We start from the raw sequence: 50449 nt of genomic DNA, 5'->3' as shown, positions 1-50449 counted from the left end.
TTCATTACATCAACAACTTTATTTTTTAATATTCGGTCTATTTGATTTACTGTTAAAGGCTAGCTGGTTTCCAGCTAGCTTTTTTATTTACATCCAAAATCAAGGTCCTTTACATAACCTAAAGATGAGCGATCAAGTTAATTGGAGTCTCAAAAAACAACAGCAAATTATTTTCCCCGCCATTGATGACAGGTAAACATTAATTAAAAAGAGGTTGTATCATAAGTCAAATGGAGGCCCTGAGATATGGCTATATGAAATTTGATTCAGATAACTGCCCAAATAAAAAAGAGGCTGTCCCTATTTATGAAACAGCCTCTTTTGATTCAAGAAAATACCTTTTAAGGAGAAATTATTTCTAAGCAATTCAAATTAAAAGTTTTGTACCCTTAAGCCCTTTGAGTGGCATTTTTTATTTATCAGCCAGTAATTTACCTCTATTCTTAGTGTAAGGAATAGCAGAAATTTGCTGCATTTTTTCGATCTTTACTTTTTCAAAAGCAAGCAAATTTTCAGTGAGAATTGGGTCAGAAGGTGGAATTTCTTCTTGTAACCAATCCACTTGTTTGCCATTTTTCCAGAACCTGAAACATAAGTGTGGACCAGTTGCCAAACCTGTGCTTCCCACATAACCAATCACTTGTCCTTGTTTTACCCGCTCTCCAGGTTTAATCCCACTGGCAATTTTAGACATGTGTAGGTATTGGGTGGTATAGGTACCGTTGTGCTTGATTTTTACATAATTTCCATTAGCGCTGGTAAATCTGGCTTCAACTACCGTTCCATCTCCAATGGTTCTGATTTCTGTGCCCGTCGGAGCTGCATAATCTGTGCCTAAATGTGGTTTGTATCTTTTTTGAACTGGGTGAAACCTGTTGAGGCTGTACCGGCTACTAATTCTTGTAAATTCCACTGGATCACGGAGAAACTCTTTCTTAAAGCTGTTTCCTTCCTGGTCAAAGAAACTAACCTCTCCATTTTGTTCAAAAGGGATGGCATGATATGCTTGACCTTTATGCTCGTAGAAGGCTGTCTCAATTCCATCAAATCCAACAGTCACTCCATCTATCACTTTTTCCCTGTAAATCACCTTGAATTTATCTCCTTTTGGGATTCTCTGGAAATCAACATTCCAGCCATACAAATCAGCAAACTTATTGATCAATTCATGAGAAGCTCCTAACTCCATCATGTCTTGATAAAGGCTTTTTGTAATCAGCCCCCCAAATTCAACTCTTTGAATTTCTACTGGTTTCTCTTCTTTGTAAATCTGGACCTCCTCAAGGTTAAAGACCACATATTCTGCAGGATTGGGTTCATAAATAAAAAACTGCGCCTGAGAAGAATCCTTAGGTGTCATGACAATAAACTTCTTATTGAAGGCTATCCTTCTGACATCAAAAACCTCCTTGGATTTTCTGGCAATCTCATCGATGATTTGATAAGGGACATTGAAAGGGGCCAGGATAGTCGAAAGCGTCTGGTTTTTGCCCACTATACCTTCAATTACATCCAATTCGTCGATGTTTATTCCATACAACAGATTTTCTTCAAACTCTTCTTCTTCCAGGACGATTTCTTCTTCTACTTCAGAGCTAACAGCAAGGTTATTTCCCAGCAAATAAAACCCGCCAGCCAATGCAAAAATTATGGCACTGGCACTGATCCATTTTTTATTCATTTTCCGGTCTGCTTTTTGGGTTGGCAAGCGAATGACCAAAGAAATTTAAATTCCGGTCAAATTCCAAATTTTTCCCAGTTAATCTAGGAATTTTAACATTTTAAAAAGGATTCATCGAAAAGAATTGGATGCAAAAAGGTACTTACTGATTTGGAATTTTAAAGTTATTGCCATCTTTTTTTGTTAACATCATAGCTATTGTTGATAGTTTTTACCAATTGTTGAAGTTTTTGCGGATTCCCATTCATGGAAATAGCATACTCCCAAAGCTTTGTTTATCTTTGTCCACTCAAAAAAATACAAGCTTATTAGATCATGCTAAGAACACATACTTGCGGAGAATTAAGAATCGAAAATACTGGCCAGGAGGTAAGTCTGGCGGGTTGGGTCCAAAGGGTCAGGAATAAAGGAGGGTTGATTTGGGTAGATTTAAGAGACAGGTATGGCGTGACCCAGTTGATTTTTGAGGAAGGTTCTACTGATAACAGCTTGTTGGAAAAAGCAGCCTCCTTAGGCAGAGAGTTTGTTGTTCAGGCTCAAGGGAAAGTTTTGGAACGAACTTCCAAAAATGATAAAATTCCAACTGGAGACATAGAGATAAAGGTGGAGAGTTTGGAAGTCTTGAATCCAGCTAAAGTTCCTCCATTCATTATAGAAGATGAAACTGATGGAGGTGATGACCTCCGCATGAAATACAGGTATCTTGACCTAAGAAGAAACAACGTCAGGCAGAAGCTTCAGCTCAGGCACAGGATGATGCAGGAGACCCGTAAGTATATGGATGCCCAAGACTTTATTGAAGTAGAGACACCTGTTTTGATCAAATCCACTCCAGAAGGGGCCAGGGATTTTGTGGTGCCAAGTAGGGTCAATCCCGGAGAGTTTTATGCGCTTCCCCAATCCCCTCAAACTTTCAAGCAGTTGTTGATGGTGAGCGGTTTTGACCGTTATTTCCAAATTGTAAAATGCTTCCGGGATGAAGATTTAAGAGCTGACCGTCAACCTGAGTTTACCCAGATTGACTGTGAAATGTCTTTTGTGAGTCAGGAGGATATTTTACATACTTTTGAAGGTTTGGTCAAGCATTTATTCAGAGAAGTTAAAGGAATTGAATTAGAGGAAGTAAAAAGAATGACTTATGCGGATGCCATGCGTCTTTATGGCAATGACAAGCCTGACCTAAGATTTGATATGCGTTTTGCAGAACTCAATGACCTGGCCCAAGGCAAGGGTTTTGCGATTTTTGACCAAGCAGAGCTAATAGTTGGGATTTGTGCCAAAGGGGCTGGCGAATACACAAGGAAACAGCTGGATGAGTTGACCAATTGGGTAAAGCGACCTCAAATTGGTGCAAAAGGACTTGTTTATGTAAAATGCAATGCAGACGGCACGTTCAAGTCTTCTGTAGATAAGTTTTATTCCAATGAGGATCTCAAGGAATGGGCTGAAAAATTGGGTGCAGTTCCTGGAGACCTTTTACTTGTTTTGAGTGGGGAAGAAAAATCTACCAGGAAGCAGATGTCCGAACTCCGTTTAAAAATGGGAGAAGAACTTGGTTTAAGAGACAGGTCTGTTTTCAAACCTCTTTGGGTGGTAGACTTCCCATTATTGGAATGGGACGAGGAAACACAGCGATTCCATGCCATGCATCACCCTTTTACCTCACCTAAAAAAGAGGATATCCCATTATTGGAAACAGACCCAGGTGCGGTCAGAGCAAATGCTTATGATTTGGTCGTTAATGGTGTTGAGCTCGGAGGAGGATCTATTAGGATTCACGATCGATTAACTCAACAATTGATGTTCAAGCATTTGGGCTTTACCGACGAGGAAGCACAAAAACAATTTGGATTCTTGATGGAGGCCTTTGAATATGGTGCACCTCCTCATGGTGGAATTGCATTTGGGTTTGACAGGCTTTGTGCCATTTTTGGTGGGTCTGATTCAATCAGAGATTATATCGCATTCCCGAAAAATAACTCCGGCAGGGATGTGATGATTGATTCTCCAAGCACCATTGCAGAAGAGCAATTGAAGGAACTTTCCATCAAAGTGGATATTGTACCAAAGGTATAAACTGCCAATTTTGACTGCTTTATTATTCCGTTAAAAAAATGCATTTAAGGACAGCAATTTGATGGATTAATAAAGCAGTTTTTGCTTTCAATTCCTTTAAAAATATTTTTTTAGGTTTACCCTGAATTTTTACCATTCATATTTGAAAACACCCATTCAAAACTTTCACCCCACTGAGATTAAACTTTTTAGTAAATCGCGCTGTCTAAAGAGAGATTATTAAACTTAAAACCATGAAAGCAGTAGCTTTAAATTTACTTTTATTTACATTTTTATTTGCCTACACCTCTGACTTACAAGCACAAAGGGGTGATTGGAGAAACCAGGATATTTTCCTGAAAGGCCGGGTGATAGAAGGTGAAGCCAAAGAGGGCATGATTGGGGCCAATGTCTTATTGAAGACGGTAACAGATTCTTTGTTGGTATCAACTGTAACAGGGGTGGATGGAAGTTTTGAAATCCGCAGGCCTTTGATTCCCAGTGTCAAATTGGAAATCATTTTTTTGGGATATCAAAAAATAACGATAACCCATAACCGAGGTGATGCTTTGGATCTAGGGACTTTGGTTTTAATTGAAGACAGCAAGCTACTTGGTGAGGTGATCATAGAAGGCCAGATTCCCGTTGGTGAGGTTAAGGGTGATACCACTTCTTTTAATGCCAACGCATTTAAGACAAGGGAAAATGCAGATGCGGAAGATTTGGTAAGAAAAATACCTGGGGTTACCATACAAAACGGCGAAATACAAGCTAAAGGGGAACAGGTACAGCGCGTATTGGTAGACGGAAGAGAATTCTTTGGGAATGATCCTTTTCTGGCCTTAAGAAACTTACCCGCAGATGTGGTTGATCGAGTAGAAATTTTGGATCAAAGGTCTGATCAGTCTAGGTTGACAGGCTTTGATGATGGTAATTATTCCAGGACCATCAATATTGTGACACGTCCAGATAGGAGAAGCGGTCAGTTTGGTAGGATATACGCAGGCGGTGGTACACAGGATAGGTATGCTGCCGGAGGAAATTTCAATTATTTTAAAGGGAATAAAAGGATATCCATTATTGGATTATTCAATAACATCAATCAGCAAAATTTCTCCTCACAAGACCTTGTTGGCGTAACTGGTGGACAAGGAGGAGGAAGAGGTGGTTTTGGCGGTGGAGGTAGACCCGGGGGCGGCGGCAATAATAACTTCCTGGTTGGGCAAGACCAAGGTATCATCACCACCAATAGTGTGGGCTTGAACTACAGTGATAAGTTTGGTGAAAAAATGAATTTTACAGCCAGCTATTTCTTTAATTCCACCAACAATAACCTTTTCAGGTTGACCAACAGAGAAATTATTCTTTCTGAGACTAATAGACAATTTTATGAAGAAAGTTTACTGAACAATATTAAAAACAACAACCACAGGATCAATGGTAGGATAGAATATGATATTGATGAGAAAAATGCATTGATCATTACTCCTTCTATCAATTTCCAGAACAATACCACCTTTAATGACAGAGATGGTCTCAACTTGTCGGGGGTGCTGAATCCCTTAAGTAGTACAAGAACGATTTCTGATGCCAATACAGAAGGTTACAACATCTCGAATAATTTGGTATACAGGTATAAATTAGGCAAACAAGGCAGGACCATATCCACTACAGTCTTTACCTCCTGGAATAAAAGGGATCAATTGTCTGAATTGATTGCTGCGAACAGGGATTTTATAAGAGATATTAGAGATACAATCAATCAAGAGACTTTTGGTCTTTCAGATGGATTTAATTATAGGGCTACTGTTCAGTTTACAGAGCCTGTTACAGAAAAATCATTATTGACGGCTTCATATCAGGTGGGAAACAATAAGACCTCAGCTGACCAGCAAACCTTTAGTAAGATACCTGAATTAGGCATTATGGTTTTGGATACGGCCCTGAGTAACGTGTTTGATAATACTTTTACCATTCAAAGGCCGAGTGTTGGTTACAGTTATAACTTGAAAAATTGGAATATCAATACCAATTTAGATTATCAATATGCTGTGCAGAACAATGAAGCGCTGTTTCCTTTGGAGCGGACTTTTAACCAAACTTTTAGCAACTTTCTTCCCGGCATGAATGCCTCATACCGAAATAGGGAAAAAGGTACCTCTTTCAGGTTAAGGTATAGAACAAATACGCAAGAGCCATCTGTTAATCAATTGCAAAATGTGATCAATAACCAAAATCCACTACAGTTAGTAGTGGGTAATCCAGATTTGAAGCAGGCATTTTCCCACTCAGTTTTCACCAATTTTTCAAAGATCAATTTAGAGAAAAACAAGACATTCTTTTCCTTCCTGTTTTTGTCTGTGACAGAAAATTTCATTGGAAATAGCACCTTTTTAACACAGACCGATTCACTGATCAATGGAGAGGTGCTTTTGAGGCCAGGTGCTCAGATCAGCAGGCCGGAAAATTTATCAGGCCAATTTAGGTCAAGGTTGTTCATGACCTATGGTAGCCCTATTAAAAAGCTGAAATCCCAATTCAATATGAATTCAAGTGTAGCTTTTAACAGAACACCTGGCCTGATCAATGACCAGAAAAATTTCAATGACAATATTGACTTGAGCCAAGGACTTACCCTGACCAGTAATATCAGTAAGGATGTAGATTTCACCCTTTCTACCACCGGAACTTATACGATTGTAAACTCCAGTTTACAGACTAATCTGAGTAATAACTTCTACATCCAAAATTCTAATATCCGGTTTTATTATTCTCCCAATAATGGAAAGCTATTTGTTTCGAATACAGTAAACAATATGCTATATCGGGGACTTTCTGCTGATTTAGACCAATCCGTATGGTTATGGAATATTGAAGCTGGATACAGGTTCTTGAAAGAAAATAAGGGAGAATTGAAATTTATTGTTTTTGATTTGCTCAATCAGAACAATGCCATTGGAAGGACTGTGAATGATGTAACCATAGAAGATACCTTTACAAGAGTGCTGACTAGATATGGGTTGGTCTCTTTCACCTATATCATCGGAAACTTCAAGCAGCAGCAGTCCAATCAGGGTGGACCTCAAATGGGAAGACCTTGGGGCGGGGGAGGAAGAACCTGGTAGAATTGAAAAAAAAGGAATTAAAAATAAGAAAGTATAATTGACCACCAAGATGATTAAACTTGGTGGTTTTCATTTATTCATGACTTTAGGGGTCTTATCTTTGATTTTTGGGTGCCTGAAAAAAGGAGATTTACCGTCAATTGTTTTAGATTTGTGCTTCTGAAAAATTAAAAAGCACATGCATCAGGAAAAAATAGAAGCGATCAAGTCCGCCATAGCCGCAGCCGATGCAGGCAATCAGGATGAACTTGAGGCCTACAGGATGAAATTTATCAGTAAAAAAAGTGTTGTAGGGGAGCTTTTTGCCGAAATGAGAAATATTCCCAATGAAGAAAAAAAGGCTTATGGGCAACTGGTAAATGACGTCAAACAATTGGCAGAAGCCAAATTCCAAAATTTAATTGAGAAGGTCAATGCCTCTTCCAAAAAGGAGAAATCCATGGATTTGGATTTGACGCTTCCTCCCAGCAATATTGCAGTAGGGGGGATACATCCCTTAACGGCAGCCCGTCAGCGTATCATTGAAATATTCGAAAGAATAGGTTTCAATCTTTCAGAAGGTCCGGAAATTGAGGATGACTGGCATAACTTTACCGCTTTGAATTTCCCTGAAAACCATCCCGCTAGAGAGATGCAGGATACTTTTTTCATTGAAAAAAATCCGGATATCGCCCTAAGGACGCATACTTCCTCTGTACAGGTGAGGGTTATGGAAACACAAAAGCCACCTATTCGTACCCTTTCTCCTGGAAGAGTTTATAGAAATGAGGCCATTTCGGCCCGTGCTCATTGTATTTTCCATCAAGTGGAAGGATTGTACGTGGATGAGAACGTAGGATTTGCTGATCTTAAGAATACGCTCTATCACTTTGCTAAGGAGATGTTTGGCAAAGAGACTAAAGTAAGGTTCAGACCTTCATTTTTCCCATTTACAGAGCCTAGTGCAGAAATCGATATCAGTTGTCAACTTTGCGGAGGTAAGGGCTGTAATGTTTGTAAGGGAACAGGCTGGGTAGAAATTGGAGGCTCTGGAATGGTAGATCCAAACGTATTGGAAAACTGTGGTATTGATTCCAAGAAATTTACAGGTTTTGCTTTTGGAATGGGTATTGAGAGAATTGCCATGTTGAAATACCAAATCAAAGACCTGCGGCTCTTCACGGAGAACGATGTCAGGTTTTTGAAGCAGTTTAGGCCGCTTTTATAGATAAAAAAATAATAGAAAGGAACCTTTGGCGGGGAATTTTAATGTTGATCATTTGAAAAATGATAGATCAAAATGGCTAAAACCTGAAGTTTTAGCCATTTTAATTGGATAATACCCTAATGGACTCTAAAAAGTCTGAAACTTCTTTTAACAGTTTGATTGATTTTTCTGCTCCATTTCCAATAACTACAATGTCTGCTCCGGCCAAATAGGCTTGTCGAATTTTTTCTATATTATTCAAGCCTCCCCCTACCAAAAGTGGTGCAGCAATTCGCTTTTTCATGGCTTTTATGATTTTGGGATTTACTGGTTCTGCAGCTCCTGAGCCTGCATCCAAATAAAAATATTTAAGTCCTAGATAATAACCTGCCAAGGCGGTGGCTACAGTAAGTTCCGGACTGTGGTTGGGTAGGGGAATGGTCTGACTCATGTAATGAACACTGGTTCTTTTTCCCCCATCGATTAATAGGTACCCCGTCGGTAACACTTCAATATTGCTTTTTTCAATAAGGGGGGCTACGGCTACGTGTTGACCAATCAACAGATCAGGGTTTCTGCCTGATATTAAGGAAAGAAAGAGTAAAGCGTCTGCATTGGGGGAGAATTGTAGTGCATTGCCAGGGAAAATGACAATTGGAAGATGTGGTACATTTTCCCTTATCATTTTTATCAGTTCAGTGACATTATCTTGTTGAATGAGGCTCCCGCCTATAAAAATAAAATCAACTTTTAAGTCTTGAATTTCTTTTAGTTTTTCAGGAAGTAATTCATCCCAATCATCTGGATCAATCAACCAAGCCAGTCCCTTTTGTCCGGACTTGTAAATGGTTTGAATTCCAGAAGCAACTTCACCCTTCATTTTCACCCGAATTGGAATCTTCCTCTTTTAATTTTTTCATGAACTGTTCTTGGCCATATTGTATCGCGATTGGAAGAACGACTGCCGCCAACCTTCCCAAAAAGCCAGGTTCAGATTTCTTGGTTAGTTTTTCCGTTATCTCTTCATCCAAAAGTCCTTCCCTTTCTAAGACCTGAAGTACTTTTTCAGTTTTTTTGTTTTTTTTACCCCCAAGAAGTCTTACAGCTAAAAAAGCCAAAGCACCTCCAGCAAGTACTGCCCCACCTACTTTTACCCAATCTTCAGATTCTTTTTTGACCAAAGATAATTGCATTTCCAGGGTTTGCTCCAGCTCTTCTGCTTTCTTTTTCAAAGTATCGCTCATGGTTTCAATCTTCTTTTTTTCTTCCAAAAACAAACATTTTCAGGAACTGCTGAAAGGAATTGACAATCCCTTTAGCATCCTTTAGGAAATACATCAATATAAAAACCAAAAGATAAAGCAGTCCGACATACAAGAACCCCTTGTAGGGTGAATACATCAATTCACCCAGATAAAAGGCAAGAGAAAAGCTAAAAAATAGGATAATCATCACAGAGACAGTGGCCATCAACAGCAACAAAAAAATTCTGGCCATGACACCAGCTATCTGCTCGTTGATTTCCTCCTTGATCATTTGAACCCTCACATCAATCAGTTGCTTGATGGTTTGGATAATTTCTGAGACATTGAACATAAAAAACCTAAGTTTTGGTGAATAATAAGCCTAATATACGTTAAAAAGCTGGCATCAAAAACTTTCAGGAATCTCAGGTTCTTGGTTTTCGCTGTAATATTTAAAGCTTAAAACAGCCTCTATGGCTTTTTTTATGGCCTGATTGATGGGCATTTGATCAGCGGTTAACTGAAAATCAATATTGTACAATTGGGTATAAGCTCCGCTGCTGGAGGGGATGGTCATATCCACGTTGACGGCTTTGGATGCTTCATCATATAAACCTTTTTTACCCTCTTTGATTTTTTTGCAGGTAATGATTTCCTTTTTGCCTTCCTTATTCTTTCTGGAAGCAGATCCAAAAAGCCTACAGATCATTCCCCTATTGTTATAATCCGAACAAAACCCTAAAGCATTGTCATGGGACATGGATTTGTAAAGGATACAGTAACCACCGTCTCCTTTTTCTTCAAGGAGTTCTAAAGCCTTTTCAGCTTTTCCTTTTTCGTACAAGTCAAATGCCAAGGGTAGAAATTCCAATACAGAAGCACTCACTTTTGGATTGGAACAACAAAAACCACATCCTGGAATACAGGATAACTTACTGGCCTCGATAAAGGCCTTAATTTCCACATCCAAGTCATCAAAAACCCTTCTGACCTCTTGGTATTTTTCTTGAAGATTCATACTCCTGAAATAAAAGCCTGCGAAGGTAAAAAGAGTTCATAATCAAAACAATAGGTAAAGTCCGATTGTCTTTAAAAATTCCGCTTAGGATTTATTCCCAACCACTTTTCCATTTGGCTCGTTATTGTTTTATCTTTGCGCGCTTAAAAAGTATTTTTAGGCAGAAAATCTTTTCATTTAATCCATTTTAGCTATGAGCAGTAGGTTTGACAATTTTGAACACAAGAGAGAAGAGAAAATCAGGAAGGCTTTCAAGGAGAGAGATTGGAATGAAATCAAAAGCACCGATTCTTGGGTAATCTTTAAAGTAATATCAGAGTTTGTAGAAGGATTTGAGAAACTGGGCAAAATAGGCCCCTGTGTTTCTTTATTTGGTTCGGCCAGGACACCAGAAAATCACCCGCATTATATAATGGCAGAAGAAATTTCGGCCAAACTTGTCAGGCATGGTTATGGTGTCATTACAGGAGGAGGTCCTGGCATTATGGAAGCAGCTAACAAAGGAGCTAATTCTGAGAATGGAAAATCTGTGGGCCTATGTATCAAATTGCCATTTGAGGCAAAAGGAAACATTTACATTGATCCTGATAAATTGATAAGTTTTGACTATTTTTTCGTTAGAAAAGTAATGTTTACCAAATACTCTCAGGGCTTCGTGGTTTTACCGGGAGGTTTTGGGACTTTGGATGAGCTTTTTGAGGCTTTGACACTGATACAAACCATCAAAATAGGGAGATTTCCTATTGTTCTTGTTGGCAAAGAGTTTTGGGGAGGTCTTTTGGATTGGATCAAAAGCACCTTACTAGAACAGCATGCTTATATCAATGAAGAAGACTTGGATCTTTTCTATGTGGTGGATGATGCCACAGAGGCAGTGAAGGTCATCGATGAGTTCTACAGTAAATATTTATTGACACCAAATTATTAAAATTGAGAAGATACCACCTATTTATCCTCTATGGCTTAATCGTCGTACTTTTTGGTGCGGTGACTTTTTTATGGAATCATCATAAAGTGACATTAACTGACCAAGTGTTTGTTGCCTCCGCTGAAGGCGATCGGGTGCAGTTGATGTTGCCTGATCCCAAAGTAAGGATTTTTGAAATTCCTGATAAAATTACATTTGCCGGAGAGCAGGTGCCTTTACAGAAATCAGACGTGTTCGAACGATTCGAACGTGAGATATATGTCAATGCCTATTGGCAGTCCAATATGATTCTTATGATGAAAAGGTCTGCCAAATACCTTCCTACGATAGAGAAAATTCTTAGGGAGCAAAATATACCAGATGATTTCAAATATTTGGTAGCAGCTGAGTCAGGCTTTATGAATGTAGTTTCTCCTGCTGGGGCAAGGGGTTTTTGGCAATTAATGCCGGCTACTGCTAAAGAGTACGGACTTGAGGTAAACAATGATGTGGACGAACGCTACCATCTGGAAAAGTCTACCATAGCTGCATGTAAATACATTAAGTCAGCCTATGCCAATTTTGGTAATTGGACTTCTGTTGCAGCGAGTTATAACATGGGAGTTGCTGGTCTGAAAAGAAGGAAAGATGAGCAGAAGTTTCAGCAATATTATGACCTTTTTCTGAATGATGAGACCAGCAGGTATATTTTCCGGATTTTGGCATTCAAGGTGATTTTTGAGAATCCGGAGAAGTATGGTTTTGAACTAGAAAAGAAAGATTACTACCAGGAACCTATGTTCAGGGAGCTTAAAGTAATGCAATCTATTCCAAGTTTGGCACAATGGGCCTTACGTCACAATAGCAGTTATAAGGAAGTGAAAACCCATAATCCTTGGCTACGGTCTACGAAGCTTTCTGTGGGCAAGAACAAGGAATATTTCATCAAACTTCCTATTTGATTAAAAATACCTGATTATCAGATTAAAAAGTCCTTATTTTTTTAGATATTAATTCCCTCTAAACCGAGGGGTATGAAAAAACTTTTATTTTGGTTAGTCGGAGCGATTTTATTTTTCCTGCTTCTTTTGAAGGGTGTTCCCTATTTGATGAATCTTTATCTCAGTGCGAATGCAGACAGGATTGTTTCCAGCTTAATCACAAGAACAAATCTTTTTGGTGATCATCAAGTGAGTTTTGGGGATATCCATTTGAATTATAATTATTCGGGCACTTATCTTAAAATCCGGGATATCAAAGTAAGCCCTTCTGTGGGATTAGGTGATGAGTTTGTAAAGGTGGATCTTTCGATAGACGAATTAGACATTACAGGATTCAAGTGGACTAATTATCTCTTGAAAAACTCCATTTTGGTAGATTCTGCTAAAATCGACCAAATCAAACTGGTTTCATTCAGTCCGCCACTGGATTCATTACAGGCTCGCTCCTCTTCCCGTCGGCCTCCCTCCCAAACCAAAGGCAAGGATTATGAATTGATTGCTGTCAATAATTTTGATTTGGAGAATCTTTCTATTGAATTATACAATAATCTTCATGATTCGGTGAGGGTTCAGCTGAAAGACATGTATTTACAGGTCCAAGGATTTAAACTAACTAAGGAGGATATTGAAAATCCCCAGGCCTTGTTTCATGTGGATAATGTTTCAGGAAGTATTGGAGAAGCGGCCTTCCATTTTGACAGGTTTAGGCAATATGCCCTGGTCAAAGAAATTGTAATGGATACAGAGTTAAGGAAGATGAACTTTGGCTATATCGCATTGCTCAATAAACAGGGAAAATATACCTATACATCACAATTCCCCGAAAGGCAATCTTGGACAAAGATAGACAGTGCCCAGATGGAGATAAGAGGCTTTCATTTTGGGGACTTTTTGGGAAGGGGCATCATCGAGATAGATACTATTTTTACCTTTGATCCTAGGGTGGAAATATTTGTGGATAAAAGAAAGCCTGAGAATAAGGATAAAAGGCCGCAAATGATCCAAGCGCTTTTTTCCAACCTAAGACAGGTCATTCATGTGGACCATAGCTTTATCAGAAATGGGTATATTCTGATCGAAGAAAGGCCCAATAACCAATCTCCCAGGTCAGGGATGTTGTACATTTCTGATTTGAATGCCCATGTCATCAATATTTCAAATTATGTGGAAAGAAGGGGAGAAAATAAACTGTTGCGACTAGAGGGTGAAGGCTTGTTGATGGGTCAAGGTCTGATCAATTTATTAGCACAATATGACTTGGAAAGTGAAAAGGGTGACTTCACACTCAAAGGCTCTCTAGAAAAAATGGATTTGAGGCTTTTGGACCCTATGATTAAGCCACAGGCCCATGTCAGTATCGAGTCAGGAAAGGTAAACAGTGTTAAATTTGATATTTTGGGTAATGATTTTGATGGGACTGGCAAGTTAACAGTGTTGTATGAGGATCTGGAGGTGGTTTTGTTAAATGCTGACCTTGACGTGGATAATAATTTTTTTAGAAGAATAGGTTCATTTTTAGCAAATAAGCTGATCATTAAGTCCAATAACCCTAAAAAAAATGGGGAAGTGGTAGATGGATCTGTTTATTACATTCGGGACACGAATAAGTCCATGTTTGCCTATTGGTGGCAACTTATTTTTTCTGGTTTAAAGTCCACACTGACTGGAGAGGACCTGGAAAAGCTGAAGGTTAAAGAACAAGAGCGACATGGGTTAAGCACTGGACAAAAGTCAGGGGCTATATCGCTTATTGGGGGTATAAAGTCCGATCAACCCAAGCAAGAGGAACAATTAAGCAGAAAAGAAAGAAGGGAAGAGAGAAGGCAAAGTAAAAACCAGGAATAAACTTTTATTTCAAAACTTTGCCCCTCTTTTGTGGTTTTAAAGCTGGAAACCACTTAGGATTCCCTCAGTTAAATTCATATTTTTGCAGGCTTAAGAAATGCAAACCTCCTCCATGTCAGAGCTGTCAGTTGAGAAAAAAGAAGAGTTGATTGAAATTTTTGGGGCCAGAGAACATAACCTGAAAAATATTGATCTCGTAATACCTAGGAATAAACTTGTAGTAATTACAGGTCTCAGTGGTAGTGGGAAGAGTTCGCTGGCTTTTGATACCATTTATGCGGAAGGCCAGCGCCGGTATATGGAGAGTTTTTCGGCTTATGCCCGTTCTTTTTTAGGCGGGATGGAAAGGCCTGATGTGGATAAAATCAACGGGCTGTCTCCGGTAATTTCTATAGAACAAAAGACGACCTCAAAAAATCCTAGGTCCACCGTCGGTACTGTGACTGAAATTTATGATTTCATGCGTTTGCTTTTTGCCAGGGCAGGAGAAGCATATTCTTACCTGAGCGGCCACAAAATGATAAGGCAAACGGAAGATCAGATCATTGAGCAGCTTTTCGATAAATTCAAAGGAGAAAAGTTGTACATCCTCGCCCCAGTAGTTAAAGGAAGGAAAGGACATTACCGAGAGCTGTTTGAGCAGGTCCGGAAAATGGGGTTTTCCAAAATCAGGGTAGACGGAGTAGTTATGGAAGTAGTTCCCAAAATGCAGGTGGACCGGTATAAAATCCACGATATCGAGATTGTAGTAGACAGAATTATTGCGGATGAAGAAGACCGGTACAGGATAAGTCAATCTTTGAAAACAGCTCTTCATCACGGTAAGGGAATAATCATGTTGAGAGATGAAGAAGGAAATATTCACCATTTTTCGAAATACCTCATGGATCCCAGCACTGGACTTTCTTACGATGAACCAGCACCGAACACTTTTTCCTTTAATAGTCCCTATGGGGCATGCCCCAGTTGTAATGGATTGGGTGTGATAGAAGAAATTACCAAAGAAAACATCATTCCAGATCCGAACCTGAGTATCACGAGAGGTGGAATTGCCCCATTGGGAGAGTACAGGGATATTTGGATATTCAAAAAAATTGAGGCAATTCTAAAGCATTATAAATGTAGCATCAGTACCCCTATTGCCAAATTACCGGAAGAAGTGGTCAATGTGTTGTTATATGGGGACAAAGTAGAAGTGGCTGTGGATTCTGTAAAATATCCGGGAACACAGTGGCATACTACTTTTGAGGGCATCATCAACTTTCTTCAAAAACAGCAGGAGGGAAGTTCAGATAAAATCCAGGATTGGATCAGCGAATTTACGACCACCAAAACTTGTCCGGATTGTGAGGGTTTCCGGTTAAAAAAAGAAGCACTTCACTTCAAAATTGATGAAAAACACATTGGGCATTTGGCCATGATGGATATCAATACCCTAGGGGTGTGGTTTAAGGATCTTGAAGAAAGGTTATCCGATAGACAACAAGTTATCGCCCGTGAGGTGTTAAAGGAAATCCGCAAGCGTATTGGTTTTTTGCTGGATATAGGGTTGGATTATCTGTCACTCAACAGACCTTTGAGAACGCTGTCAGGGGGAGAAGCCCAGCGCATTCGTTTGGCTACTCAGATAGGCACCCAATTGGTAGGTGTACTTTATATTTTGGATGAGCCAAGTATTGGGTTACATCAAAGAGACAATGTTAAATTAATCAAGGCTTTACAGGATTTAAGGGATTTGGGAAATTCTGTCTTGGTAGTGGAGCATGATAAGGACATGATGATGGAAGCCGATTATGTGGTTGATATTGGGCCTGGAGCCGGACGGCATGGCGGCCAAATTGTGGCTGCAGGAACACCTAAGGAAATTCTCAAAAAGGGCAGCACCACGGCGCAATACCTTTCTGGAAGATTGAAAATCAAGGTTCCTGAGAAGAGGAGAAATGGTTCCGGTAATATCTTGGCTTTGTGGGGAGCTGCTGGTCACAATCTAAAAAATATTGACCTTGAGCTACCCTTGGGAAAAATGATTTGTGTTACAGGAGTTTCTGGTTCAGGGAAAAGCTCACTGATTCATGAGACTTTGTTTCCACTGCTCAACCAACATTTTTATCGCTCCAAGAAGGAGCCCCTTGCTTATAAGGAAATAAATGGGTTGGAGTATTTAGACAAAGTGATCGAGGTAGACCAATCTCCTATTGGCAGAACACCTAGATCAAACCCAGCTACCTACACAGGCGTTTTCACCGACATCAGAGCCCTATTTACTGAACTCCCTGAAGCAAAAATCAGAGGATATAAAGCCGGGCGATTCAGTTTCAATGTAAAAGGAGGCAGATGTGAAGATTGTGAGGGAGCAGGCATGAAGCTTATAGAGATGGATTTTTTGCCAGATGTGCATATTCCTTGTGAGACCTGTAAAGGGAAGCGTTATAACAGAGAGACTTTGGAAGTAAGGTTCAAGGGTAAATCCATATCTGATGTTTTGGATATGACAGTGGAGCAGGCTGTAGATTTTTTTGAGCATCAACCCAAAATTTTAAGAAAGATAAAGACTTTGAATGATGTAGGTTTGGGTTACATTACCTTAGGTCAGCATGCCACTACTTTATCAGGGGGGGAAGCCCAAAGGGTTAAGCTGGCCACCGAGCTTTCAAAAAAAGATACTGGTAAAACATTCTATATTTTGGATGAGCCTTCCACTGGCTTACACTTTAAGGATATTGAGCACCTGCTTGATGTCTTGAATAGGTTGGTAGATAAAGGGAACACAGTCTTGATTATCGAGCACAATTTGGATATTATCAAGGTGGCGGACCATATCATTGATTTAGGTCCAGAGGGAGGAGACCAGGGAGGTCAGATTGTGGTGGAGGGCACACCGGAAAAAGTCATGGACCATAAGAGCAGCCATACCGCCAAATTTCTTAAAATGGAATTAGGCCAGTAGGCTTGATTAACCTATCATTGCTGATATATCGCCCTGCTGTAAAATATATAGGAGGTGTTCGTAGCGGTTGATTATATTTGAGGTTAGCCATGAACAGGATACGTTTATATTGGAGTTTGCAGGTACTGGGTTGGTCGAGTTTTGCCTTGATCAACTTATTTTTCGTGTCCTTGGATAGGGGGCTGTCACCTGTGCAGGTTGGTGCTTTTACATCGCTTTCAGCATTTTATTTAATATCTACCCATTTTTTTCGAAATATTGTCAAGAAATATGGATGGTTAAACCTTAGCTTCAATAGACTTTTGGTCAACACCCTTCTTGCATTAACGGTGCTGAGCGTGTTGAACATGATTTCGCAGATTATCATTAACCTTATTTTTGACACCTTAGATCCAGAGGTTGATTTCCGACCCTTGGTAATTTCTGTCAATATTTTTGTCAGCTTTCTTTTTTATTCGCTTTGGTCAATGTTGTATTTCCTTTTCCATTTTTTGGATAATTATAACCAGAGTTTGAAATATCAGGCCATGATCAATGAAATTCAATTGAATCATTTAAAAAGTCAGCTGAATCCACATTTTATTTTCAACGCTCTGAATTCTGTTAGGGCCTTGGTAGATGAAGATCCCAAGAAGGCAAAACTGGCCATCACCCAGTTATCCAATATATTGAGATTTTCCCTGATGATGGATAAAAAGAGGACCATTGATTTTGAAAACGAAATCAATACCGTAAAGGATTACCTGAACTTGGAGTCTATCCGATTTGAAGAAAGGCTAACGGTAAGGTATGATATAGAACCTGCTGCTTTTGACTTTAAAGTTCCTCCCATGATGCTTCAGACCATTGTAGAAAATGCAATCAAACATGGTATTTCCAACAGGTTGAAAGGTGGTGTGATCGAGGTCAAGTGCTATGAAGGTATCACAGATGACCTTGTCATACAGGTAAAAAACAGTGGCCAGTTAAAGCCCAATGCATTCAATAAGAAAAGAGATGGTGAAGGGCATGGAGTGAGCAATACGATTCAACGTTTGAAACTGATTTATGGCAACAGGGCTTCCTTTAGGATCTATAATGAAGGAGGTGATTTTGTCATTACTGAGATAAAAATTCCAAAACAAAGCCTTACCTTAGGTTAAAATTACGATAAAATGAGAGCACTTGTAATTGATGATGAAAGATTAGCCAGAAAAGAGCTGATCAACCTTCTTTCCCAATTTGACCAAGTTGAAGTGATTGGTGAAGCCAATAATGTAGATGATGCAAAAGAGAAAATAGAGGCACTCTCTCCTGATGTTGTCTTTTTGGATATTCAAATGCCGGAAAAAACAGGGTTTGATCTTTTAGAAGAACTGGACAATGTACCCCATGTAATATTTACCACTGCCTATGATGAATATGCCCTTAAGGCTTTTCAAGTGAATGCATTGGATTACCTGCTAAAGCCTGTGGAGCAAAAGCGCTTGGGAGAGGCCATAGAGAGATTACAAAAAAAGCTGAGTGAATCTGCTGCCAAGCATGAAAGTGCTACATCAGCCTTACAAGGTAATAAATTAGGACTGGATGATCAGGTTTTCGTCAAGGATGGTGACCGTTGCTGGTTTGTAAAACTGTCTAATGTCAGGCTTTTTGAATCCGATGGTAATTATATCAAGGTATATTTTGATAATAATAAGCCTATGATTCATAAATCCTTGAATGCATTGGATGAGAGGCTTGATGAAAAATCATTTTTCAGGGCAAGTAGAAAACACATCATCAATTTGAGTTGGGTAGAAGCCATAGAGCCTTGGTTTAATGGAGGTTTGGTGGTGACACTAAAGGGGGGGGACAGGATAGAAGTAAGTCGTAGGCAGGCTGCGAGGTTCAAGGATATGATGAGTTTGTAAGGAAAGGATCGAAAAGCGGTAAAAAATAAAATGCATTTATTTGATTGTAAAAGTTAAATTTTGTAAATAGGCATGTACAAAATAAACACGCTGGATTTTAAATGATTTTATTTTCCAAAAAGAATCTATGAAAGAGGAAAGAATTTTAATCGTTGAGGACGATGTTAACATTGCGGAGAATATTGAGGAGATTTTAGAACTTTTAGGGTATGTTAACATTGATATAGCCAATTCGGCTAATCAGGCCATCAAAGTCATCAAAAAGTATAAGCCTGATTTGGTATTCATGGACATCAAGCTAAAAGGGGATAAAGATGGGATCGAGTTGGGTGAGATCATCAAGCAGATGATTGAAGTTCCTTTGGTGTATGTTACTTCTTACAGTGATCCGACCATTATCGAAAGGGCCAAAAGAATCAACCCTGCAGGATTTATTGTGAAGCCATTTAATACCAATGATATCCATGCCATAGTAGAGATTGTTCTTTACAACAAAAGAACCAAGCCTACTATGGAGGCTGTAGCCACGAAATCCAAAGATGATAGCCCATACTTGGTAACTGATGCTGTTTTTATCAAAGCCGACAATGCTTACGAGCGTGTTCCTTACACGGACATTTATTATGTGGAGGCAAATGGGAATATGGTAACCATTTTTACCAAAAACAGAAATTACACCATTAGGAAATCCATGAAGGATATGGAAGAAAAGTTACCTTCTCATCTTTTCCTTCGTGTGCAGAAGTCCTTTATTGTGCAACTGGGTCAGATAGAGAGCTTTAGTACAAAAGATATAAACCTGATGTCAGGGGCAGTGGTCCAGGTAGGAAGGCAGTATTATAACAGCTTCCTTGCTAAACTGAATACCATTACAGAAAGTTGATCAAGAAAAAAGGTGAGTAAAACTCACCTTTTTTCTTACTTTAAAACCAAACAATCAACTAAACTTTCTTACATAAGGTAGAATTCATGCTTGCCAAATGCGGTGATGAATTTTCCTTTTTCGATACTTTCTTTGAACTTGTTTTTCAATGTTGATTTATCACCATAAAATTCGGCGACAATTACTCCATACTTATTGATGAAAGTGATGGTAGGCTGTTCTTTGACTTCCTCCATATCTATTTCAAAAAAAAGTATTGCTTCTTCGGAAACTTCATGAATTTCCTTCAATTCCATTGGAATTACCTCGTTGATGGTGTCAACTTTAGCTTCAGCGTTAGCGCTCCATAAGATTGTCAATGCCATAATTAAGCCTAAAAAGGCACAGACATTTTTTTGAGTTAAAATAATAGTTGGTTTCATTTTTTTATTTTATTTTGTTTTGTTCAATACTTCCATTTCTTATGATATGCCAAAATCCAGTCCAAAATTGTAAGTAATTGAATAACAGATAGATAATAAATATAATTGTTGTTCCATTGTTCGTTTACGTACAGTTTGTTTTTAATTTTGACACACTAAATCAGATGATTTAAACTCAAAAAAGGTTGCGTTGGTTCAGAATAAAAATAAAAAATCGGTAGAATATCAAAATATCCTACCGATTTTATTCTAAATCAAGCTATCTAACGGTTGATTATTTTTTAATCGACCAGATAGAAATGGTGATCCTCATGTTTTAGTATGAAGGTAGATTTTCCCAAAGTTTCGGAGAATTTGGTTTTAAGCATTGATTTATCACCATAAAATTGGGCTATAACTTCACCATATTTATTGATGAGGGTAACAGTTGGATTTTTTTCAATTTCTTGGATTTCAAGTACAATTTCAGGTAAAACCTCATCATAAGGGTTCATGTCAGATTTTTTGTTTGCATAGGCATTTCCTACCAGAACAAATGCTAAAAGCAACATCGTAATTTTCAACACATTGGTTTTCATGATTTCTAAATTTTCAAGTATCTACTAAATAAATTTTAAGTCCTGTTTTGAGATTAATTTTAGAGAAGATACGGGACCGGCTGAAAGAAGTTGCAAAAATAAAAAATAAAAATCCGATAGAAATTTAAAATTTTCTATCGGATGAATAAAAATAGTTTATAATTACAGAAGATCGTTTGCTAGATTGGCCAGTTCGGACCTTTCTCCTTTCTCCAGTTTGATGTGTGCATAAAGCGGATGGTCCTTGACTCTATCGATGAGATAAGATAGGCCATTACTTTGGCTGTCAAGGTAAGGGGTGTCTATTTGGAAGATGTCTCCTGTAAAAACAATCTTTGTATTTTCCCCAGCTCTGCTGATAATGGTTTTGACTTCGTGAGGGGTCAGGTTTTGTGCTTCATCCACAATGAAGAATATATTGGACAAAGAGCGGCCACGAATGTATGCCAGAGGCTGAATTACCAGTTTTTCCTGATTGACCAATTCAGAGATTTTTTGATACTCTTTGTCTGACTCTTTAAACTGGTTTTGGATAAATTTTAAATTGTCCCAAAGAGGTTCCATATAAGGATTGAGCTTAGATTTGATATCACCTGGGAGATAGCCAATATCTTTGTTACTCAATGGGACAATGGGCCTTGCCAGATAGATTTGCTTGAAATCTCTTCTTTGTTCCAAAGCACCGGCGAGTGCCAATAGTGTTTTTCCGGTTCCTGCTACGCCCTGAACGGAAACCAATTTTATTCTAGGGTTTAAGATGGCGTGAAGGGCAAAAGTTTGTTCCGCATTTTTTGGTTTAATATTATAGGCCAACTTTTTGTCTACCCTTTCCATGGTATTATCCTCAGCATTATAATAGGCCAAAACAGAGTTTTTCTCACTTTTTAAGATATAATAAGCATTGGCTTTCCTTTTACGGGTACCTAAAACATGCTTTGATTCAATGGAATGGTTTTCATACAATTTGTTGATAACAAGGGGATCAATGTTGTCCAGGATAAATTTACCGGTATTTTCAAGTTCATTGATGTTCTTGATTTTCCCTGTTTCATAATCTTCTGCATGTATATCTAAAGATTTAGCCTTTAGTCTTAAGTTGATGTCCTTGGAAACAAGGATAACTCTTCTGTTTTTTTCTGTCTGTTTTAAATGCAGGGCAGCATTAAGGATTTTATGGTCATTTTTCTCTTCCCCAAAAATGATATTGGCATTGATATTATTATCGGGATTCATAAGCACCCTGAAATTTCCTTTTGTTTTACCGTTCAAAGGAGTCCAGTTGTGAATCATGTTGTCTTTAGCAAGATTGTCCAAAAGGCGTATAAATTCTCTGGCTTCAAAGTTTTTGGTATCGTTTCCCTTTTTGAAATGGTCGAGCTCTTCCAATACAGTAATTGGAATGACCACATCATGTTCTGCAAAGTTCATGATTGAATTATGTGCATATAAGATGACTGAGGTATCCAGCACAAAAATTTTGCGGTCGTTATCGGATTTAGCTCTAGGCATAAACAATGAAATTTTAGTTACTATTAGTTAGCAATAAGTTAGAAAAATAAAAAGTACATAACCATTTTCCTAAAGGAATTTAAGAATAATTAATAAAAGGAAAATCTTATCTTTTTGATTATCAGAATGATTAAATTTTTCTGAACTTTTCAATATGAACCGGAATGAGGAGCGCGTTTATGTTTCTGCGATGCTATGTATGGCAGTTTTTTTGCTAGTTGGTTTAAAAAATACGCTGTAGAAAAACATTTCTGTTTCAGCTACAGCGTATTATTCATTTAATTAGGGCTTGCTGAAAAAGTCTCAGGTATGCCAGCCCTTCCTACTCGGTAGGCAAGTTCAAAGCGGGCGAATGAAGATGTATGCTTATACTTCGAATGAGCCCAATTTGAACCAGACAAATCGCCTGGCAGGGATGGTATGCCTGAGGCTAGCCTGAAAATTTCGAATTTTGAAATTTTCAAGTGCACGCAAATCAAACTGGATCATTTAATAAGTTTGCACCTGCTTAAAAAGACAACGCTTAGTAAATGGGATATTCATCAAAATTGGAAGAAATTTTTCTCCAATTGGCGTTTTTCAGCACGCCCTAATTAGGATTTGTTAATCTACTGTGATCTTATTTCTCCTTCTAACTCCATTAAGAAACTGTCGATGGTTCCAGGTTTAACGTGAGGCATTACGACGATTTTATACCATTCAGGCTCAAACTCATAGGAGTTGGCCACGAGGTAATATTTGTGTGCCAGTTCCTTGCTAAGGTATTTGGATTTGATGGCGATGATATTCAGGTAAGGATTTCTAAAGTAGGCCACGCCCATTCGGTCCAGTTTTTTACATATCCTTTCTGTTTTATCACAAAGCGTTTCCATCTTGTATTTCCATCCTTCAGAACCATGGATCTGGAGGATCATCCACATGGAAATGGCATTGGCTCCAGAACGACTTCCGCTGACGGTGTAATCTTTTCCGGGGATATACTGAGCTTCATTGGTTTTGACATAATCAAAATAACCTTTTCGGATAAGGAAAAGACCTGTGCCATATGGCGTTTGTAGCATCTTGTGTCCATCCGCAGTGATAGAGTTTAAATAAGGATTTTGGAATGTAAACCTGCTTGTTGTATTGGTAAAAGGGTAAATAAACCCTCCATATGCAGCATCCACATGAATTTTAAACGGGACATTCATATTGGTAAAAAAATCACCCATTAGGTCTATGTCATCCACAGATCCAAACATTGTGGTAGAAAGGTTGGCAATTACGATAAAGTATTTGACGCCATCTTCCATTGCGGCTTTGATTTTGGTTTCCAAAGACTCTTTTTTGATAATTCTGCTATCTTGCTCCACCTCTAAGATGATACTTTGTAGGTTGAGCAGGTTGCCGCCTTTGGGCATAGAATAGTGAGAGTCTTGGGAATATACCAGCCCTATTTCACCGAGCCTCGCACCATATTCTTTTTGGAAATAGTTTCTGTAAATCCACATGGCCTGAATATTAGCTTCAGTCCCGCCTGTGGCAACATAGCCATCCTGAGCATCTGGGTCTCCATTGAAGATTTCCTCTGCAACCAGCTTGATGAGTTCCTTTTCTATTTTCTGTGTGCCTTCAAAAACCTCGAGTACAGATTCCTCACTCAAGGTATGGACTCCTATATGGTTAGGATTCCTGACCATAGCAGACATATAAGGTGCATCTTTCAGAAATGGTGCATCTGGGTAAAATTCAGTAGTATCTAGATAAGTTCCAGGGATACCTAAAATAGGCCTGTCTCCTCTATAATCCAGGTTTTGGTCGAGGGCCTTAAATATATATTCTTTGATTTGTTCGTGTGATCTTTTTTTCCAGTACATAATTGTAAATAAATGGGTAGCAATTAATTCCATATTTTCCAGGCAGCTTCAGCCTGCAGGATTAACATTTCCAGTCCATTTTTTACAATTGCCCCTCTGGCTTCCAGGGAACGCATTAGGAAAGTTTTCTCGGGGTTATAAACCAGGTCATAGACCTTATGTTTTCGTGTAATGAATTCCGGATTGATATCCGGCATGGTTTCCGTATTTGGGAATGTCCCTAAAGGAGTGGTATTGATGATAAGTTGATGGTGCGAAAGAACCGATCCGTCTACATTCAATTCCTGGTAATTGATGCAATTTGTCATTCCTTCAGAAGATCTTGATACCATTTTATATTCTATATCCAAATCTTCTAAGGCCTGCCTGACGGCTTTGGAAGCCCCGCCTGTACCCAAAACCAAGGCAGCTGGCCTTTCAGCGCCAAGCCAATTTTTAAGTGAAAGTTTAAAACCTATATAATCTGTATTGAATCCTTTTAAGCTTCCATTTCGGATACGTATACAATTGACCGCGCCGATTTGCCGACAAGCTTCATCCAACTCATCCAAAAATGGGATTACTTTTTCTTTGTAAGGTATCGTTACACTTAGTCCAATTAAATCAAAGTGTTTGTCCAATAAGGCTGGGAATAAAGCAATATCTTCTATTTCATAGAGATCAAATTGGGCATCAGTAATTCCCTCCTTCTCAAATTTCTCCGAAAAGTATTTTTTGGAAAAAGAATGTCCAAGTGGATATCCGATCAATCCAAATTTTCTCATTTTCTATTGATGTAGTATGCAGTTCTTTCAATCCCAAGTACAAGAAATATTCCAAATGAAAAAGCCAGAGCAGCATATAAAATTAAGGATTCTTCACCAGTAATTTCAAGGTAACGATGGGGAAGTATGTTCTCAGTAATAAATGGTTGTTGCAGTCCTTTGGAATCCAAGCGATAAGATATCACTTCTTTCCAAGGCCAGAGTTTATTGATAGAACCTAACATAAACCCTGATAATAATCCTATGGTTACAGCCTGATAATGTTTGAGCAGCCAGGAAATCAATCGGCTGAAGGATAGTAGACCAATGATACAGCCAATAGCAAAAACCCCCAAAGTAATAATGTCTTTTTGATTGACAGCATTAAGAACTCTTTCATATTGGCCTAGAATTAACAAGAGAAAGCTTCCGGAAATGCCGGGTAAAATCATAGCACAAATGGCAATGGCACCTGCAATGAAAACAAACCATAGGGCATCAGGCGTACTTGTAGGTGGAAGACCAGTGATCAGGTAAGCTATAACAGTACCAATAAGGATAGCTATGATGACCCCCCAGCTCCACCGGCTGATATCCCTCAATATTATCAACGCTGAAATTACAATGAGTCCGCTGAAAAAGGACCATAGCGGTATGGGATAATTATCGATCAGAAAAGATATAAGCTTAGACAGAGTAAAGATGGAGGTCAGTATGCCAAGAAAAAGAATAGCTAGAAACCTGCCGTCAATATGTTTCCAAAAATCTTGGACTCTGAATCGAAAAAACAGCTTTAGGGCTGTTTTATCTATGGACTTGATACTATTCAATAGCCTTTCGTAAATACCTGTAATCAGGGCAATAGAACCACCGGATACCCCAGGAACTAGGTCAGCAGCACCCATGGACATTCCTTTCAGAAAAAGGAGTATGTAATCTTTTAATTTATACATTGGTATTATCAAACGAGCTTGCTCTCTGTGAGAGAAAAGTCCAAAGGGTTGTTTTATAAGCGATGATCACCTAAGAAATGGTCAAAGGTATCTCCCCTCAAACCTAGACGAATGGTTTCTAAAGGAATCAGCTCATTGGGCGCAATATTACCCAAATTGACATTTGCACCTAGAAGTTTAACAAACCAAACCTGTTGTTCTTTCTGTGGAGCTTCCCATATTATTTTTTCTTCTGGTATTTTGGTAAGGATTTCTTCTACCAAGCCTTGCCTCACCTCTCCTGAATCACGGAATAAACCTACGGTACCTCCCTCTCGGGCTTCTCCAATCACTTTCCAGGACCCCGCGTCCAACTCTTTTTGCATTTGTTCAATCCATTTATATGGAGGGATAATTTTAGCTGCATCTTTGGAACCTACCTCTGACAAAACGGTGACATCCTGTGAAAGTATTCGGATAAATTCACATTTTTTTTCATGGGGCAAACTGATGGATCCATCAGAAATCTCAGCAAATCTAAGATCGTATTTCTCCAATACTTTTCTATAATCATCGAATTGATCCCGGATCACGAAAGCCTCAAAAAGTGTACCGCCGAAATAGACCGGAACTCCGGCATCTTGATAAAGCTGAATTTTTTCTGCTAAGTTTTTGGTGAGGTAGGATGTTGCCCAACCCAGTTTGACAATATCCACATAATCACTATTTGCACTAAGAAAGTTATCCACTTCTCTTAAGCTTAAACCTTTGTCCATTACCATGGTGAAGCCAGTTACACGTGGTTTTTCCGTGCGTACTGGAAGATTCTTTAATACGTAATTCATTTGCTGGAATTTCGATGGGTAAACAATTCAATCAGGAAGCGTTCGAATCTTCCTTAAATTGTGCTATAATTTTGAATATGGCCTTTTGTTGTTTTATCTCAGGCATCAGTTCGTACAAAATTATATGCTTATCAAAGTTCAAAGTTAATGCATTTTCTAAATATGTAAAGGCCTCTTTGTATTTCCCAGTTTTCAGAAGATAGACCACCATTCTGTAATATAATTCAGCTTCTTCAGGAAGTTCTTCAATCCCCTCTTTGATTACATCAATGGTTTCTTCAAACCTGTTTTGATCAAAATAAATTATGGATAAATTGATGTAGGTTTCTACAATGCCAGGTTCTAGGTTGATTGCTTCTTCATAAGCTTCGGCACTGGCTTGCAAGTTGCCCAGTTGATACTCTGCATCAGCCAAGCCCACCCAGTAATTTGGATTTTCTTCTGTAAGTTTGATTGCCTTTTTAAAATAGTGAATGGCTTCAAAATACTTGGATTTTTTGAGCATACACATGCCAAGTCCAAACCAGGCATCATCATATTCAGGGTCAAGCTTTGCGGATTTTTTAAAATATTTAAAAGCCATATCAATCTGATCCAGCTTTTCGTATGCTGCTCCGAGGTAACAGCAGTTTTCAGCATTGGCACCTTCACAGTTGATGGTGTTTTGATAAGCTTCCAAGGCCTGATCGTATTGCTGGGTATTCATGTAGGCATTCCCCAAATTAAAGTAGGCAGAAGCAAAAGATTCATCGATGATGAGTGCATAATCGTACGCTTTGATAGCATCTTCGTATCGGCCCAGCCGATTGTAAACTACTCCTAAGTTGTACCAGGCTCCTGCGCTATATGGGTCTTGATCAATAAATTCCTGATAAAATTGAAGGATTTCATTAAAAGAACCATCTTCTTCTGTAATCATTGCCAATTGGAAGAGTGCATCTTCATGATTGATCCTTATTTTGACGCATTCCTTATAGTGATATATGGCCTGGTCCGTTTTGTTTTCAGATCGAAAAAGATTCCCCAAAAGGTAATGCACTTCAGCTTTGTCTTCTGCCAAAGGGAGAAAATCTGCCAACATCTCTACAGCCTCTTTTGTGCGATCGGCCATCATCATGGCGTTGGCATAGGCAAGCACAATGTCTTCATTATTAGGAGAGAGATTGTTTATCTCTTCAAGAATATCTAACCCTTCATCCAATTCATCATTAAAAATCAGACAATTGGCTTTTAATAATTTGATTTCAATACTGTAAGGAAATTTAAAAAGAGCATGTTCTGCGGCCTTAAGTGCTTTGACAAACTTCTGCTTGTCAAAATAATACCGGATTATGTCCTCTAATTCTTCTTCTTCAAAGTATAAATCCAAGTTGGATTTCAGGGAGTTTTCAAATCTTTCTACTAACTCTCTGTCTTCTTCCCAGTCATTTTCAAAATCTCCGGTCATCGGCAGTAAATTTTGTTAGATAAGATACCAAAATATTTGGTCTCTCAAAATCTAAAGATGTATTATTTTTTGTTAAATAGGTGATTTTGGGACTTGCTTGTCAGGTTTTTTTAATGTTATCACGTAACAACGAAAGCAATTTATGATTCGTTCGATTTTGCCCAAGCTAAGGTTTCAGCCAATGGCCTGTATGCAAAATCCAACATCCTGTTTACCTTACTATTGTCCATGATCAGTTCAAGTTGTGAAAGCATTGCGGTTTGACGGTTTAATGGGCTTTTGGTTAATCCCAGTTTTCTTCCAATAGTCGTAAAGAAAAGGGCAAACTCAAGCATCCAATCTTGTACTTCTTTGTTAGGGGCTTTTTTTCCAAATGCCTTGGCCATTTCCTCAAAAAAATCTTTGTAGGGTATAGCGTCACTATTTAGAATAAATCCTTCATTCCATTTTTCCGCCGTAAAAAGGCGAAGTACTAGTTCAGCAGCATCTCTGACATCAATATAATTTACCCTTCCTTTGGGATAGTAGCTATTTTCTTCCAGTACATAATTGTAAATCTGGGTACTACTTCTCTGGTCAGCAATCCTGCCCATCAGTATACTTGGATACACGATAAGCGCACTTAGGCCTTCCTGAACGCCTCGCCAGACTTCCAGATCAGCGAGATGCTTGGAGATGGCATAAGGTGTATTCCAGTTCGATTCTACCCATTTATGTTCTTCATCGATCAAATTTATCTCAGGGCTTCTTCCCAAAGCAGCAACAGAAGAAATATGAATTATTTTTGAAACTCCTGTTTCCAGCATGCTGTTGATGAGATTCTCTGTCCCTTTGGTATTCACCTGCATCAGCTTTTCTTGATCTTCTGGATTAAAAGAAACCAAACCTGCAGCATGGATAACCAAGTCTTTTCCTTCGAGACATTCTTCCAGCGCTACCACATCACTGAGATCACCTTCATGCCAAGTAATCTGGTCCTGAAGGCTTCCTAGCATAGATTTACTTGAGTTAGGCCTTATCAGCCCATGTAATTCTCCTATTGGGGCAAATGATTTTGCCAAGTGACTTCCAAAAAGACCCGTAGCCCCTGTGATTAAGATTTTCATAAGTAGCGATTGAGAATATCCATGTCCTGGATTTTTTCAAAGTATTTTGATTGTGGCAGGGTTTCCAACATGTCCAAGTACCTGTGGTTGTGACAATCCGTGCCAAATAGTTTCACCTTGTTTTCATCTATAAGCATTTCTGCAAAATGCTTGATGGGTTTGGAATAAAAGCCAGTCAAAGAAAGCAAGTTTATCTGAAAATAAATTTCACGGTCCAACAAATCCTGAAGAAATTGGGGGTCTTTGATCAGGTAATGATATCTTTCTGGATGAGCTAAGATGGGCTTATAACCATTCATTTCCATGGCAAAAAATATTTCCAACATCATTTGAGGCTTATTCATAAACCCGGTTTCGACCAGGACTAAATTATCCTTGATGGTTAATAATTCCTGTCCGGACTCTACTTTTTCAAGAAAAACTTCATCCAGGTAATATTCAGCAGCGGCATCCACCTGAATATCCATTCCTTCTTTTTGCAGGGCAAGCCTTACTTCCTCAAGTCCCAAGCGGATGATTTCAGGGGTATTTCTAAAATATTCCGTCATGATGTGCGGAGTGGTTATGATTTTCCTCAGCCCATATTCCTGCATCCTTTTGATCAATATAATGGATTCAGATAGCGTCTTAACACCATCATCAATACCAGGAATCAGATGGGAATGCATATCCACTTCCAGCCATTTAAGACTGAAATCGACAGGATTTTCCTTCTTTTGCGATTTGAATATTTCCAAAATTCCCATTTAACTCACACTTTAAACTCCTTGACGGCTTTGTTTGAGAAAAGCTTGCCAATTGGGCCATTCCCGGTCTCTATCAGACAAGGTCGGATTCGTAACCTTCCAATCGATTTGAAGATCAGCGTCATTCCATAAAATACCTCCTTCGCTCTCCTTGTGGTAATAATTTGAACACTTATAGGAAAATATTGCATCCTCAAGCACAGAAAAACCATGAGCGAAGCCTCTGGGAATATACAGCATATTATGTAGCTTTGCATCAAGGACTACACTGTAAACGTTTCCAAACGTAGGAGAGTTTATTCTTATATCCAAAACTACATCCAATACCTTTCCCGTAATGACTCTCACCAATTTAGCTTGGGCATACTCAGCCTTCTGAAAGTGAAGTCCACGCACTGTACCTGTTTTAGAAAATGATTGGTTCTCCTGAACCCAATTTTCCCTAACACCAGCATTTTCCAGTACATCTTTCCTGTATGATTCGAAAAAGTATCCTCTGCTGTCTTCCCAAACTGTTGGCAGAATTTCCAAAACGCCTTCCAGTGGTGTTTTATTAATTTTCATGCTGAATGTATGATATTAAATTCAAATATAACAGTTATTCCCGCTAGGTTGGTAAATTTACAGCATTAACAAAAAGGAACTTATTTCTTACTGCTGACCTTCAATAAGTATATGAGTAAATACTCCAGAAAACTTCAAAAATTATATGATACTGCTCCCAAGCAGGAAACAGCTGTTTTGGTAGCACTGATTCATCAAGGCCAGACAGAGCAACAGGTACAGGAATACCTGGACGAATTGGCGTTTTTGACAGAAACCTTGGGGGCCAAGACGGTGTATAAATTCACACAAAGACTTGAAAAGCCAGATGTAAGAACTTTTGTGGGTTCAGGTAAACTGGAAGAAATTCAAGCCTATGTCACACACTTTGAGGTGGATATGATCATATTTGATGATGACCTCAGCCCCTCTCAGATGCGTAATCTGGAAAATGAACTTAAAGTGAAAGTATATGACCGTTCTTTATTGATTTTGGATATTTTTCTCAATCGTGCACAAACGGCCCAGGCAAAAACCCAAGTAGAGTTAGCCAGGTTTCAGTACTTACTTCCAAGGTTGACCAGGATGTGGACTCACTTGGAAAGACAAAGAGGGGGGACAGGGACAAGAGGTGGTGCAGGTGAAAAGGAAATTGAAACCGATAAAAGGGATATTCGGAATAAAATCACCTTGCTGAAAACCAAATTGAAGGAAATCGAAAAGCAGGGGGAAACGCAAAGGAAGGGAAGAAAGGGTATTGTAAGGGTAGCCTTGGTGGGCTATACCAATGTAGGTAAAAGTACACTCATGAACCTGATTACCAAGACCAATATTCTCGCAGAGAACAAACTTTTTGCCACGGTGGACTCCACGGTAAGAAAGGTTGTGCTGGAAAATATCCCCTTCTTACTTTCTGATACCGTTGGGTTCATCCGAAAACTTCCCACCCATTTGATAGAATCTTTCAAGTCAACCCTTGATGAAATACGTGAAGCTGACCTTTTGGTGCATGTGGTGGACATTTCCCATCCGGGATTTGAAGATCATATCGCTGTGGTTAAAAGCACGCTTAATGAAATTGGGGCAGGTGATAAACCGATGCTTTTGGTATTCAATAAGATTGATTTAGTGCCTGCGATGCCAAGTGAAGAAGAAATGCATAACATGTCTGAGGTAGAATTGGAGGAGCAGCAATACCTGGATTTTGGGAAACTTTCTAAGGCCTATGAAAAGAAAACAGGGATTCCTCCAGTTTTTATGGCCGCTGAAAATGGTACTAATGTAGAAGAATTCAGGACGGTTTTGACCAAGGAAGTGAAAAAACAGCATCTGAAAATATATCCACATTACCTGGAGCGCGAAACGATTGATTTATCACAATTTGGAGAAGAATAAGGTACTATTTCATCCTTATTCTCCATTCCTTGGGGTAATAGTTATTCGTTCTGTTACCCAGGTTTTTAATCCAACCTATGGGGCTTCGTTGATAAGTGAGCAAGACCCAGCCTTCAGGAAGTCCCGTAGGTTGTATATCTTCCTTTCTTAAGTACTCCAGTGCATCTTTTTTATCCAGCTCAAACTGAGGGAAATCATTTTTCGGGAAAACACTTACTGCCCATTCATGGGTAGGAAGGAATTGATCTTTGTTAAACTTGCCCAATTCTACACCAAAATACTTGACGTTGACAAATCTGCACAGGTATTCGAAATGGGCTTTGAAACTTTCATTGAGTCGGAAATAGCTCCCATTTACACTGTAGATACTGCTATTTTCGGGTAGTCCCAGTTGACCGATCAGGTTGGTTTGCACTTGTTTGCTCTCCAGATTGATATGGGGATGTTTGAAGTCTTTGATTCTTGGTATGGCTTGGGCAAAAGCTTCCTCCGGTCTTTTTAATATGGTAATGAAGAAACCCTCTCCATCTGTCATATGTGGATAAAACCGGTATCCAAAATAGTGGGATCCTTCCACTTCTATAGTACTTTCAACGATACCCCATGAAGGGTCAAGTGGTATTCGTATTGGTTCATAGGAGAATTCAGAGCATATAAAGCGCAGCATTTCCTCATTTTCTTTTTCATTGAAAGTGCAGGTGCTGTAAATCAAATAGCCTCCTCCTTTTACCAAGCTGCCAGCTTTATCCATAATCCTTTCCTGCCGCTGGGCGCAGAGCAAAACATGATCTTCAGACCATTCCAATCGGGCATTGATGTCCTTACGGAACATGCCTTCACCGGAACAGGGTGCATCGACCAAGACCAAATCAAAGAAACCTTCCAGACCGGAAAAATGCGCTGGATCGTTCTGGGTTACCAGACAATTGCCCAATCCCCATTTAACGATATTCTCTTTGAGGATTGCAGCTCTGGATTTGATCACTTCGTTGGCTACTAAAAAGCCTTCCTGACCCAAAAAACTGCTTAACAGTGTAGATTTTCCTCCAGGTGCTGCCGCAAGATCTAGGAAAAGGCCACCCTTAGGGGCTTTGATATGTTGAAGGATATGCTCTAAGAACATGGAAGATGCTTCCTGCACATAATAGTGTCCTGCATGAAAAAGCGGGTCTAATGTAAAGGAAGGCCTTTCTGCTAAAAAGAAACCCCACTTAGACCAAGGCACTTTATTACTTGTTTGTATTTTTGAAGCCTTTTTGAAGGGGTTAAACCTGATTGATGTCACAGGTTCCTTTTCCAATGCTTGCTTGAAACTGAGGTACTCTTCCTTCCCCAGAAATTCTTTCATACGTTCTTCAAATGCTTGGGGCAGTTCTTTGGAGGACATCTTTGGCTTTTTTGCAAAAGTAAGTTTTTCTTTGGATTAGGACTTATCTTTTGTATAAACTGAAAGCAGAAAGGCCTGTGCGTCCTTTTTCAATTCCTCAGTAAGCTGCTTCAAAACGGGCTCTAATAATTGTTTTTTCTCTTTTTCTTCGTTTCTAAGGGAACTACTGAACAAATCGTTCCAGTTGCCGATTTTTTCCTGTAATTCATTCAAAAAAGTAAAGTCTATGCCTATTGATTTTTGGTCAGATTCACTTAAAAGATCCTTTAGGTATAGGGCCGATTTAATGTTTTTTCGTGCTTCATGAAAATCCCCCTGAAGCATGAAGTTATTTGCTTTAATGATCAATTTTCTGAAATAGTCCTCTAATAGGGTATAATTTAGTTTATAATCATATTGTATAAAAATCTTAAAAGTATCATGGATATTTTTGTTCCATTTTCCGCGGTCTTTTGAAAGCTTGGCATTCTTTTTACCGAGTTTTTTTGGCCATTCAGAAGCATCTGAAATGTCGCTTTTGTTTAATTCAATCAATTTTTTCAGATCGAGTTGGATCTCCCGAATGACCCCCACTTTTTTGAAAAGTTTACGTACTGGTCTGAACTTTTCTTTTATATCTGATTCTGGTTCGGTCTTCTCCAAAAGTTTGACCAAGGCATGTAATTTTTTTATTTTAATGCGGAATTGGTGGATGGTATTTTCTTCTTGGTTTTCCAAAACAACAGGCAGCAATTTTAGCACTTCTTCAAAGTGTTGTTTAACATAATCAGTTGTTTTCAGGTCAAAAGTCATGTTGTCTCATCCAGATGGATATACAATATAAATTTTTAAAGACTCTAAAAAAAGGTTGAACATATTCATTGAGCCACTTTGTCTATACCATAGGTAAAGTCATTGCCATCCATGAAAATGGGCCATTGAGGTGGAAAATAAGTAAACCAGGCAAACAGAACACCGATACCTAAAAAACCAAAAAATGCTATCCATTCAAAATAAGGGCTTAAAGGCTGGGTAAGGTATAGTTTAAAAACAAGAGCTTGACAGAGTAAAGTCCCAACCACAAAAGATGAAATATCTATCCATAAAATAGGCCCTTGGCTAAATAAGGTGTAAGTAAAGAATATACCAAGGATACTGAATTCCAAAACAAGGATGCCTAGGAACTTGGCTGCAAAGTAATTATTGACTTTTGATTTGATTTGGAAAAATTCCGGAATGGAAAATAGGAGTAGACCCCAATAGCCCAACTTCAAGTGTTCCCATACACTTTCATTCACGGGCACAAAGGCCCCTAGAATCCTATTTTCTCCAAACCAAGGGTAAAAGTAATGCAGCACTGTTCCCAATAAAATGATGGCTACGGTACCAGAGATAGTCCAGAGTTTGATTTTTTGATTGGGCATAAGTGTTTGTAATTTAAATATTTATCCCTAAAAAAGGCAAAGTCCCCATCGGAAAATTTCGGTGGGGACCAGGCTATTGAATTTTTCTTTGTTTTAATAATCATCTTCTTCTTCAAAATCATCATCAGATGCCCCCATATCAAACATGGAACTGAAGAGGTCTTTGAATTGCAGCCCGGTATCTAGCATTTTTTTACTTAATTGACTGTACTCTGACAATCCATGAAGTAAAAATTCCATAAAAAACTCTTTTTCTTTTTCCGGAAGTGGACTGATGGTGGCGGTAACCATGTCTTCTAATCCCGGAACTTTCTGAAGGTTGGATTTATATTCCTTATCAGATTGGCTTGCAAGTATATCTAATGTGTTGCCTTCTCCAAACCAGGCTAAAGGTATGACATAAGGATTGCCTTCTTTTTCTTTTTTCTTTTGCTCTGGAGAGGGGAAGTAGTCGACAAACAAAGTTCTGATTGCTTTTCCTATCAGGTTGTGGGCCACCAAGCCGGCACCTTCCTGTTCACCTTCGTAGACGAGTTCCACCTTACCGGTAATCGCAGTGATTACACCGATCAGGTCAGCAATTCTAACTACGGTATTCTGCTCATTGTTGAGGTACAATCTCCTTTCTGCTGCAGAAATTAGATTTTCAAAGGCAGAGATTGTAAGTCGGGCTGAAACACCGCTTTTTTCATCCACATATTCGCTGTTTCGAGCTTCAATTGCAATCTGCTCGATCAAATCGCGCATCAATTCAGGCACATGGATATTTTCTACAGGTTTGCCCTGCAAATTTGCCTCCTGGGCTGTAATCCGCTTCCCAATTTCTATCGATTTGGGGTAGTGGGTGATGATTTGGCTTTCTATCCTGTCTTTGAGGGGGGTTACGATAGAACCTCTATTGGTATAATCCTCAGGATTGGCTGTAAATACAAATTGTATGTCCAAAGGTAATCTTAATTTGAAGCCACGGATCTGTATGTCACCTTCCTGAAGGATGTTAAAAAGTGCCACTTGAATTCTTGCCTGTAGGTCGGGAAGTTCGTTGATGACGAAAATTGAACGATTTGACCTGGGAACCAAACCATAGTGAATCACCCTTTCATCGTTGTAAGACAACTTCATGGTTGCAGCTTTGATGGGATCCACATCGCCAATCAGGTCAGCGACAGACACATCCGGTGTGGCCAACTTTTCTGTATATCGATCATCCTTGTGCCACCAGTTAATAGGAGTTTGATCTCCTTTGTTTTTGATCAGTTCTTTGGCATAACTGGACAGAGGTTCCATTGGGTCATCATTCAATTCAGAACCTTCCACAACCGGAACATATTCATCTAGCAGTTGCGTCATCATTCTGGCAATTCTGGTTTTTGCCTGTCCGCGAAGTCCTAGTAAGTTGATGTTATGCCGGGAAAGAATGGCCCTTTCAATGTCGGGGATTACGGTATCTTCATAACCCCAGATGCCTTCAAATACCTGTTCTTTTTGTCGGATTTTTTGGATCAGATTTTTTCTTAGTTCTTCTTTGATGGATATGGGCTGATAGCCGGAAGCCTTGAGGGCTCCCAGGGTTTTTATTTTCAATAAGTCTTTAGAGGACAATTGGTGGTATTCCATATTTAGAATTTTTTGGTTCTGTTTTTTCTGTAATCTTCAAAAATTAAGTTACCTAAACCTTTTAGGCTACTATAGTAGGCATTTCCATTGTTGACTTTGGTGAATTCTTTCACAAACTCTTTCAAATAAGGGTCAGAGGCGATCATAAATGTGGTGACGGGGATTTTCAGTCTTCTACACTGAGCAGCGAGCTTTAAAGTTTCATTGAGTATTTTGCTGTCAATACCAAAAGCATTTTTGTAATACTTTATTCCCACTTTCAAACAAGTAGGTTTACCGTCCGTGATCATGAAGATTTGTTTGTTTGGATTTTTTCTCCTTCTTAAAAGATCCATGGCCAATTCCAGCCCTGCTACAGTATTCGTATGGTAAGGGCCTACTTGAAGGTAGGGTAGGTCTTTGATTTCAATTTGCCAGGCATCATTCCCAAAAACGATCACATCCAAGGTGTCTTTGGGGTAGCGTGTTTTGATCAGTTCTGCCAATGCCATGGCCACTTTTTTTGCAGGAGTGATTCTATCTTCTCCATACAGGATCATGGAGTGGCTGATATCGATCATTAGAACGGTGGAGGTCTGAGTACGGAATTCATTTTCTACTACCTCCAGATCATCTTCTGTGAGCAGGTAATCTCCAGAAAATCCATGATTTACTTGAGCATTTCGAATTGAGTCAGTGAGGGCGATCTGATCCAAGCTATCTCCAAAAGTGTAAGGCCTCCTGTCGGTTCCTTTTTCATCTCCAGGCCCGGACTGGGTAGTTTTATGATTTCCTCCTTTCCCCCGCTTCAATTTTCCAAAGATTTCTTCCAGGGCATTCTTCCTGATGTTCTGTTCTGCTTTGGCTGTTATTTTTATTTCCCCTTTTTGGTTTTCCTCTGTAAGGTACCCTTTAGACTTCAGGTCTTCAATAAAATCTCCAATGCCATAATTAGGATTCGTCAGTTGGTACCTCTTGTCCAGGTTGCTCAACCAGGAAAGAGCCTCTGCTACATCTCCGCCTGTCATGGTTACCAATTGCAGGAAAATATTTAATAAGTTTTCAAAGGTGTTTTTCTCTGGGTCCTGTGGAGGAGTGTATTTTGTAAATCTGAATCCTTTCATATCGGTCTCATAACAAATTCAAATCAATTGTGGTTTACTATATGCACCTAAATTCCTGAAAATCATGAAAAACTATTTACTTCCCGTATATTTGGTAACGGCCTTTCTTATCATCTATGTGACCGCTATTCAGGCAAATCTAAATACAGCAATTATTTTATTTATGTTTTCCGTCTCTCCATTACCAATTATTTGGATGGTTTATAAAGTACTAACTGCTGATGTAAAAGTGGAATCCACTTTTGAAGAAAAATGGTATGAAGATCAGTAAAAACAATTTGTGTATAGATAATTGCTGATCATATATGCATTTGTACTGAATTGAAATTTTCTATTAAATTTAACTAAGGATAGTCTAATGCGAACTTGGTAAAGTTAAAGGTCATTTTCCTGTTTTATCATTTTTTCTATTTGCAAATTGTATTTACCAAATAAATAGAATACTCGGAAATTCAAGGATTCTTCTTTAAATTTACATTTGATTTTATATCTGCTATAACCCTTATTTGATAATGAACAGGCGCATTAAAGTGCATGGAAAAGTACAAGGTATTTTTTTCAGGAAAAATACGCAGCAGAAGGCCTTAGAATTAGGTCTTTATGGCTGGGTCAAAAATGAAGAAGATGGTACTGTTTCCGTAGAAATTGAAGGTGAGCTGCACTCCATTCTCGCTATGCAGTCTTGGCTAAGGTTAGGTCCACCCAATTCGGAGGTGGAAAACATTGAGATATCTCAAGGTCAAGATCAGGGGTACAATGACTTTTTGATTTTGCAATAATACCTATCCATCAAAATACTTTTATAAGGTTAGGCTAAGTATTTAAATTACCTAGCTCAGGCTTTTGCTGTTAGGCCATTTTTAAGCAATTCTGAAAGGGTAGGCCAATAGATTTATTTTACTAATTTTGTCTTCCTAAAAAACCAATTACCATGCTTGAAAAATTACAAGCGCTGAAAGATAGATTTATTGAATTAGGTCAATTGATCATTCAGCCAGAGGCCATGTCAGACATGAGTAAGTATACCAAACTTACCAAGGAATATAAGGATCTGGAAAAGATTGTTGCCCTATATGATTCCTATAAATTGGTGGTTGAAAACCTTGCCAGTACCAAAGAATTATTAGAAAAGGAAAAGGATCCTGATTTTAGGGAAATGGCGAAAATGGAATTGGAAGAACTGAAGAGGAAGCATGAAATTTTGGAGGAAGAATTGAAGCAGCAGCTTATCCCCAAAGACCCCAATGATTCCAAGGACTGCATTTTGGAAATCAGAGCAGGTACCGGAGGAGATGAGGCGGCCATTTTTGCAGGAGATTTATTTCGAATGTATCAGCGATTTTGCGAAAAGCAAAACTGGAAAATCACTGTTTTAGACCTTACATTCGGCTCCTCTGGAGGATATAAAGAAATCATCAGTACAGTAAGTGGAGCAGATGTATATGGTATGTTGAAGTATGAGTCCGGTGTACACCGTGTACAGCGGGTTCCTGCTACAGAAACCCAGGGAAGGGTCCATACATCAGCGGCTACTGTAGCCGTTTTACCTGAAATGGATGAAGTAGAGGTGGATATCAATATGAATGATATCAGAAAGGATACCTATTGTTCATCAGGACCGGGAGGACAATCTGTCAATACAACTTATTCTGCTGTTAGACTGACCCACAACCCAACGGGCTTGGTGGTTACTTGTCAGGATGAAAAATCCCAGATAAAAAACTTTGAAAAGGCCTTAAAGGTATTGCGTTCAAGACTTTATGAAATTGAGCTGGCTAAACATAATGAGGCTGTCGGCGCCCAGCGTAAATCCATGGTAGCCAGTGGAGATAGATCAGATAAGATACGGACATACAATTATCCTCAAAGCCGAGTTACAGATCATAGGATTAACAAAACTGTATACAATCTACCGGATGTCATGGAAGGGAATATTGAGGATTTTATTTCAGCGCTAAGATTTGCAGAAAATGTGGAAAAAATGAAGGCTACGGGTGTAGAGGAACAATAAAAAACCTGACTATCGGAATGTTACACCTATTAATTTAAGGGCCTCGTCATGTCTGGCGGGCGCAGAAGGCTCGGCCACCGGGACTTGAATAAAACCTAAATCCTGTTCCCCGAGCCCGATTAGTGAGCTTGCCGAACTATACCGAGGGGCACTCTAATCAAATTTAATTCTACTTGGTGTAAGATTACGGATACTTAGATAAATTAATAGGGAATATAACCAAGTTTTCAGTTATCCCCTATTCCATTTTTGTTACACTTTTTCCAGTGCCTGTTCCATGTCCCAAATGATATCATCGTAGTGTTCAACACCTACAGAGATTCTGATTAATTTTTCCGTGATGCCAATCATAGCCTTGTCTTCAGCCGAAACATCACTATGCGTCATAGTGGCCGGATGTTCTGCCAGTGATTCCGTACTGCCTAAAGAAACTGCCAGTTTGATCAATTTTAGACTATTTAGGAAGGTAAAGGCCTCCTTTTCTCCTCCCTTGACATCAAAAGAGAGCATGGCACCTGCAGAGAACAGTTGCTTTTTGAAAATGGCGTGCTGTGCTGTACCAGGCTCCAAGTGTCCCAGATAATATACTTTTTCTACCTTTGGATGATTTTGAAGAAATTTGGCCACTTTCACTGCATTTTCTGCTTGTTGGGTCATTCTTACTTTTAAGGTTTCCAAACTTCTCATCAGCAACCACCCAGTCCATGGTCCAGCCATGTTGCCTAAGAAGGTCCGTAAGGTTCTGACCCTTTTCATGTACTTTGAATGGCCTAAAACAGCTCCTGCTATCAAATCGGAATGGCCACCGATATACTTGGTGGCTGAATATATAACCAAATCAGCCCCATGCTTCAATGGGTGCTGCCAAAGTGGCCCCATGTAGGTATTGTCTACACAAACTACGACGTCTTTTTCATCAGATGTAAAATAATCGGCAATCTTCTTGCATGACTCTAAATCAAAAAGTGCATTTGTAGGATTGGCAGGCGTCTCAACATATACCATTTTAAGCTGTTTATCCAGCCCTAATGATTTTAAGTTTTCAATAATTTGATCCGGATCTTCTGTGTTGGTAAACCCAATCCCTTTGATACCATATTCTGGAAGCACTTTATTGATGAAATGATCGGTACCCCCATAAACAGGCTTGCTGTATAAAAGTACGTCCCCAGGCCTTAAAAACTCTAACATTACTGTAGAGATAGCCGACATACCACTTTCAAATACCGCACATTCGTCTGCACCATCCCAAAGGCATAGACGTTCTTCCAAAATCTGTAAATCAGGATTATTAAGTCTGGAATAAATCAGCCCCAGATCTTCATTGGGAGCTTTTTCTCTTTGTCCATAGGCAACCTCAAAAAAAGCTTTTCCTTCTTCAGCTGATTTAAAAACAAACGTAGAAGTTTGAAAGATGGGGCATTTGATAGCCCCTTCTGAAAGTTCTGGCTTGTAGCCAAAAGACATCATCAAACTTTCCGGGTGAAAATATCTATTCTCCATTATAATTGGGTTTATTTCCTACAAATCACCACAAAAGGAGAATAATAATCAAGCGTAGATCTAAAATAAAATTTTGAATAATTAGAATTGACTTAGTATATGTTTCATGTATTCAAAATAAAAATTTTTCAATTTACTATATACGAAATTTAATTTTAATTTGGTCGGCCTCTATCAATTGCGAAATATAAAATAAGGCGAGGGGACCTATCTGACCAAGACCTTTTTTACATATTCTTTCTGGCTTGTACTTATGATGAGGGTATACAGACCTTTTGCCAGGTCCCGGAATTGATATTGGTGAAGGCCAGGTGCTGGTTTGAGGATGTTGATTTCTTGCCCATAGGCATTGATCAAGCGGAGTTGTATGATGCTTCCAACATCTTTGATTTCCAGGGTGAAATCCCCTTGAGATGGATTCGGATAAATTTTTATTTCCTCATTCCTCTGTCTGTTTTCTCCGATGGAGGTAATGATATTCACATTGACTTCCAGTTCGCTGGACTCTCCCTCATCGCAGCCGTTCATAGGAGTCACACGTAGTGTGAAGTCTCCTTCTTTTTCCCACCTTACAACCACCTGATTCGTGCCCTGACCTTGAATGATCTGCCCACCCTGGTTGGTTATACTCCACTGGAAGTTGACACCGTTGACGTTGTTTACGCTGTATGTTTCTTCTGTAAATCCAACCCTTTCCGGTCCATTGACTGCAGAAGGTTTATCTGGAGGAGTAGTCACCAAAATATCTTTGCTAGTAGTTTGTCCTTGGCCACATGGGTTACTTGGTGTGATGCTGATGGATTGTTGGCCAGTATTCGCCCAACCTACCAAAATTCTATTGGTACCTTGGCCTTCTAAAATTTCACCCCCTGAAACCTCCCATACATATACAGTGCCTAAAGTAGGTTCAACAAGGTATTCTTGACTGGTATTGATGCATACGGCACCTTCCCCTTCAATTTCATTGATGGATCTGGCAGCTCCTGAAACAATCACTTCAAGGCCACTGGTGCCACTATTACCGCAGAAATTTTTAGCCCTTACCAATACTGCATTTCTTCCAGGAATATCCCATTCTACCACAATTCTACTGGTGCCTTGCCCTTCAATAATTCTTCCCCCATCCACTCTCCATTCGAATTCCTGCTCCAGTTCTACAGCTTCTTGTACGTTGTAAACGTGTTGACCTAAACAAACATTATCATCTCCAAAAATCACAGTGGGCTGTTCGGGTACCTGGCAGTCATAGGTAAAAAAGGTTCCCTTTTTCCCCACAGCAAAGCCATTGCTCAAAGTGCCGAAACTAATTCCAGTGAAATCCTGGAATGTGGCGGTAATAAATTTTTCCCAAGTCATACCGCCATCTTTGGTTTGAATCATTAAACCTTTTTCACCGGCAATGAACCCTATTTCATCATCTAAAAAGGTTACGGCGTTGAAGTTTTCAGAAAAGTTTAGGTTTAAGCGCTCCCAGCTGAGGCCTTTATCTTCTGTTTTATAAGCATTCCCGGATTGGCCTACAATAACGGCACTGTTTTCATCAAGTATTGAAATATCATTGAATTGAATGCCTGTTCCCAGGTTAATTGTCCTCCATTCCTCGTTTTCATATATGCTTACAAAACCATTATCTCCAATGAGTATACCGCTTTCTGTATTAATAAAAGCCAGTCTTTTGAAATTAACGGATGTATTTCCCAGCTCAATTTTTTCCCAAGTGATGCCTCCATCGGCAGTGAAAGCCATAAAACCTTTATTTCCTACTACATAACCCACATTATTGTTAAAAAAGAAAAGCCCGTTAAGATCTTCAGTGGTTCCTGGATTCAATGAAGTCCAATTGGAACCAGAGTTGGTCGTTCTTAGTAGAATACCCTCCTCACCACAGATATAACCCAAGGAGTTCGTGGTGAAAAAAAGATGATTAAATTGATTGGAAACAGGTCTTGATCGGTCGTTAAATGAACTTCCTCCGTTATTTGTAAAAAAGAATCTGCCATTTTCTCCAATGATGTATCCAATTCTATCAGTCCTAAAGCTTGTGCCTGTATAGTCAATTTCTCTACCTGATAACCTTGTACCCCAGCTTGCACCGGAATTTCCCGAGCTGATTAGAAAGCCATTTGTTCCAAGTGCAAAAACATTGTTGGAATTATCTCTGAATGCTGCATCTAAATAAGTTTCCTGATTATTGACATTTCTCCCCTCGAAGGTTGATCCTCCATTGACGGTTCGTAACAAGGTGGCATTTTCACCGGTCACAACTCCTAAGTTTCGGTTAGAACGATTAAAACTGACAGCATATAAGTCCCTTTCTGTACCTGAACTTACTGCTGTCCAGGAATCGCCGGTATCAGAAGTTCTTAGAATAGTACCTCTGTTTCCCACTGCATAACCAGTGGTACCATTGACGAAGTGAACATCATTCAGCGCCCTGTTTTGCCCTGTGTTTCTTGTAGTCCAATTGTTTCCACCATTAAATGTCCTGAAAATTTGACCATTTGAGGCCGCCACGTAACCTGTGTCTGAATTGACAAAAAATAAACCTCGCAAATCCGCATTGGTCCCAAGGTTTTGTCTTGTCCAGGATTCTCCTGCATTGTTAGAGCGATAAATTTCACCATTGTCGGCGACAACATAAATTCGCTGTTGGCTAAGGTATTTCACCTTATTTAAATTAACATCTGAGCCAATATTGGATAAAGTCCAGGTATTTCCACCATTATTTGTTTTAAAAATATTTCCGTTTTCACCGACCATCATGCCGACACTTTCACTGAAGAAATCTACAGCTAACATTTTGGTCTTTAGCGGTGTTTCCTGCTCCACCCAACTTAAACCACCATCTATACTTTTTAAGATGATTTGATTACCGGATATATAACCCACTTCTTCATTGACCCAAACAATTCCTGTGTATTGGTTGCCCCATCCGCCAAGTCTTCTCCAGGTTTGAGCTTGTGTCAGAGAGAAAAAAAATACAAATAAAAATAAAAGGTAGAAATGTTTCCTCATTGGTTTTCAATCAACTATACCATACAAAAATAGGATAAATACGATAAAATGAAATACCCTGAGGTGGGTTTAACTTTTTTCCCGCTAAACAATTAGGATTCAGCTTTGATAAACAACATTTATTGTTTCTGAAAATCACAATTATGTTCTATTTTTAGGTATTAGAAAAAATGAAGCCATGAAAAAAATATTTTATTTCTTGATTTTACTTTCGATAATAGTTTCCTGTGGTACCAATGAGCGGGTGAGTAAAGAAGTTTTTGATGAGGTCAATAAAAGCATGGAGGTCAAGAAGGTCAATGAAGCAGATGTTTTGAAAAAGGCCTTGGAATGGGGAGAGGAAATATCACAGTCAGCGCAAGAACAATTGATTTCAGCACTTCAAAATGCAATATCGGAAAAAGGAATACCAGGAGCTATTGAATTTTGTCAAGTGGAGGCCCTTCCCATCCTGCGTGAAGTAGGGGAAAAATACAATGTTGAGATCAGAAGGGCTTCGAATGCCTATAGAAACCCAGAAGATAAGCCTAGGGATTATGAGGAGATGATCCTTGAGGCTTTTGAGTATAACACGGAAAATGAGCTGCCGACTGAGGCAAATATTCAAAAACTGGAAGGAGGGGAGGTTTTATTATATGCCAAGGCCATCAAAATCCCCAATGCCCTATGTTTAAATTGTCATGGAAACCCTGGCGCTGATATTAGTGAGGAGACTTTAGAAAAACTGGATAAACTCTATCCAGAAGATAAAGCCCGAGGGCATCAAATGGGTGATCTAAGGGGGATGTGGAGCATAAGGATTCCAAAAAAAGAAATTGTTAAACAGCTGTGATATTCCCGTTAGTATGAAGAATCCGATAGTGCTATTTTTCTTCACTTTGATGTTGCTGAATTTTCCGGTAAGGGCTTCCTCTGAGGATATTAACGTTTCATCTGATGATTCAAAAACCTTGAAATCTCTTGAAATGCCCGAAACTATCAAGGGAGAGCCACTGATTGGCTTTGAATATTTTTTTAATGCGCCACCATTGGGTTTTATTCATGGTATAGGTTTAGAAATGGCAAAATCTCATAATGCTCTGCATTTGCGTTCCTATAATCAACTCAAAGCTGCCTTGGAGGAAATTGAAGTGCTCATAGGAGGTCAGATTTTTTGAGATTGCTTTTTGATGATTTTTTGCTACTCCAAGTACCTGGTTAATTCTAATTTCCTTTTATACTTTCTTCATTTGCTTTAATTCCATTTTTTACAGAATTTGAAGCAAAATAGGAAATATGCGGATTTACAATTTTGTAGGGTTTTATCTCGTGATGCTTCTGTTGGCTTATTCTTTTTGGGGAAGTAAGCTTATCTACCCAAATTTTGAACCTTATACACAAGCCATTCCCGATACAAATCTCTCATTTGATCTTGTTCCCATTCTTGGGGGAACATTTATAATGGGAGGAGGGGATGCTCAGGATGAGCAGCCTGCCCATCCAGTGGAGTTATCACCCTTTTGGATGGGAACGCATGAAATCACTTGGGATATATTTGATCTTTTTCTAGATAAGAATTTTGAAGAAGCCATTGCAGAAAAACCACTACCTGCAGAAGTAGATGGCCTTAGCAGGCCCAGTATTCCTTATTTAGATATGACTTTTGGAATGGGGAAAGAAGGTAAGCCTGCCATTGGTATGACTCAATATGGAGCGATTCAATTTTGTAAATGGTTATACTTGAAGACCGGGGTTTTTTATCGGCTTCCTACAGAAGCAGAATGGGAATATGCTGCTAAAGCTGGCACAAAAGGGGCCTATTTTTTTGGCGATGATGCTTCAATGCTTGGGGATTATGCCTGGTATTCTGAAAACAGTGGGGGAAGTACGCATAAGGTGGGATTAAAAAAGCCCAATCCATGGGGTTTATACGATATATTGGGAAATGTCATGGAATGGACTTCAGATCAATATCTGGAAGATGCTTATAAGGGCAGAGAAAAATTATCCTTGAAAGATCCCCATGTCCCTGTGACCTCCCTTTATCCCGGAGCAATCAGGGGAGGACATTATAAGTCTGAACAAGAAGATTTGAGGATGACCAAGCGCTTTAAGTCCAAAGCAGAATGGAAGCGTATTGATCCGCAAATACCTAAAAGCCAATGGTGGTTTCCTGAAGCGCCGTTTTTAGGTCTTCGGGTGGTGAGGCCATTTACCCCCCCAACTGAGGAGGAGATCATGGCCTATTACAACAGGTCACCTATAGCAGATTATTAATCCACTGTCGGAATAATCAGCGTAAGTATTTAAATTAAAAACCAAAACTGACATAGTTACACTAACAAAACCCATAAAACCTATGAAAAACCTAAGCAAAAATCCACGAAGGGATTTCCTTAAAGCTTCCGCATTGGTAACCGGAGGATTAATGATCCAACCTTTTTCCATACCCGGTGCATATGCAGCTGGTTCCGATGAAATTAAATTGGCAGTGATTGGATGTGGAGGAAGAGGCACTGGTGCTGTATTCCAAGCCTTCGATACAGGTCATAATATCAGACTTGTAGCCATGGCAGATGCCTTTAGGGACAGGATTGATAAAAGTTATGAACCCATTTTTAATAAATATGGCAAAGATAAAGTAGATGTACCTGAAGAGCGAAAGTTTGTTGGATTTGAGGGATATAAGGAAGCCATCAAGTTGGCCGATGTAGTCATCTTAGCAGCACCTCCAGGTTTCAGACCTTCCCATTTTGAAGAAGCCGTGAATCAGGGAAAGCAGGTCTTTATGGAAAAACCTGTTGCTACAGATGCAGTCGGTATCCGAAAAGTTTTGGCAGCAGCAGAGGAAGCAAAAAGAAAGAAACTAAACGTAGTGGTCGGCCTTCAGCGGCATTATCAAGACAATTATAGGGAGACCATCAAAAGAATTCATGATGGTGCTGTTGGGGATATCATAGGGGGGCAAGTTTACTGGAACGATGGAGGAGTCTGGGTCAATGCCCGTCAGCCTGGTCAAACCGAAATGGAGTATCAGATGCGTAACTGGTATTATTTCAACTGGCTTTGTGGAGATCATATTGTAGAGCAGCATGTGCACAATCTGGATGTTGCCAATTGGGTGAAAAACAGTTACCCTGTTAAAGCTTATGGAACAGGAGGAAGACAGGTAAGAACAGGTAAGGATCATGGGGAAATCTTTGACCACCATTCCATCACTTTTACCTATGATGACGGGTCGGTCATTTTCAGTGAGTGCCGACATTTTCCAGGTGCCACCAACAGGGTTGATGAAAGGTTCCAAGGTACTAAGGGGAATGTGTATCTAAGTGCCGGTAATCACGGAATTTTGAATGAGTGGGGAGGAAGGACGATATACGATCACAATAGAGATAATAATGCCAATCCATATCAGGTAGAACATGATGAACTTTTTGATGCTATCGTAAAAGGTGAATATAGGTTTGCTGATGCCGAAAATGCAGCAAGAAGTACTATGACAGCTATTTTGGGCAGGTATGCGACCTATTCTGGGAAGGAAATTACTATGGAGGAAGCGCTCAATTCAAATGTAGACCTAATGCCAGCTACCCTAGCCTGGGACGCCATGCCAAAAGTACTGCCAGATGCTGATGGCTATTATCCTTTTGCTATTCCAGGAAAAACCAAAGTGATTTGATCATGGAAAGACGGAATTTTATAAAAAACCTGGGTTTAGGTGCTGCATTAGCAGCTACAGCAAGTGGGAATGCATTCGCTAAAGGATCAGGACCTTTGAAAAGAGCAGAACCACCATTCAATATGGATTATGCTCCCCATTTTGGCATGTTTAGGTCTCATGCAGGTGAGGATTTGGCAGATCAATTGAAATTTATGGCTGAACAGGGCTTTCGTTCTTTGGAGGATAATGGATTGCTTTCAAGATCTGTAGAAGATCAAAATCGTATAGGTAGGACTTTGGAACAATTGGGTATGAGGATGGGTGTTTTTGTGGTTGATGGGGGAGACAATTGGAAAATTTCCCTCACTTCGGGGAAGCAGGAATTTATTGATAATTTTGTTAATACCTGCAAAAGATCAGTAGAAGCTGCCAAGCGGGTAAATGCCACTTGGGCTACTGTTGTTCCCGGCTTCTTTGAAAGGAGATTGCCTATAGGCATACAAACGGCAAATGTGATTGAGGCCCTTAAAAGAGGGGCAGAGGTATTTGAACCCCATGGCTTGGTGATGGTTTTGGAGCCATTGAGCGATACGCCTGAGCTTTTTCTAAGACATTCTGATCAAACTTATGCCATTTGCAAGGCCGTTGATAGTCCTGCTTGCAAGATCCTGTACGATATTTACCATATGCAGCGTAATGAAGGGAATCTCATTCCTTTAATGGATGCCTGTTGGGATGAAATTGCCTACATACAAATTGGGGATAATCCCGGTAGGAAAGAACCCGGAACCGGTGAAATCAATTACCTCAATGTTTTTAAGCATATTGACACAAAGGGTTATAAGGGAATACTAGGCATGGAGCATGGTAATGCGAAGCCGGGAAAGGAGGGGGAAGCCGATTTGATAGCAGCCTACAGAAAAGTTGACCAGTTTAAGTGATGAAATTTCCAACGTTTATAAGCCTTTGTCTTTCATTGTTGGTTTTTTCCTGTGCATTTGAAAAGAAATCATTGGAAGAGCCGTATCCATTGGGATGGGAATTGATGGAAACTCCAACTCAGGCTTCTTTGAGAGGTCTCTCCCCCTTGACATCTGAAATTATATGGGCTTCAGGTTCTCAAGGCACTTGGCTAAGGACATTGGATGGAGGGAAGAGTTGGGACCATGGTATAATTGATGGGTTGGATTCGGTGGATTTCAGAGATATTGAAGCATTTGATGCAGCGTCGGCAGTAGCCATTTCTGCAGGTCAACCGGCAGTGATATATAGGACCGAAAATGGGGGTAAGGATTGGAAGAAAGTGTTCCAAGGAGAGGAAGAGGATTTCTTTGATGGCATGGTCTTTTATAAAGAACGCGGATACGTCATCGGTGATGAGGTAGGTGGCAAATGGAAAGTCCTTTTATCAAGAGATTTCGGCAAAAGCTGGGAGGTACTTGCAAGCAGTCCTATGGCTGCACCTGAGAGTGGGTCTTTTGCAGCCAGTGGGTCTACTATTTTAGCCCATGGAGATCATATTTGGTTTGCCAGTGGAGGGTTAATCAGTTCAGTGTTTCATTCAGCTGACAGGGGTATGCATTGGACGGAAATTCCCACTCCCATATTACAAGGAGAAAGTTCCCAAGGCATTTTCTCCTTGACGAGGGTTGACCAAAATATCCTCTTTGGCGTTGGAGGGGATTTTTTGCAGCCTGATTTAGCTTACAATAACGCCATCATCTCTACACAATTAGGATATGCTTGGACATTGGCAACCGGTAATTTTCCTTCAGGATACCGCTCTGGGGTCACCTATTTTCCTTTGCAACATTGGTTGATTGCTGTTGGGCCAAATGGTTCTGACTTCTCGAAAAATACTGGGATGGACTGGGAAAAATTTTCCAACGAATCCTTGCATGCTGTATTTGTAGATCAAGCACAAAGTAGTGTTTGGGCTTCCGGACCGGAGGGAAAAATTGCAAGATTACTGTACTGAATTAAACCACTAATGCTTTTTGAATTATGGATTAAATTTTTTGGAAAGATATCATTTACCATTCATTCTTGTATTATATTTAATAATTGAATGATGTCCTAAGGTTTTTGGGCTTTTATTACAATATTTAAATCCGATCGTATGTTTGATATAATCCCATCTATTTGGCTCATTAACGGAAAGTGTGTCCGGTTAAAAAGGGGTGATTTCACGACTCAAGAGGTTATTTCGAATAACCCTTTGGAGATTGCCCAAGCATTTGAGGATCATGGTATACGGTGGTTGCATTTAGTGGACTTAGACGGGGCCAGAAGAGGAGAACCAAAGAACTACCATATACTGGAAGCCGTAGCTGGTTATACCAATTTAAAGATAGACTTTTCAGGTGGTGTTTCTACTGATGGTGATGTCATGAAATCCTTTGAATTTGGTGCACATTCCATTACTGCGGCATCTGCTGCTGCTTTGTATCCTGAGCGTTTTTCGCAATGGATTATGTCTTATGGGAGGGAAAAAATTTTCCTCGCTGCCGATACAAATCCCATAGACAATAAAATTAAAGTCAGAGGTTGGACCAAAAAGACAGAAACCGACTTGTTTGACCACATACAGTTTTTTTATGATAGAGGCTTGAAATATCTAAAATGTTCTGATGTTACTCGTGATGGTGTGATGGAGGGGCCAAACTTTGAGTTATATAAAAAAAATTGTTCAAAAATTTCCAACCATTCATCTGGCTGCAAGCGGTGGTGTTAGAAATATTGAAGACTTTAAAAAACTTAAGGATATAGGTGTGACTGCCGTAGTTTTTGGGAGAGCCTATTTTGAAGGAAAAATACAATTAAAGGATCTGGACCAATTCATGGCCGAGCATGGAGAATAACTG

Annotated in this window: 44 protein-coding genes and 1 pseudogene; 22 read left to right on the top strand and 23 right to left on the bottom strand. The window is 39.3% G+C overall.

From position 1 onward, the window contains the following. Nucleotides 1-196 (top strand): hypothetical protein (locus tag B879_RS23190; RefSeq protein ID WP_040400421.1); only part of this gene is annotated, 196 nt, incomplete at its 5' end. A gap of 216 nt (nucleotides 197-412) precedes the next feature. Here the strand turns inward: B879_RS23190 and B879_RS10070 are convergent. Then, the gene (locus B879_RS10070) at nucleotides 413-1681 is read right to left on the bottom strand and encodes a peptidoglycan DD-metalloendopeptidase family protein (protein WP_040400424.1); all 1269 of its coding nucleotides are present in this window, start codon (nucleotides 1679-1681) and stop codon (nucleotides 413-415) included. Nucleotides 1682-1996: 315 nt separating this feature from the next. Here B879_RS10070 and aspS point away from each other — a divergent pair, with 315 nt between their 5' ends. From aspS to pheS, 3 genes are all read left to right on the top strand, one after another. Then, nucleotides 1997-3757: an aspartate--tRNA ligase gene (gene aspS, locus B879_RS10065; RefSeq protein ID WP_009185069.1), complete on the top strand. Its 1761-nt coding sequence runs from the start codon at nucleotides 1997-1999 to the stop codon at nucleotides 3755-3757. A gap of 233 nt (nucleotides 3758-3990) precedes the next feature. Beyond that, nucleotides 3991-6861, top strand: coding sequence for an outer membrane beta-barrel protein (locus B879_RS10060; protein WP_009185068.1), 2871 nt, complete (start codon nucleotides 3991-3993; stop codon nucleotides 6859-6861). A gap of 178 nt (nucleotides 6862-7039) precedes the next feature. Continuing rightward, entirely contained in the window at nucleotides 7040-8068 is a 1029-nt protein-coding gene (pheS, locus tag B879_RS10055) for a phenylalanine--tRNA ligase subunit alpha (RefSeq protein WP_009185067.1), read from the top strand. Nucleotides 8069-8168: 100 nt separating this feature from the next. Here pheS and B879_RS10050 read toward each other — a convergent pair whose 3' ends face one another. The 4 genes from B879_RS10050 to B879_RS10035 are packed head-to-tail and all read right to left on the bottom strand — an operon-like array spanning nucleotide 8169 to nucleotide 10309. Then, nucleotides 8169-8927: a phosphoglycerol geranylgeranyltransferase gene (locus tag B879_RS10050; protein ID WP_009185066.1), complete on the bottom strand. Its 759-nt coding sequence runs from the start codon at nucleotides 8925-8927 to the stop codon at nucleotides 8169-8171. Next, nucleotides 8917-9291 (bottom strand): hypothetical protein, encoded by a 375-nt coding sequence (locus B879_RS10045; protein WP_009185065.1) that lies wholly within the window; start codon nucleotides 9289-9291, stop codon nucleotides 8917-8919. Before B879_RS10045 ends, B879_RS10050 begins: the two co-directional genes overlap by 11 nt. 4 nt (nucleotides 9292-9295) lie before the next feature. After that, nucleotides 9296-9643 (bottom strand): phage holin family protein, encoded by a 348-nt coding sequence (locus tag B879_RS10040; RefSeq protein ID WP_009185064.1) that lies wholly within the window; start codon nucleotides 9641-9643, stop codon nucleotides 9296-9298. A gap of 54 nt (nucleotides 9644-9697) precedes the next feature. Then, nucleotides 9698-10309 (bottom strand): YkgJ family cysteine cluster protein, encoded by a 612-nt coding sequence (locus B879_RS10035; protein WP_009185063.1) that lies wholly within the window; start codon nucleotides 10307-10309, stop codon nucleotides 9698-9700. 193 nt (nucleotides 10310-10502) lie between these two features. On the opposite strand from B879_RS10035, the gene B879_RS10030 reads away from it, so the two are divergent. From B879_RS10030 to B879_RS10000, 7 genes are all read left to right on the top strand, one after another. Beyond that, nucleotides 10503-11237 carry an LOG family protein gene (locus B879_RS10030; protein WP_009185062.1) on the top strand — a complete coding sequence of 245 codons (735 nt, stop codon included), beginning with the start codon at nucleotides 10503-10505 and terminating at the stop codon, nucleotides 11235-11237. A 2-nt stretch (nucleotides 11238-11239) separates the two neighbouring features. Next, on the top strand, nucleotides 11240-12178 hold the full coding sequence (locus B879_RS10025) for a lytic transglycosylase domain-containing protein (RefSeq protein ID WP_009185061.1): 939 nt from the start codon (nucleotides 11240-11242) through the stop codon (nucleotides 12176-12178). Between the two features lie 72 nt (nucleotides 12179-12250). Continuing rightward, nucleotides 12251-14062, top strand: a complete 1812-nt coding sequence (locus tag B879_RS10020; protein ID WP_009185060.1) for a DUF748 domain-containing protein — start codon at nucleotides 12251-12253, stop codon at nucleotides 14060-14062. 112 nt (nucleotides 14063-14174) lie between these two features. Next, the gene (gene uvrA, locus B879_RS10015) at nucleotides 14175-17009 is read left to right on the top strand and encodes an excinuclease ABC subunit UvrA (RefSeq protein ID WP_040400422.1); all 2835 of its coding nucleotides are present in this window, start codon (nucleotides 14175-14177) and stop codon (nucleotides 17007-17009) included. An 89-nt stretch (nucleotides 17010-17098) separates the two neighbouring features. Continuing rightward, complete coding sequence (locus B879_RS10010) at nucleotides 17099-18151, top strand: sensor histidine kinase (RefSeq protein ID WP_009185058.1); 1053 nt, start codon at nucleotides 17099-17101, stop codon at nucleotides 18149-18151. 12 nt (nucleotides 18152-18163) lie between these two features. Continuing rightward, nucleotides 18164-18901, top strand: coding sequence for a LytR/AlgR family response regulator transcription factor (locus tag B879_RS10005; protein WP_009185057.1), 738 nt, complete (start codon nucleotides 18164-18166; stop codon nucleotides 18899-18901). 127 nt (nucleotides 18902-19028) lie between these two features. Further along, nucleotides 19029-19784 (top strand): LytR/AlgR family response regulator transcription factor, encoded by a 756-nt coding sequence (locus tag B879_RS10000; protein ID WP_009185056.1) that lies wholly within the window; start codon nucleotides 19029-19031, stop codon nucleotides 19782-19784. A 68-nt stretch (nucleotides 19785-19852) separates the two neighbouring features. Here B879_RS10000 and B879_RS09995 read toward each other — a convergent pair whose 3' ends face one another. The 11 genes from B879_RS09995 to rfbC form a co-directional block, all read right to left on the bottom strand. After that, nucleotides 19853-20149, bottom strand: a complete 297-nt coding sequence (locus tag B879_RS09995) for a hypothetical protein (protein WP_238542116.1) — start codon at nucleotides 20147-20149, stop codon at nucleotides 19853-19855. Nucleotides 20150-20487: 338 nt separating this feature from the next. Beyond that, entirely contained in the window at nucleotides 20488-20784 is a 297-nt protein-coding gene (locus tag B879_RS09990) for a hypothetical protein (protein WP_009185054.1), read from the bottom strand. Nucleotides 20785-20946: 162 nt separating this feature from the next. After that, a complete protein-coding gene (locus B879_RS09985; RefSeq protein ID WP_009185053.1) occupies nucleotides 20947-22293 on the bottom strand; it encodes a PhoH family protein in 1347 nt (448 codons plus the stop codon). Nucleotides 22294-22901: 608 nt separating this feature from the next. Then, a complete protein-coding gene (locus tag B879_RS09980; protein WP_040400419.1) occupies nucleotides 22902-24149 on the bottom strand; it encodes a pyridoxal-dependent decarboxylase in 1248 nt (415 codons plus the stop codon). A gap of 23 nt (nucleotides 24150-24172) precedes the next feature. Next, complete coding sequence (locus B879_RS09975; RefSeq protein WP_009185051.1) at nucleotides 24173-24913, bottom strand: shikimate dehydrogenase family protein; 741 nt, start codon at nucleotides 24911-24913, stop codon at nucleotides 24173-24175. Then, the gene (locus B879_RS09970) at nucleotides 24910-25845 is read right to left on the bottom strand and encodes a polyprenyl-phosphate transporter (RefSeq protein WP_009185050.1); all 936 of its coding nucleotides are present in this window, start codon (nucleotides 25843-25845) and stop codon (nucleotides 24910-24912) included. Before B879_RS09970 ends, B879_RS09975 begins: the two co-directional genes overlap by 4 nt. 53 nt (nucleotides 25846-25898) lie before the next feature. Beyond that, on the bottom strand, nucleotides 25899-26669 hold the full coding sequence (locus B879_RS09965) for a phosphosulfolactate synthase (RefSeq protein WP_009185049.1): 771 nt from the start codon (nucleotides 26667-26669) through the stop codon (nucleotides 25899-25901). A 31-nt stretch (nucleotides 26670-26700) separates the two neighbouring features. Further along, a complete protein-coding gene (locus B879_RS09960; protein ID WP_009185048.1) occupies nucleotides 26701-28116 on the bottom strand; it encodes a tetratricopeptide repeat protein in 1416 nt (471 codons plus the stop codon). A gap of 140 nt (nucleotides 28117-28256) precedes the next feature. After that, nucleotides 28257-29222, bottom strand: a complete 966-nt coding sequence (locus B879_RS09955) for an NAD-dependent epimerase/dehydratase family protein (protein WP_009185047.1) — start codon at nucleotides 29220-29222, stop codon at nucleotides 28257-28259. Next, complete coding sequence (locus tag B879_RS09950; RefSeq protein ID WP_009185046.1) at nucleotides 29219-29968, bottom strand: tyrosine-protein phosphatase; 750 nt, start codon at nucleotides 29966-29968, stop codon at nucleotides 29219-29221. Before B879_RS09950 ends, B879_RS09955 begins: the two co-directional genes overlap by 4 nt. 12 nt (nucleotides 29969-29980) lie before the next feature. Beyond that, nucleotides 29981-30532, bottom strand: a complete 552-nt coding sequence (gene rfbC / locus B879_RS09945; RefSeq protein WP_009185045.1) for a dTDP-4-dehydrorhamnose 3,5-epimerase — start codon at nucleotides 30530-30532, stop codon at nucleotides 29981-29983. A 111-nt stretch (nucleotides 30533-30643) separates the two neighbouring features. Here rfbC and hflX point away from each other — a divergent pair, with 111 nt between their 5' ends. Beyond that, complete coding sequence (hflX, locus tag B879_RS09940) at nucleotides 30644-31906, top strand: GTPase HflX (protein WP_009185044.1); 1263 nt, start codon at nucleotides 30644-30646, stop codon at nucleotides 31904-31906. 4 nt (nucleotides 31907-31910) lie between these two features. Here hflX and B879_RS09935 read toward each other — a convergent pair whose 3' ends face one another. The 5 genes from B879_RS09935 to B879_RS09915 all read right to left on the bottom strand — a co-directional run bounded on the left by B879_RS09935 (nucleotide 31911) and on the right by B879_RS09915 (nucleotide 37416). Next, nucleotides 31911-33293, bottom strand: coding sequence for a methyltransferase RsmF C-terminal domain-like protein (locus B879_RS09935; RefSeq protein ID WP_009185043.1), 1383 nt, complete (start codon nucleotides 33291-33293; stop codon nucleotides 31911-31913). Between the two features lie 36 nt (nucleotides 33294-33329). Further along, nucleotides 33330-34085 (bottom strand): CHAD domain-containing protein, encoded by a 756-nt coding sequence (locus B879_RS09930; protein WP_009185042.1) that lies wholly within the window; start codon nucleotides 34083-34085, stop codon nucleotides 33330-33332. A gap of 65 nt (nucleotides 34086-34150) precedes the next feature. Beyond that, nucleotides 34151-34696, bottom strand: a complete 546-nt coding sequence (locus B879_RS09925; protein ID WP_009185041.1) for a DUF6512 family protein — start codon at nucleotides 34694-34696, stop codon at nucleotides 34151-34153. Between the two features lie 93 nt (nucleotides 34697-34789). Further along, complete coding sequence (locus tag B879_RS09920) at nucleotides 34790-36313, bottom strand: hypothetical protein (RefSeq protein WP_009185040.1); 1524 nt, start codon at nucleotides 36311-36313, stop codon at nucleotides 34790-34792. Between the two features lie 2 nt (nucleotides 36314-36315). Next, entirely contained in the window at nucleotides 36316-37416 is a 1101-nt protein-coding gene (locus tag B879_RS09915) for a vWA domain-containing protein (RefSeq protein WP_009185039.1), read from the bottom strand. Nucleotides 37417-37480: 64 nt separating this feature from the next. Here B879_RS09915 and B879_RS09910 point away from each other — a divergent pair, with 64 nt between their 5' ends. The 3 genes from B879_RS09910 to prfA all read left to right on the top strand — a co-directional run bounded on the left by B879_RS09910 (nucleotide 37481) and on the right by prfA (nucleotide 39427). Then, entirely contained in the window at nucleotides 37481-37687 is a 207-nt protein-coding gene (locus B879_RS09910) for a hypothetical protein (protein ID WP_009185038.1), read from the top strand. Between the two features lie 241 nt (nucleotides 37688-37928). Further along, a complete protein-coding gene (locus B879_RS09905) occupies nucleotides 37929-38195 on the top strand; it encodes an acylphosphatase (protein WP_009185037.1) in 267 nt (88 codons plus the stop codon). A 152-nt stretch (nucleotides 38196-38347) separates the two neighbouring features. Next, nucleotides 38348-39427: a peptide chain release factor 1 gene (prfA, locus tag B879_RS09900; RefSeq protein ID WP_009185036.1), complete on the top strand. Its 1080-nt coding sequence runs from the start codon at nucleotides 38348-38350 to the stop codon at nucleotides 39425-39427. Between the two features lie 252 nt (nucleotides 39428-39679). Here the strand turns inward: prfA and B879_RS09895 are convergent, their stop codons facing one another. Continuing rightward, nucleotides 39680-40930, bottom strand: coding sequence for a cystathionine gamma-synthase family protein (locus B879_RS09895; RefSeq protein WP_009185035.1), 1251 nt, complete (start codon nucleotides 40928-40930; stop codon nucleotides 39680-39682). Between the two features lie 207 nt (nucleotides 40931-41137). Then, a complete protein-coding gene (locus B879_RS09890; RefSeq protein ID WP_009185034.1) occupies nucleotides 41138-43945 on the bottom strand; it encodes a YCF48-related protein in 2808 nt (935 codons plus the stop codon). Between the two features lie 178 nt (nucleotides 43946-44123). On the opposite strand from B879_RS09890, the gene B879_RS09885 reads away from it, so the two are divergent. The 7 genes and pseudogenes from B879_RS09885 to B879_RS09855 all read left to right on the top strand — a co-directional run bounded on the left by B879_RS09885 (nucleotide 44124) and on the right by B879_RS09855 (nucleotide 50446). Beyond that, entirely contained in the window at nucleotides 44124-44777 is a 654-nt protein-coding gene (locus B879_RS09885; protein WP_009185033.1) for a Tll0287-like domain-containing protein, read from the top strand. A gap of 13 nt (nucleotides 44778-44790) precedes the next feature. After that, a complete protein-coding gene (locus B879_RS09880; RefSeq protein ID WP_009185032.1) occupies nucleotides 44791-45102 on the top strand; it encodes a hypothetical protein in 312 nt (103 codons plus the stop codon). A gap of 118 nt (nucleotides 45103-45220) precedes the next feature. Next, nucleotides 45221-46201, top strand: a complete 981-nt coding sequence (locus B879_RS09875) for a formylglycine-generating enzyme family protein (protein WP_009185031.1) — start codon at nucleotides 45221-45223, stop codon at nucleotides 46199-46201. A gap of 82 nt (nucleotides 46202-46283) precedes the next feature. Then, nucleotides 46284-47603 carry a Gfo/Idh/MocA family protein gene (locus B879_RS09870; protein WP_009185030.1) on the top strand — a complete coding sequence of 440 codons (1320 nt, stop codon included), beginning with the start codon at nucleotides 46284-46286 and terminating at the stop codon, nucleotides 47601-47603. A gap of 2 nt (nucleotides 47604-47605) precedes the next feature. Continuing rightward, nucleotides 47606-48526 (top strand): hydroxypyruvate isomerase family protein, encoded by a 921-nt coding sequence (locus B879_RS09865; RefSeq protein ID WP_009185029.1) that lies wholly within the window; start codon nucleotides 47606-47608, stop codon nucleotides 48524-48526. Continuing rightward, nucleotides 48526-49563 carry a WD40/YVTN/BNR-like repeat-containing protein gene (locus tag B879_RS09860; RefSeq protein WP_009185028.1) on the top strand — a complete coding sequence of 346 codons (1038 nt, stop codon included), beginning with the start codon at nucleotides 48526-48528 and terminating at the stop codon, nucleotides 49561-49563. The genes B879_RS09865 and B879_RS09860 overlap by 1 nt, the downstream gene beginning before the upstream one ends. 141 nt (nucleotides 49564-49704) lie before the next feature. Continuing rightward, nucleotides 49705-50446, top strand: a pseudogene (locus B879_RS09855) (1-(5-phosphoribosyl)-5-[(5-phosphoribosylamino)methylideneamino]imidazole-4-carboxamide isomerase). Nucleotides 50447-50449: the final 3 nt, after the last annotated feature.

Source organism: Cecembia lonarensis LW9 (assembly GCF_000298295.1).
Taxonomy (GTDB): Bacteria; Bacteroidota; Bacteroidia; order Cytophagales; family Cyclobacteriaceae; genus Cecembia; species Cecembia lonarensis.
This window is presented reverse-complemented; position numbering and strand designations above follow the sequence as displayed.

Coding starts and splice junctions, on each gene's coding strand:
- B879_RS10070 (WP_040400424.1), bottom strand. CDS start 1,681: ATGAATAAAAAATGGATCAGTGCCAGTGCCATAATTTTTGCATTGGCT.
- aspS (WP_009185069.1), top strand. CDS start 1,997: ATGCTAAGAACACATACTTGCGGAGAATTAAGAATCGAAAATACTGGC.
- B879_RS10060 (WP_009185068.1), top strand. CDS start 3,991: ATGAAAGCAGTAGCTTTAAATTTACTTTTATTTACATTTTTATTTGCC.
- pheS (WP_009185067.1), top strand. CDS start 7,040: ATGCATCAGGAAAAAATAGAAGCGATCAAGTCCGCCATAGCCGCAGCC.
- B879_RS10050 (WP_009185066.1), bottom strand. CDS start 8,927: ATGAAGGGTGAAGTTGCTTCTGGAATTCAAACCATTTACAAGTCCGGA.
- B879_RS10045 (WP_009185065.1), bottom strand. CDS start 9,291: ATGAGCGATACTTTGAAAAAGAAAGCAGAAGAGCTGGAGCAAACCCTG.
- B879_RS10040 (WP_009185064.1), bottom strand. CDS start 9,643: ATGTTCAATGTCTCAGAAATTATCCAAACCATCAAGCAACTGATTGAT.
- B879_RS10035 (WP_009185063.1), bottom strand. CDS start 10,309: ATGAATCTTCAAGAAAAATACCAAGAGGTCAGAAGGGTTTTTGATGAC.
- B879_RS10030 (WP_009185062.1), top strand. CDS start 10,503: ATGAGCAGTAGGTTTGACAATTTTGAACACAAGAGAGAAGAGAAAATC.
- B879_RS10020 (WP_009185060.1), top strand. CDS start 12,251: ATGAAAAAACTTTTATTTTGGTTAGTCGGAGCGATTTTATTTTTCCTG.
- uvrA (WP_040400422.1), top strand. CDS start 14,175: ATGTCAGAGCTGTCAGTTGAGAAAAAAGAAGAGTTGATTGAAATTTTT.
- B879_RS10010 (WP_009185058.1), top strand. CDS start 17,099: ATGAACAGGATACGTTTATATTGGAGTTTGCAGGTACTGGGTTGGTCG.
- B879_RS10005 (WP_009185057.1), top strand. CDS start 18,164: ATGAGAGCACTTGTAATTGATGATGAAAGATTAGCCAGAAAAGAGCTG.
- B879_RS10000 (WP_009185056.1), top strand. CDS start 19,029: ATGAAAGAGGAAAGAATTTTAATCGTTGAGGACGATGTTAACATTGCG.
- B879_RS09995 (WP_238542116.1), bottom strand. CDS start 20,149: ATGGCATTGACAATCTTATGGAGCGCTAACGCTGAAGCTAAAGTTGAC.
- B879_RS09990 (WP_009185054.1), bottom strand. CDS start 20,784: ATGAAAACCAATGTGTTGAAAATTACGATGTTGCTTTTAGCATTTGTT.
- B879_RS09985 (WP_009185053.1), bottom strand. CDS start 22,293: ATGCCTAGAGCTAAATCCGATAACGACCGCAAAATTTTTGTGCTGGAT.
- B879_RS09980 (WP_040400419.1), bottom strand. CDS start 24,149: ATGTACTGGAAAAAAAGATCACACGAACAAATCAAAGAATATATATTT.
- B879_RS09975 (WP_009185051.1), bottom strand. CDS start 24,913: ATGAGAAAATTTGGATTGATCGGATATCCACTTGGACATTCTTTTTCC.
- B879_RS09970 (WP_009185050.1), bottom strand. CDS start 25,845: ATGTATAAATTAAAAGATTACATACTCCTTTTTCTGAAAGGAATGTCC.
- B879_RS09965 (WP_009185049.1), bottom strand. CDS start 26,669: ATGAATTACGTATTAAAGAATCTTCCAGTACGCACGGAAAAACCACGT.
- B879_RS09960 (WP_009185048.1), bottom strand. CDS start 28,116: ATGACCGGAGATTTTGAAAATGACTGGGAAGAAGACAGAGAGTTAGTA.
- B879_RS09955 (WP_009185047.1), bottom strand. CDS start 29,222: ATGAAAATCTTAATCACAGGGGCTACGGGTCTTTTTGGAAGTCACTTG.
- B879_RS09950 (WP_009185046.1), bottom strand. CDS start 29,968: ATGGGAATTTTGGAAATATTCAAATCGCAAAAGAAGGAAAATCCTGTC.
- rfbC (WP_009185045.1), bottom strand. CDS start 30,532: ATGAAAATTAATAAAACACCACTGGAAGGCGTTTTGGAAATTCTGCCA.
- hflX (WP_009185044.1), top strand. CDS start 30,644: ATGAGTAAATACTCCAGAAAACTTCAAAAATTATATGATACTGCTCCC.
- B879_RS09935 (WP_009185043.1), bottom strand. CDS start 33,293: ATGTCCTCCAAAGAACTGCCCCAAGCATTTGAAGAACGTATGAAAGAA.
- B879_RS09930 (WP_009185042.1), bottom strand. CDS start 34,085: ATGACTTTTGACCTGAAAACAACTGATTATGTTAAACAACACTTTGAA.
- B879_RS09925 (WP_009185041.1), bottom strand. CDS start 34,696: ATGCCCAATCAAAAAATCAAACTCTGGACTATCTCTGGTACCGTAGCC.
- B879_RS09920 (WP_009185040.1), bottom strand. CDS start 36,313: ATGGAATACCACCAATTGTCCTCTAAAGACTTATTGAAAATAAAAACC.
- B879_RS09915 (WP_009185039.1), bottom strand. CDS start 37,416: ATGAAAGGATTCAGATTTACAAAATACACTCCTCCACAGGACCCAGAG.
- B879_RS09910 (WP_009185038.1), top strand. CDS start 37,481: ATGAAAAACTATTTACTTCCCGTATATTTGGTAACGGCCTTTCTTATC.
- B879_RS09905 (WP_009185037.1), top strand. CDS start 37,929: ATGAACAGGCGCATTAAAGTGCATGGAAAAGTACAAGGTATTTTTTTC.
- prfA (WP_009185036.1), top strand. CDS start 38,348: ATGCTTGAAAAATTACAAGCGCTGAAAGATAGATTTATTGAATTAGGT.
- B879_RS09895 (WP_009185035.1), bottom strand. CDS start 40,930: ATGGAGAATAGATATTTTCACCCGGAAAGTTTGATGATGTCTTTTGGC.
- B879_RS09890 (WP_009185034.1), bottom strand. CDS start 43,945: ATGAGGAAACATTTCTACCTTTTATTTTTATTTGTATTTTTTTTCTCT.
- B879_RS09885 (WP_009185033.1), top strand. CDS start 44,124: ATGAAAAAAATATTTTATTTCTTGATTTTACTTTCGATAATAGTTTCC.
- B879_RS09880 (WP_009185032.1), top strand. CDS start 44,791: ATGAAGAATCCGATAGTGCTATTTTTCTTCACTTTGATGTTGCTGAAT.
- B879_RS09875 (WP_009185031.1), top strand. CDS start 45,221: ATGCGGATTTACAATTTTGTAGGGTTTTATCTCGTGATGCTTCTGTTG.
- B879_RS09870 (WP_009185030.1), top strand. CDS start 46,284: ATGAAAAACCTAAGCAAAAATCCACGAAGGGATTTCCTTAAAGCTTCC.
- B879_RS09865 (WP_009185029.1), top strand. CDS start 47,606: ATGGAAAGACGGAATTTTATAAAAAACCTGGGTTTAGGTGCTGCATTA.
- B879_RS09860 (WP_009185028.1), top strand. CDS start 48,526: ATGAAATTTCCAACGTTTATAAGCCTTTGTCTTTCATTGTTGGTTTTT.